Source organism: Streptococcus rifensis, from assembly GCF_053203525.1.
In genome coordinates this window covers 1-57671 of the sequence record NZ_JBRUCW010000014.1, presented here as the reverse complement: position 1 = coordinate 57671, position 57671 = coordinate 1, and the positions used below count along the sequence as shown (strand labels likewise).

Genomic DNA, 57671 nt, shown 5'->3' with positions numbered 1-57671 from the left:
GTATAATAAAGGTATTTAAAAAGAACTAAACTAATCAGAAAAGGATTAGGATAATGCAGCGCTATAGGATGATGAGATTAAAAAAATCTTGACGAGTTAATTGGCAGTTTAGGAGATGGTGCAGAAACAGCTTCGGCATCACGCAACCGTTTGAGAGCAACAGTTACCGTTCTAAGCCTAGGACGGCTATAGTTGTTCAAGCTTTTTTATGAACTAGCATAGGATGATCCTAATTGCGAGAAAGGAACTGTATGAAACGCGAAATTACGCCGGAAATGTACAATTATAATAAATACCCAGGACCTAAATTTGAACGCCTCATGGACCAAGTTCGGTCAGAAGAGATAGCCTTAACCTTGGTTGATAATTATAAGGAAGCTTTTGATCTAAGGGCTTTTGAACAACGCTTCACAGCCTATATGCTTAAATTTGATTACATTGTCGGTGATTGGGGCAATGAACAACTTCGATTAAAAGGGTTTTACAAAGACGAAAACACAGAAGAGATAGCCTTAAAAATAAGTCGTTTGGAAGATTATTTATTAGAGTTTTGTAATTACGGGTGTGCCTATTTTGTGTTAGAAAATCCCAATCCGCAAGAGCCAGAGATAGAGGCAGAGGAAATGCGTTCGTCAAGGCAACAGGAAAGGGGTCGTCGTCGCAGACGTCGCCCAAGACAAAATCAGAATCAAGAAAGAAACGTTGACAATCAAACTCAACAGGCATCGAAACGCTCAGAACCTCGTTATCATAGTAAATCTTCGGATAAAGTGCCTGAACAGGCAGCAGAAAAGCCAAAGCGGAATCGCAAACGCAATAACCGTTCCAAAACAGAAAAACGGCATTTTGGTATCAAAGATAATAAGCTCTCAAGTCCTCAAACTGAGCCTTCTCCAGTAGTCAAAAAAGAAGTGATTTCTGGAAAACGCGACTTTATCATCCGTCAAAAATAGCCTAGTATACGGATAAAAATAAAGACCAACGCTCAAACGCTCATAGGGTAAACACTATAAAAAGGAAAGATAAGATGACCCCATCACTATATGGATTGACGAGGCTCCAATTGAAAGATTGGGTCTTAGAACAAGGAGAAAAGGCCTTTCGGGCAGAGCAAATCTGGGATTGGCTCTATAACAAGCGCGTGCAAAGTTTTGAGGAGATGACCAACCTCTCCAAAAGTTTGTTAGCAAAATTATCTGAACACTTCGTTCTCAATCCTCTCCAACAACGTATTGTTCAAGAGTCTGCCGACGGCACTGTCAAGTATCTGTTTGAACTACCAGATGGTATGCTGATTGAGACTGTTTTGATGCGTCAGCATTATGGTTTGTCCGTCTGTGTGACCACTCAAGTTGGCTGCAATATCGGCTGTACCTTCTGTGCTTCTGGCTTGATTAAAAAGCAACGTGATTTGACAGCAGGTGAGATTGTCGCGCAAATAATGTTGGTCCAGAGGTACTTTGACGAACGTGGTCAGGGTGAGCGAGTCAGCCACGTGGTTGTTATGGGGATTGGAGAGCCTTTTGATAACTATCACAATGTCCTCAATTTCCTCAGAACCATTAATGATGATAAGGGGCTGGCTATCGGTGCTCGTCATATCACCGTCTCAACCTCTGGCTTGGCCCACAAGATTCGTGAGTTTGCGAACGAAGGGATTCAGGTCAATCTGGCGGTCTCGCTTCACGCGCCAAATAATGACTTGCGTAGTTCGATTATGAGGATCAACCGCAATTTCCCGCTGGATAAACTCTTTGCAGCTATCGAATATTACATTGAAACAACGAATCGCCGAGTGACTTTTGAGTATATTATGCTCAACGAGGTCAATGACGGAGTTGAACAGGCTCAGGAATTAGCAGATTTGACGAGAAACATCCGCAAGTTGTCCTATGTCAATCTCATTCCCTATAATCCTGTCAGCGAACATATCCAGTATCAGCGTTCGACACCAGAGCGTGTCACTGCTTTTTACGATGTTCTCAAGAAAAACGGCGTCAATTGTGTAGTCCGTCAAGAGCATGGCACGGATATTGACGCAGCTTGTGGCCAACTGCGGTCGAACACCATGAAGCGGGATGCTGCAAAAATCAAGGAGCAGGCCTGATGACACGCTTTTTCAAGCCTGACTTTGAGCTAACCCATAAAGGAGAAGAAATAGTACGTTGGCTAACCAGTATCTATGGTTTTTTGGTCGCCTTGATGTGCTTTTTACCTCAGGATGTGTTTCCTGAGGTAAAAGAAGTCTCAACGCCTGGCATTATGCAGATAGGCAGGCTCTATATCTTACCTATCCCTTTCAACAGTTTTGTGAATGCCAATCAGGTGGAGAGTCCGCTGGATTATTTCTGGATTCTCCTCCAAAATGCGGCCAATGTTTTCCTGCTTTTCCCCCTGGTTTTGGGGCTTCTTTTTCTCTTTCCAAAATGGCGGAGCTGGCAGAAAGCCCTCCTCTACAGCTTTTACATTAGTTTAAGCATCGAGTGTACTCAGCTGTTACTTGACCTCTTGATTGATGCTAAGCGTGTTTTTGAAATCGATGACCTCGGGACCAATGCTCTAGGTGGCTTATTGGCTTATGGTGTGTACGAGGGATTGAAAAAAGCATACAAGACTGTTTTCTAAAAACCTCTCACCAGACCCTCACGAGCATCAAAAGCGTATAGGCAATACCCAGAAAGGGAACAAACGGGATACTGCCTTTCGTTTTTCGAACCGCATAATAGGCGATGCCTAGGAGACTTGCTATCTGGAGGAGCCAGAGGAGTTCTTGGACAGAAAAAACGAGGCTAATGCTGGCTAGGACGAGGAAGTCACCTGCTCCCATCGGGATGTAGCCCAACTGGGCTAAGCCGGCCAAAAAGAAACAGATAACGGTAGCCATTTGCCAAGGAGCAAGCAAGCTCGTTAATATAAAGAAACTTAGCCAGACCATCAGTGGATAGGTCTGGTTTTTGCTGTCATAGATGGTAAGAACCAGCAGAGCATAAGAGACAATTAATTCACCCCAGCTCAGCTGACCTAGACAGGTTAATAAGAAAAGAGAACCGCAAGTAATTTCTAAAAGCCAATACCAAGACGAAAACGCTTGCTGGCAGAAACGACAGCGAAAGCAATTAGCTAGCTGTGAGAAGATAGGAATCAAATCACGGTAGGCTAGTTTGCGTTGACACTGATCACAATGACTGCTAGGACTTATAATAGATTGGTCAGGGAAGCGTGTAATCACAAGCCCAAAAAAGGATCCGAGACTCGCTCCTATGAAAAAAAGTAAAAAATATCTCATAATTCTTTATTCGTAATTGATCTAAAATTGTGCAACTTTTCTAATTTAATCACTAATCTTTGCAGAGCTTTTTTTAAAGCGTTATAATAAAAGTAACAATAGAAAAGAGAAGGAGACCATTATGACAAACACAAAACCATCTGTTGTAGCACTTAACAAGGCTGATGTCCTTCAAACGACAAAAGCTGTTTTAAATCAGTCTGTCGCAGATCTATCCAAAGCTCATAGCATTCTCCATCAAATCCATTGGTATATGCGTGGCCAAGGTTTCTTGGTCTACCATCCTAAAATGGATGACTATATGGAAGAATTGGACGGATACTTGGACGAACTAAGCGAACGCTTGATTACGCTTGGTGGGGCACCATTTTCAACCCTTAAAGAGTTTGATGAACAGTCTCAATTGGTTGAAGTCAAAGGAGATTTTAGTCTTTCAATGACAGACCATTTGGCACGTGTCGTAGAAGTCTTCCGTTACTTGGCGGATCACTTCCAAATTGCTCTTGATGTGACTGATAAAGAGGGCGACGATGTCACTAATGACATCTATGTAGGTGCTAAAGCTAGCCTAGAAAAACACATTTGGATGCTTCAGGCTGAACTTGGGAACGCACCGAAATTATAATGGGAACATGTCATTCAGTGACTTTCATAGATCTTATAGGAGCTAGACAATTCTCTAAAAGAATTGTCTAGCTTTTTTGGTGTTAATGGAGCTGTGGAATATTTTTAAGTAAGATTTTTTTCTGCAAAAAGATCAGTCCCGTGGTATACTAATGTCAAAGTGAGGAGCCAATATGAAAGAGAAATGGTTTATCGTTGGGGATGTCCACGGAGAATTTGATCTGTTGGAACAGTTGCTGAAGCACTGGAATGAAGAAACGGAAGACTTAGTCTTTTTAGGAGACTTAGTAGACCGAGGACCCAAAAGCAAGGATTGTTTGTTGACAGTAATGGACTTAGTCGCTGCTGGCAAGGCGATATGCCTCAAGGGTAATCATGAGGAAATGCTTCAAAACTGGTTGAAGGATCCGGAACAACGATTTTTGAATTACTTAAGAAATGGTGGCAAGGAAACTATAGATGATTTGCTGTATGAAGGGGCCAGTGAAACCTTATCACCGGCAGAATTAGCGCAGACCATCTGTCAAAACTATCCAGATTTGTTGCCTTTTTTAGAAAACTTGCCTTATTTTAGTGAAAATGAATTTTTCATTGCTGTTCATGCAGGGATTAATTTAGATCTTTCAGATTGGCGTCAAACGAGTGACAGAGATTTTGTATGGCTGAGGGAAGAGTTTTATAATCATCCTGCCCGACCTGAAAAATTGGTGATTTTTGGCCATACCCCGGTTCAATATCTACATTCTGATGCAGCGGAGACACATTTATGGTATCAAAATAACAGGCTAAACATTGATGGAGGTGCTGCTTATCAGGGAGCGCTTCATGGAGTTGTTCTTTCTTCTCAGGGAATTGAAGCTGACTATCAGATATTTCATCCTCAGCATCGATGGCAGGAAAATACAGACCAAGACACCTTCTAGTCCGTTATCATTGTATGGAAAGAGGCTACTTGCCAGTCACCCCTAACGGTCACTAAATCTGTCAGCAACACGTATGTCAAGGTGGTTTTTCCAATCAGAACAGAAAATCTATTTAGTTTTTGAGATGGAACTGCCTTTGGCTCAGATCGAAGGCCTGCTTCTCTTTGGTTTGAAAACGAGGAAGAAATTTGATTAAACCTTAAACTTTTGATAAAATAAGGAAACATGAAAACCTTTTACGACGTTCAGCAATTGTTGAAGAGATTTGGGATATTGGTTTATATGGGGAATCGTCTCTACGATATAGAAATGAGTCAGATTGAACTGAAACAAGTCCATGAAAATGGGCTTATTTCAAGCCCTGAATATCTTCAAGCAGAGCTAATCCTGCGACAAGAACATCGGAGAGAATTAGCATATATTGAAAAGAGAAGGAAAAAAGATGAATAATTGGATAATATTAGGTTTAACAGTCATTATTGTAGCAGCATATACTGGTTACCGCTATTGGCGCTTGCGTCAAGCCGCTACCTTACTTGAGAACGACGATTTTAGGCATATGATGCGCAGTGGCCAGCTAATCGATGTGAGAGACCCCTCAGCTTTTAATCGCAAGCATATCCTGGGTGCCCGTAATATCCCTCAAGCACAGCTCAAAGATAGCCTCAGCGCCTTGCGTAAGGATAAGCCAGTTCTGCTCTATGAAAATCTTCGGGGAGGCCTAGTGACTAATGCGGCTCTCTTGCTAAAGAAAAATGGCTTTAAAGAAATCTACATCCTCAGTTACGGACTTGAAAACTGGGAAGGAAAAGTGAAAGAAAATAAGGTTGTCTAAGAACAGCCTTTTTCCTTTTGGAAAAGGAAATCTTTTGGGAACTTTCGTTAAGAAGGATGAAAACATTTACAGCATGGTCTAATCAGCAATTTGAAAAAGTTTGTGCTATACTGAATAGTTGAAAGAATTTTAAATATAATAAAGAGGAAACATGACTAAATTAAGAGAAGATATCCGTAACATTGCTATCATTGCCCACGTTGACCACGGAAAAACAACCTTGGTTGATGAACTATTGAAGCAATCACAAACCCTTGATGCTCGTACTCACTTGGACGAGCGTGCTATGGATTCCAACGATATCGAAAAAGAGCGCGGGATTACTATCCTTGCGAAAAACACGGCCGTTGCCTACAACGATGTTCGCATCAACATCATGGACACGCCAGGGCACGCGGACTTCGGTGGTGAAGTGGAGCGGATTATGAAGATGGTTGACGGGGTTGTCTTGGTTGTCGATGCCTATGAAGGAACCATGCCACAAACCCGCTTCGTCCTTAAAAAGGCCTTGGAGCAAGACTTGATTCCAATCGTCGTTGTTAATAAGATTGATAAGCCTTCTGCTCGTCCTGAAGAAGTGGTTGATGAAGTTCTTGAACTCTTCATTGAACTTGGAGCGGATGATGACCAGTTGGAGTTCCCAGTGGTATATGCCTCAGCTATCAACGGAACATCATCTTTATCTGATAATCCTGCAGATCAAGAAGCAACGATGGCGCCAATCTTTGACACCATTATCGAGCATATCCCGGCACCGGTGGATAACTCGGACGAACCCCTTCAGTTCCAAGTATCTCTTCTTGACTATAATGACTTCGTCGGTCGTATCGGTATCGGACGTGTCTTCCGTGGAACCATTAAGGTTGGCGACCAGGTTACCTTGTCTAAACTGGATGCCACGACTAAGAATTTTCGTGTGACCAAACTCTTTGGTTTCTTCGGCCTTGAGCGCCGTGAAATCCAAGAAGCCAAAGCTGGAGATCTGATTGCTGTCTCGGGTATGGAGGACATCTTTGTCGGGGAAACAATCACACCGACTGATGCCGTTGAAGCTTTACCAATTCTTCGCATTGATGAGCCAACGCTTCAAATGACCTTCTTGGTTAACAACTCACCATTTGCAGGCCGTGAAGGAAAGTGGGTGACCTCTCGTAAGGTAGAAGAACGCCTTTTAGCAGAGCTTCAAACGGACGTCTCTCTTCGTGTTGAACCAACTGATTCTCCAGATAAATGGACGGTGTCAGGCCGTGGAGAATTGCACTTGTCTATCCTTATTGAGACCATGCGTCGTGAAGGATATGAGCTTCAAGTGTCTCGGCCAGAAGTAATCATTAAAGAGATTGATGGTGTCAAATGTGAGCCATTTGAGCGCGTCCAAATCGACACACCTGAAGAATATCAAGGATCCGTTATTCAATCCCTTTCAGAACGTAAAGGGGACATGCTTGATATGCAAATGGTAGGCAACGGTCAGACCCGTCTGATCTTCCTCGTCCCAGCTCGTGGCTTGATTGGCTACTCAACAGAGTTCTTGTCAATGACACGCGGATACGGTATCATGAACCATACCTTTGACCAGTACTTGCCAGTCGTTCCAGGTGAAATCGGTGGCCGCCACCGTGGTGCACTTGTCTCTATTGATGCTGGTAAGGCAACAACATACTCCATCATGCGTATCGAGGAACGTGGGACCATCTTTGTTAATCCAGGAACTGAAGTGTACGAAGGAATGATCATCGGTGAGAACTCACGCGATAATGACTTGACGGTCAACATCACAACAGCTAAACAGATGACCAATGTCCGTTCAGCAACCAAAGACCAAACCTCTGTCATCAAGACACCACGGATTTTGACCCTTGAGGAGTCGCTTGAATTCTTGAACGACGATGAGTACATGGAAGTCACACCAGAATCAATCCGATTGCGCAAGCAAATCCTTGATAAAGCTGGGCGTGACAAGGCTAACAAATACAAAAAACAAGCCGACTAAGCAATTAATATAGAAAGGAGTAGTTATGTTTTACCTGATTTTAGCCATTTTGCTGGTACTGTTTTACATTTTTGCCGCACCTAAGGCTATTAAGGGGACCCTGAACTTGATGCTCCTTGTATTTGCGGTTGTCTTAGTCGTGACCTCAATCATACTAGCCATTATCAGTCTGACACGCTCGACCCTTGAAGTTTGGGTTGGTGGGATCGTTGTCTTCTTAGGATTCTGGGCTATCTGGGATATGGAAAAAATGACCCCAAAGTTAAAAACAAAATCTAAAAATAAGATTGTCAGCAAACCTTAAAATTGTATAGTCGATAGAATTATGAGTTGTTACGAAACTGAGACAAATGATATTAATTTTTAATTTTGCTCATCAAGAGATTCTAGTTGAACTCAGATTGGTAAGGAAACTCGCCAGAGTCAGGGTCTTCATTTAAAACACATACCGGACGGGGATGAAACTGAAAACAGGTATTTTCGGTTTCATCCTCGTTCTTTTCTTGAAAATATCAGGTTTTCAAGGTAGAATAGTAAGAAAAACGACGCGTTAAGAAAAAGAGATAGTATGAAAAATCCCACAACTTTTGAAAATCAAAAAGTCCTTGTATTAGGGCTAGCAAAATCTGGTGAATCCGCAGCTCGATTATTGAGCCAATTAGGGGCAATTGTGACCGTTAATGATGGCAAGCCCTTTGAAGAAAATCAAATGGCTCAAGGTCTCTTAGAAGAAGGCATCAAAGTAATCTGTGGCAGTCATCCAACAGAATTGCTAGATGAAGATTTTGCCCTTATGGTAAAAAATCCAGGGATTCCCTATACGAATCCCATGGTTGTCAAGGCTCAAGAAAAAGGAATACCAATCTTAACAGAAGTTGAGCTAGCATACCTCATTTCGGATGCTCCCATTATTGGCATCACAGGATCTAATGGGAAAACAACTACGACAACCATGATTGCTGAGGTGTTAAATGCCGGTGGGCAAGTTGCTCATCTAAGTGGAAATATTGGATTTCCAGCCTCAAGTGTCGCTCAAAAGGCTACTGACAATGACATCCTCGTTATGGAATTATCAAGCTTTCAATTGATGGGAGTTGATCAATTCAAACCTCATATTGCCGTGATAACCAATCTAATGCCGACACATCTAGACTATCATGGGGATTTTGATAGCTATGTGACCGCTAAGTGGCAATTGCAGAAAAACATGACAGAAGAGGATTACCTCATTCTGAATTTTAACCAAGATACAGCCAAGTATCTGGCAGCACAGACTCAGGCTACCATCCTACCTTTTTCAACGGACGAAAAAGTTAACGGAGCCTACCTACTAGACGGAATGCTTTATTTCCAAGATGAGCCAATTATGGCAGCAACAGATGTTGGGGTACCCGGTCTTCATAATGTTGAAAATGCACTTGCGGCGATTGCTGTGGCCAAACTATCTGGCATTGACACCGAAACAATTAAAGACACCTTGACACATTTCAGTGGGGTTAAGCATCGCCTGCAATATGTTGGAGAGGTTCAAGAGGTCAAATTCTTTAATGATAGTAAGTCAACCAATATCCTAGCCACTCAAAAAGCTCTGTCTGGATTTGCAAATGAAAGGGTTATCTTGATTGCAGGCGGTCTCGATCGGGGCAATGATTTTAACGAATTAGTGCCAGACCTCAAAGGCTTGAAACACATGGTTATTCTTGGAGAGTCTACGCCTCGTATGGTTACAGCGGCAGAGGCCGCAGGAGTTCCTTTTGTGACTGCAACCGACATTGCAGATGCGACCCTAAAAGCATTTGAGTTAGCAACTGCTGGTGATACAGTCCTTCTTAGTCCTGCTAATGCAAGCTGGGATATGTATACTAATTTTGAAGTACGGGGGGATGTTTTCATCGAAACAGTTGCTAAATTAAAGGATACGGTATTATAAATGAAAAAAATAGTATTGACTGGAGGAGGAACGGTAGGACATGTGACCCTCAATCTCCTCCTTATTCCCAAATTAATTGAAGATGGTTGGGATGTTCATTACATTGGAAACAAAGAAGGAATCGAACGTACTCAAATAACAGAATCAGGCTATCCTATAACCTACCATGGAATTTCTTCGGGCAAGCTTCGTCGCTATTTCAGTTGGGAGAACCTCAAAGACGTCTTTAAAGTGATTTGGGGTGTCCTTCAGTCTTTTTTTATCTTGCTAAAATCAAGACCTCAGGCTCTTTTTTCAAAAGGTGGGTTCGTATCGGTGCCTCCAGTTATTGCTGCTAAGCTAGCTGGTGTTCCGGTTTTTATTCATGAATCGGATTTGTCTATGGGGCTTGCCAATAAAATTGCCTATAAGTTTGCAAATAAGATGTATACAACCTTTGATCAGGGACATGGCTTGACAAAAGCGAAACACATTGGGGCAGTCACTAAGGTTACTGAAAAAGCAGAGACATTACCGGATGACCTTAAGCCGGTTTTAGAAGCATTTGATGCCAAAAAACCAACCCTCTTATTTGTAGGTGGATCCGGTGGTGCCAAGGTGTTCAATGACTTTATCACTGATTATAAATTAGTCCTGACACAAAACTATAATATCATTAACCTAACAGGAGATAAAGGGTTTGAAGAACTTAGTTCTGGCGTATACCGTCTGGCTTATGCAACCGAACTCTATCAACCGCTTATTAGCTTGGCTGATATTGTAGTGACACGAGGTGGGTCCAATACGATTTTTGAACTCTTAGCCATGAAAAAACTTCATGTGATCGTGCCACTTGGTAAAAAAGCTAGCCGTGGTGACCAGCTTGAAAATGCTACTTACTTTGAGAAACAAGGCTATGCACCAACACTTCAAGAAGACGCATTAACAGTTGCTAACTTAAATAAGATGGTTAATCAACTACTGGCCCAAAGAGAGACTTATGAACAAACCATGGGCCAATCAAAAGAAATCCAAACGTTAGAGAGTTTTTACCAACTCTTGATGACGGATATTAATGGCAAAAAAGAAAATTAATTAAGAGAAGAGTTATTATGTCTGAAAAAGATACTTCCCATGAGGTATGGGGCGAAGAGAAAGAACAGGAATCTAGCAAAACCATCGATTTAGCCGAATGGTTGCGTAAAAATCATGCTTATCTTGAAAAAAGAGCTAGGGAAAAAGCTGAAAACCCAGCAAAGGATGCTCTCATTTCGGAAATAGATGGGTTGATTTCTGAGTCAGACAGTCATTCAGAACAGGCTGGCCAGGATGCGGAGAATGATATTCAAGGTTCGGACCATGCTACTCAGTCATCGGAAGGGTATGAAGACATGGAGAGTCCTGAACAGGCAGATCTTGACTCCCCTCAAGAGGTACTCAGTTCTGAGGAAGACGTGTCATCTTCAACAGATGACCTAAGGGATGAAGAAGAGTCCGAAACAGAATCTGAAACAGAATCTAAAACAGAAACGGATGCTAGTGAAGAGCCTGAGGTAGGTGAAGACTTAGTTCAGGAAGCTTCTGCTTTAGCTGATGATGCTTTACCCGAAACGACTGACTTACTCCAAAAACGACCTCATTTATGGAAGTGGGGGGCAAAAGAAAAATACTTTTTACGTCTAGTGACCCTCGTTTTGGGAGTTTTGTTGGCCATTATGATTGCGGGTTATTTTGTTTCCCCTTGGTCTAAAGAAAAAACGATTATGGTTGAAGGCCAAAGTCAAGTTAGTGCAGAAGATATTCTTGCCAATACTGGAATTTATAAAGAGGACTACACGCTGGCAACCTTTTTCGAGCAGGACCAAATAGTCAAGTCGATTGAAGACCAAATGGTTTGGGTTAAGAATGCAGCGGTTTCCTACCAGTTTCCAACCACCTTCACGATAACGATCGAAGAGCATCAGGTGATAGGTTATGTCAAAGATGGTTATGTCTACCATCCTGTCCTATCTAGCGGGGATGTTCTTGATTCATCTGTCGCTGCTGAGAGCCTTCCTTCCCCGTTCTTAGAGTTTGAGTTAACGGATTTGAGCCGCATAAAAGAATTTATCATTAATTTATCTGAATTAGAACAAACCTCGATTCTGACACGATTCTTGAGTGTTAAGCAAACTCCAAGCAATGCCACAGAAGACCTGTTAACGATAGAAACGGTTGAAGGGCACACGATAATAGTTCCCTTATCAGAAATAGCAGTAAAATTACCTTATTATGAGAAGGTTATTAAAGATCTTTATGTGCCTAGCTACATAGATATGGAGGTTGGTGTTTTTACTTATGCAAAATAATTCAAAAAGAAAGAAAAAACACTAGGTTTTCAGCCATTTTATGGTATAATAAAGTTTGGATAATTCTAAATAAGATTATTTAAAACTGAGAGTAATCAAAGGACAGAGAGGACTGATGTAATGGTTAGAGATGGCTTCTTTACAGGTTTAGATATTGGGTCAAGCTCAATCAAAGTGCTTGTAGCAGAATTTGTAAATGATGAATTAAATATTATTGGTGTTAGTAATACCAAGAGTGCTGGTGTAAAAGACGGTATTATTATTAATATCGAGGTAGCTGCTTCAGCTATTCGTAAAGCTTTGAAGGAAGCTGAAGAAAAGGCTGGTGTTGCTATTGATAAAGTGAGTGTTGGACTTCCAGCAAACCTCCTCCAGATTGAACCGGCACAAGGGATGATTCCAGTAACGAGTAACTCCCAAGAGATTACAGACCAAGATGTAGACAATGTCATCAAGTCTTCCCTAACCAAAAACATGACACCTGAGCGTGAGATTGTTGCTTTTGTTCCTGAAGAATTCATGGTGGATTCCTTCGCAGGTATTAAAGACCCTCGTGGAATGATGGGGATTCGCTTAGAAGTTCACGGACTCCTCTATACCGGACCTAAAACTATCTTGCATAACTTGCGTAAGACTGTTTCTCAAGCTGGTGTGTCTGTTGATAATATCATCATCAGTCCATTGGCCATTGGGCAATCCATTCTCAATGAAGGGGAGCGAGAGTTTGGGGCTACAGTTATTGATCTAGGTGGCGGCCAAACTACAGTGGCTTGTGTCAGCAATCAAAAATTGGTCTACACGAATGTTTACCAAGAAGGTGGTGACTATGTCACTAAAGATATTTCAAAGGTACTCACCACGTCTCAATCCATTGCGGAGAACTTGAAATACAACTTTGGTATTGCCTATCCAGCACTTGCCAGTCACAAAGAAACGATGCAGGTTGAGGTTATTGGAGAAAGCACTCCGCAAGATATCACTGAGATACATCTATCAGAAATTATTGCGGCCCGACTGCAACACATTCTTGATCGTGTTAAGCAGGACTTGGACCGTACACATAATTTAGATCTCCCTGGTGGTATTGTCCTGATTGGTGGCGGTGCAACCATCCCTGGTGTTGTTGAATTGGCTCAAGAGGTCTTTAACCGTCCAGTCAAACTTTATGTACCGAATCAAATTGGTATTCGTAATCCTGCCTTTGCTCATGTCATTAGTATCGTTGAATATGCTGGTAATATGGATGATATTGAGCAAATTGCTCAAGCGGCAGTCAATGGGGAAGAATACTTACGTTCTAAGCCGATTGACCTACCTAACTTCCGACCAGTTTCACAGGCTAATAGTCAACAAAACGATGAAAATCCTTATGTGACTGTTGATGGGATGCCAGATTATTCAACCAATGAAGAAGCTGATAATCGTCAAAAACTTGGCGATAGGGTTCGTGGCATTTTCGGTAGTATGTTTGAATAAAAAGTAAAAGAGAAGGTGAATAGTTATGACATTTTCATTTGAAGCGGCATATGCCCAAGGCGCTGTCATTAAAGTAATTGGTGTCGGTGGTGGCGGCGGCAACGCGATCAATCGTATGATTACAGAAGGTGTTGCAGGTGTCGAATTTATTGCGGCTAACACAGATGTTCAAGCCTTGAGTAATTCTAAAGCTGAGACAGTCATCCAGCTTGGACCGAAATTAACCCGTGGTCTCGGGGCTGGAGGTCAACCAGAAGTTGGCCGTAAAGCAGCAGAAGAGAGTGAAGAAACCATTCGTGAAGCCCTTACTGGTGCGGATATGGTCTTTATCACTGCTGGTATGGGTGGCGGTTCTGGTACGGGAGCCGCTCCAGTTATCGCACGTGTCGCAAAAGAAATTGGAGCCTTAACAGTAGCAGTTGTGACTCGTCCCTTTGGCTTTGAAGGTGGCAAGCGTGGTAACTTTGCAATTGAAGGTATTAATGAATTACGCAACAACGTTGACACTTTGTTAATTATTTCCAATAACAACTTGTTAGAAATTGTGGATAAGAAAACACCACTTCTAGAAGCCTTGAGTGAGGCAGATAATGTTCTCCGTCAAGGTGTTCAAGGGATTTCGGATTTGATTACCAACCCTGGTCTCATCAACCTTGACTTCGCTGATGTGAAAACTGTTATGGAAAACAAAGGGAATGCTCTTATGGGTATCGGTATCGGTACTGGGGATGAGCGTGTTCAAGAGGCTGCGCGTAAAGCGATTTACTCACCACTTCTTGAAACAACAATTGATGGCGCTGAGGATGTTATCGTTAACGTCACTGGTGGTCTTGATATGAGCTTGATTGAAGCCGAAGAAGCGTCTGAGATTGTGCATCAGGCAGCTGGCAAAGGTGTAAACATCTGGTTGGGTACGTCTATTGATGAAAGCATGCAAGATGAGATTCGCGTAACAGTTGTTGCGACAGGTGTTCGTCAAGAACGGGCCAATGCTGTGTCAGGTTTCGGCAGTGAAACTGCACCATCATCTCGCTCGGTTCCAAATGCTTATGAGCGTAATTTTGATATGGCTGATCGTTTTGAGCAACCAGCTGCACCTCAATCTTCTCGTCAAGAGCCACCTAAAGGGGCTTCGTTTGGTGATTGGGATCTCAGACGTAACAATATCGTTCGTCCTGTGACTGAAACACATGGCGTCTCTGTTGAAAAATACACTCCAGCAGATGATTTTGATAATGATGAAGAATTGGATACACCTCCTTTCTTCCGTAACCGTTAATAATGGATCTTAGAGAGAATGCTCAACAGGTTTTTGACAAGGTTTCAAAAGCTTGTCAAAATGCTGGTGTTCCTGAATCATCCGTAAAAGTAATAGCTGTCACAAAATATGTCGACAGCTCTATTACTAAAGAGGTGATTGATGCTGGAGCTACAGATTTAGGTGAAAATCGAGTTGATCGTTTTTTGGAAAAGAAGGCACTATTGAAAGACGAATCTGTCAAATGGCATTTTATAGGGAGTCTTCAGCGACGTAAGGTAAAGGATGTCATCAATGAAATTGACTATTTTCATGCATTAGACTCCTTAAAACTTGCGGCTGAAATTCAGAAAAGGGCGTCACGACCAATCAAGTGTTTTTTACAAGTTAATATTTCTAAAGAAGAGAGTAAACATGGCTTTCGAATAGAGGAACTTGACTCTGTTTTACCAGAGCTAGCTTTGTACTCGAATATTGAACTTGTTGGGCTGATGACAATGGCACCATTTGGTGCGGAGCCTGTCATCATCAAAGGTATTTTCGACCAAACAGAGGCCTTGCGTCAAACCATTCAACAGCAATCTTGGCCCAATATGCCTATGACAGAACTGAGTATGGGGATGAGTCAGGATTACCCGCTTGCTATTGCAGCTGGTGCAACCTATGTGCGTATTGGGACAGCATTTTTCAAACAAGGAATGAATTAATGGCATTATTAGATAAAATCAGTAGATTGATGGGCTATTTTGATACAGAAGAAGTTTCTGAGGAAACTCTTGAGGAGCCTGCTGACTATTATTATGAGAATTCTTCGACAAAGATTCCAGAACCAGAGATTAACAAATCTACTAACACGAGACAAGAAAGAATAAAACCAATGGCAAATCAATCAGTAGCAACTCAGATGAGTCATAACGAAGTTGCCCGTCATGTTCAACCGCGACAAGCTAGTGCTGAAATGACAACCATCGATATCAAATTTCCTAAAAAATACGAAGAGGCTCGTGAAATAGTCAATCTTTTATTGCAGGAAGTTAGTGTCTTAATCGACTTTCAACATATGACTGATTCGCAAGCAAGACGTTGTATTGATTATTTAGATGGCGCACGCTTTGTCCTAGATGGTAATCTAAAAAAAATCTCATCAACCATGTGGTTATTGACGCCAGCTAATGTTGTCGTGAATATTGAAGATATGGGATTACGAGGAGAACCAAGCGACTCTCACTATGATTTTGATATGAAACGTCGGTAAATTATGATTCAATTAATTCAATATATAGCAATTGTCTTTACTAGGGTGATTGAGGTTTATTCCTTTATTTTAGTGGTTTACGCCCTGATGTCCTGGTTTCCTGGAGCCCACCAAAGCAGATTAGGACAAATCATAACTCGAATAGCAGAGCCTTATATCAGCATTTTTAGAAGATTCAATCTAACCTTTGGGACGCTGGACTTCTCAGTGGCAGTAGCAATCCTTTCTTTGCAGCTCATTCAGATGCTTGGTATTCGTTTGTTAAATATGCTTTTAGTTACTTTTTTATGATAGCAAGTAAAACAGATTCTAATTCCTTATTTCAACATTTTAATGCTGATGAGAAGGTCTTTGTTGAAAAAATGCTTGATAAGATTGATCAAGTTCAAAATCAATACACTATTGTGCTAACGTCTTTTTTAAATCCAAGAGAAATGGATATCACAGTTTCTCTGGCTAAAAGAGCAGGATTGCAAGTTTATAGTAGTTATCTTTTAATGCCTACAGAATTTTGTCGGTTGATCATAGCGCCTGATTATTATGTCTTAGAAGAAAGTGATTTTGAGATTCAACTTCTGGAGCTTCAATATGCCAGAAAGTTTAATAGGATAACCCATTCTCAGATTTTAGGAAACTTGGTTAATCAATTAGGAATTCAAAGGCACTTACTTGGGGACATCATTTTAGGTGAAGGGACGACGCAAATTGTGCTGGATGCTAAGTTAAGTCAACTAGTGATTCAAAACATCACTAAAATGTCTAGAGTTCCCGTTACTTGGCGGGAAATTCCTTACTCAGAATTAGCGAGGCCTAACGAAGAGGCGACAATAAAGGAACTCTTAACAACCAGTCTTCGTCTGGATAGTTTAATTGCATCGACCTACAACTTATCCCGACAGCAAGCTTCTAAATTGATTGAGCAACATAAGGTGAAATTAAACCATCAACTGATGGAAAATCCAAGTTATTCCCTAAAAATAGACGACTTGGTTAGTTGCAGAGGTTTTGGTCGTTTTAAAATTGACGAAGACAATGGGCTAACCAGAAATGGCAAACATAAACTGCTGATTACCAAAATTGGAGGAAAATAATGGCTCTTACACCCTTAGATATTAGAGATAAAACGTTTGCAGGTAAATTCCGGGGTTACAATATCCAAGAAGTGGATGAATTTTTAGATATTGTAACGCGCGATTATGAGGATTTAGTCCGCAAAAATATTGAACAAGAAACAACGATTAAGATGCTTAACGAGCGCTTAGCCTATTTTGACGAGATGAAAGAATCACTCAGCCAGTCTGTCATTTTGGCTCAAGATACAGCTGATAAGCTAAAAGCAACATCTGCCAGCGAGAGTCAAAATATCATCAAACAGGCTGAGCATGACGCAGCTTTCCTATTGGAGACTGCTAAAGCTAAAGCCAATGACATTCTTCGGGAAGCCACTGACAATGCGAAGCGCGTAGCTGTTGAGACAGAAGAGCTTAAGAATAAGTCTCGTGTTTTCCAACAACGCCTTAAGTCTACGATTGAGAGTCAATTGGCAATTGTAGATTCATCCGAATGGGAAGAAATTTTACGCCCGACAGCTACTTACCTTCAAACAAGTGATGAAGCCTTTAAAGAAGTGGTAGCAACAGCTCTTTCTGAAGAGGTTCATACTCATGAAGATGATGCACTTGACATGACCCGTCAGTTGTCGCCAGAAGAATTGGCAGAAATCGCCCGTCGTGCTGAAGAAGCCAACCAAGAGTTGCAAGCTTATCAAGAAACACAAATTTTAAATAAACAAGAAATTACAGATGCTGTTCAGCAAGCTGAATCAGAATCTGTTGATTTATACTAACATCAAAGCAAAAACACGAGACACTCCTATATGTTAAGCGAGCAGGCGCTGGTGGAAGGCCTGTCATCACTAGGTACTGTCTTATCCTTTTGCTGATTCTGGCTGAAACATTCAGTAAGTCAGGAGGGATAGCACCCCTTATGTGCTTAGAGGGATAGGGGATACCCTATCTAAATTAAGGTGGTACCACGAAACTGTCGTCCTTAGCGATGGTTTTGTGGTACCTTTTTGTTGAATAAGGAGTTGTATATGAAATTAAAAGAAACATTAAATCTAGGTCAAACAGCTTTTCCAATGCGAGCTGGTTTGCCTAATAAAGAACCGGAGTGGCAGAAAGCTTGGGATGAAGCAGAGCTTTATAAGAAGCGTCAAGAGTTAAATGCTGGAAAACCTGGATTTCACCTCCATGATGGCCCTCCCTACGCTAATGGAAATATCCATGTCGGCCATGCGTTAAATAAAATTTCAAAGGATATCATTGTGCGTTCCAAGTCCATGATGGGCTTTGACGCTCCTTACGTACCAGGCTGGGACACTCACGGTCTTCCAATTGAGCAAGTATTGGCTAAGCAGGGCGTCAAACGTAAGGAAATAGACCTGGCTACCTATCTTGAGATGTGTCGTGACTACGCCCTCTCTCAAGTAGATAAGCAACGAGATGACTTTAGACGTTTAGGAGTCTCTGCAGATTGGGAAAATCCTTATATTACCTTGACACCTGATTTTGAAGCAGCTCAAATTCGTGTTTTTGGGGCTATGGCTGATAAAGGCTTTATCTACCGCGGTGCGAAACCTGTTTACTGGTCATGGTCATCTGAATCAGCTTTAGCTGAAGCTGAGATTGAGTACCACGATATTGATTCGACCTCACTTTATTATGCCAACAAGGTCAAAGACGGCAAAGGTGTTCTTGACACAGATACTTACATTGTCGTCTGGACGACTACACCATTTACCATTACAGCGTCACGTGGTTTAACGGTTGGTCCAGATGTCCCTTATGTCGTCGTCAAGCCTGCTGGATCAGATCGCAAATATCTCGTAGCTGAAGCTTTAGTGGATAGCCTTGCAGCTAAATTTAGCTGGGAAAGTTTTGACCTCATTGCGACTCACAAGGGGACTGAGTTAGAGTACATCGTGACCGAGCATCCTTGGGATGAGGCAGTAGATGAACTGGTTATCCTTGGGGACCACGTCACAACTGATTCGGGTACAGGGATTGTTCATACGGCACCATCTTTTGGTGAGGACGACTACAATGTCGGCATGAAATATAATCTTGAAGTCTATGTAACGGTCAATGAACGTGGTCTCATGAATGAACTAGCAGGTCCTGACTTTGAAGGGCAATTCTATGATAAGGTCTTGCCAACAGTGACTGAAAAACTAGGAGACCTTCTGTTGGCTTCAGAAGTGATTAACCACTCCTATCCCTTTGACTGGCGAACCAAAAAGCCAATCATCTGGCGGGCTGTCCCACAATGGTTTGCTTCAGTGTCTAAATTCCGCCAAGAGATTCTCGATGAAATTGATGCGACCAACTTCTACCCAGCTTGGGGGAAAACACGTCTCTACAACATGATTCGTGACCGTGGAGACTGGGTTATCTCTCGTCAGCGTACTTGGGGTGTGCCTCTGCCAATTTTCTATGCAGAAGACGGCACAGCCATTATGACCAAGGAAGTGACGGACCATGTGGCTGATCTTTTTGAAAAGCACGGTTCCCTTATCTGGTGGAAATCTGAAGCAAAAGACCTTCTACCAGCAGGCTTTACCCATCCAGGTTCGCCAAATGGGCTCTTTGAAAAAGAAACTGACATCATGGATGTGTGGTTTGATTCAGGGTCTTCGTGGAATGGGGTTATGAATGCACGTGAAGGCCTTTCTTATCCAGCGGACCTTTACCTTGAAGGATCTGACCAGTACCGTGGTTGGTTTAACTCTTCCCTCATTACATCTGTAGCGGTCAATGGTCATGCCCCTTATAAGTCAGTCTTATCCCAAGGTTTTGTCCTTGATGGTAAGGGTGAAAAGATGTCTAAGTCCAAAGGTAATATTATTTCGCCAAACGATGTCGCCAAGCAATATGGTGCAGAAATCTTGCGCCTTTGGGTAGCTTCTGTTGATACAGACAATGATGTTCGCGTATCTATGGATATTCTTGGTCAAGTTTCTGAGACCTACCGTAAGATCCGTAATACCATGCGTTTCTTGATTGCTAATACCAGTGATTTTGCACCTTCAGATGCGGTTGATTTCGAAGATTTACGTCCTGTAGACAAGTACATGATGCTGAAGTTCAACCAGTTGGTCGCTCAAATCACAGAAGCTTATGAGCAGTATGATTTCATGGCTATTTACAAGAACGTGGTTAACTTTATCACCATTGACCTGTCAGCGTTTTACCTAGACTTTGCTAAGGATGTGGTTTATATTGAAGCGGCTGAGAGTGCTGTTCGTCGTCAGATGCAGACTGTTTTCTATGAGATTTTGGTCAAATTGACCAAGCTCTTGACACCAATCTTGCCACATACAGCAGAGGAAATCTGGTCATACTTAGAGCATGAAACAGAAGAATTTGTTCAACTCTCAGAAATGCCAGAAGTTGTTGATTATAATCATTATAATAAGATCTTAACAGATTGGGAAAACTTCATGACCTTCCGTACCCAGGCCCAAAAAGCCTTGGAAGAAGCGCGTAATGCGAAAGTCATTGGAAAATCCTTAGAAGCACATTTGACCGTGTATGCACCAGAGTCCGTTCGTGTCATGCTAGCGACTCTAGATAGTGATATTGCGCAGTTGCTAATCGTGTCGCAATTAACGCTTTCTGAAGACATGGCTCCAAGTGATGCTGTTGTCGTTGATGAGGTTTCCTTTACAGTAGAGCGCGCTAGGGGAGAGGTTTGTGAGCGTTGCCGTCGCATTGATGAAACTGTAGCAGAGCGTCCATACCATGCAACGATCTGTGACCATTGTGCTCAAATCGTTGAGACAACCTTCCCAGAAGCAGTTGCAGAAGGCTTTGAAGTGAAAGCTTAAAGATAGGTTAGCCAAAAAACTCCTCACTAATGGAGATAGTGAGGAGTTTTTAGCGTTGTGATGATGGTGGCGTGTTTCCTATTTACAGAATTTTATTGGTAATACTCTGTCATCTGGATAGATTTTTTATCAATAACATTATTGTATTGAACATATTGGTAATCCTTGTAGAGTTGAGATGTAGGTGCTATTTCGGAATAATTGTAGTTGGAATCGTAGTAACCCCAAGTAGTCATAACAGGAATTTCTTCTTGTACTTTTGATAGGAATTGATAGAAAGGTGAAATAGGTAGCGCATACTCTGTTTGCGAGAGAACTTGCATGAGGTATGGTGTGAGGTAGTTAGGACTGATAGTGGTTTCTTCAATGGAAGGTAAATCGAAGTTAGCCCAAATAATAAATGGTGTCTGATAACGAGATTTTGGATCGCTTGAATCTAAGTAAGGTTTGAAGTAACTATCGGATAAAATGGGATGATGATCACCAAACATGACCACAATGCTTGGTTCATCAGATTTTTCGAGATCTTCAACTAATTTTTTAAACGCTTTATCAGAGGCATCAACACTTGATAAAAAATCGGTAGCAGAAGGATCATTTTCAGCATTGGTGATTGAAATTGTTCGTGGGAAAGCTTCCTCGCTATTATTATAACCACCGTGTCCTTGCATGGTCACGATAAAGTTAAAGATTGGCTCTTCATTATCTTTGATGAGCTTTAAACTACCTTCGTAAAGGGCTGCATCACTGATATAGCCTCGGACTCTCTCAGGATTTTCAATCAAGTCCTTGAAGGCTGGTTTGGAGTTTTCAAAATATGACTGATCAAAACCAAGATAACCATAAACTTGGCTCCGGCGGTAATTATCCTTTCCATACGGATGAAAAGCAAAGGTTGAATATCCTTGGTTTTTGAGGTTGTTTACAATGCTATTTTTAGGAGAAGAAATTAGTTGTTGGAAAGGGAAAGAATTTGGAGGCAAGATAGCCATGCTATTACCTGTCAAAGCTTCGTATTCGGTATTGGCAGTACTGCCTGCAAAGACAGAGACAACTGTGCTTCCTTTAATAGTGTTTTTTTCCAGAGAGTGATAGAATTCCAGAGGATCACTAGAAAATTCTAAGTTTGTTAATTGGGAGTAATCCGTTAGAGATTCATTTAGAATGAAAATAATATTTGGTTTTTCCTTGGAATTTACTTCCATTTTAGGATATTGTGACAAGATGTCCTCAGCAACTTTAGTTGAATAGCCCTCTGGCTTTTGAATCTGAGCAGCAATGTGGTATCGAGTCAGTGCAACAGGAAGACCATGGTCGTAATATGTACTTTGAAGTGTCCAGAAGTAAAGAGATAGGTCTACACTGTTGGCAACAGCATAGATAGCTGGTTTGGCGAAAAATAGTAGACTAGAGAGACCAATCGAAATAACAATGGATTTTTGGATAATCTTTCTTTGAAAACTATTGAATTGATTGCTGACTTTTGTCCAAGCATTACTTTTTTTATAGAGAATAGAATAATCAAATAGAGTGCTGAATTTAGGGAGATAAAACACACTAATTAGATAAAGCCAAGAGATAAAAATCAAGGCAAACATGTTGCTTGTGAAATGGAAATCAGTATTACCTGCAACACTTAAGCCATCTCTAACTTGTAAGAAATGGTAGGAGAGGAGTGGCATGTTTCGTGCAATCAGTAGAATTTTAGTAACCATTCCAACAATCATACTTCCTGCAACCAAGATAAAGCTAGCAGCTTTGATAGATGTGGTAAGAAAAGCAATCGTTGTCCAAATAATGATTAAGATAAGAATATTCGCTTGATAATCACTTGGACTAAGTTGATGGATACTTTTGATAGAGTAAGCTGTCTCAATGAGGTAAAGACCAAGAAAAGGAGCCAAGCCGTTGACAATCAGATAATACAGTTGGCCAAGGAAACCTAGACGATATTGTTTTAGTTCAGGTAACTTCTTTTTAACAAGGTTAGATAAAATGATAAGAGAAATCAGGAGCAGTGATTGGATTGTTGGATTTGTAAAGGTATTGAAGAAATAAAAATCCTTAGATTCGCCATATCTGAATGCTAGTTCCAGACTCCCTTTAGCCAATAGGTAGGTTACAAGACCAACTAGGATAGCTGTAATGATAGAACCTGATTGCTGTTTATTTTTATTAAGTTTGAAGAGATAAATTAATAACAAGATAGCAAAAAGAGCTAGTTGTCCCCACCAGATGCCATTGGATTTGGTAATGGCATAGTGCTGGTCAAATTTAAGAGAGATAGGCTTATAAATAAGTTCATCGCCATTGTAACTATTGATTTGCATGTAGAGTTTATCATCAAGATATACTTGCAAGTAACCTCCAAAATCGTAGCTACTATATTCAAAGTTTAGGCTCTTAATCGGTTGTTCGCTCTGAATTTCTAAGGTTTGGTTTTCATTATCTCGAGCATCAGCTGTGAAAATTGGAATAACTGTAGCTCCGTATTCTCCCCAATCCTTTCTAACAATTTGCTCTTTTGTCAGAACACTTCCATTAATTGTTAAATTAGTTCGGATATTTTCGTTATATCCTTTGGATTGAGGATCCTTGGATTGAATGGCCACAAATTTGATGTTACCTTGATTTTCGCCGACAGTCAATTCATTACGGATTAACGCAATGTAACTCAAAAAAGAGATAATAAAAAGTAGAGGGAGAAGTTTGGAAAAGACAAGAGTGATCTTAGTTAATTTTTCTTGAGGAATGACTTTTTGGACTAGTCTGATCCATTTTCTTTTAAGATTGTTTATGAGATTTAAAAATGATTGCATATAAAGAGTGAAAATCCTTTCTAAAACGATACCATGGTACTATTAATGCAAACGAGATATGGTAAATTGGAAATATTATAATGATGAGTTTTGTAATTGGAGAGTGAATGATATATTTAAACATCCAATTAATATTCTAACATAATTTGGATAAAATAAAAGGCTGTTTTCTATAATATTTGGTAAAAAAGGTCATGGCATAAGATGAAAAACATGATATAATAAAATGATATTATGTTGCTGATTGAAAATAGATGACGACATAATAGAAACACTCTAAGGAGATTGAGACAAGATGTTTAATAAACTATTAGAAAAGCCCTACATAAAAAGATATTTTGGTGAACTTCAAGTTTTCGAATGGGTAACTTTCCTTTTCAATGCTTATTTCACCTATGCGATTATAAATGCGATTCTTTTACCTATTGAGAGCTTATTTTTAAAATTACCTGAAAATAATCACATCCTACTTATTCTTTTACTGATCTTCTTTCTTTTTAATGTCCAACTTATTGCTCGTAAACATTTTAATGCCGGCTATTTTACAAAGATATTGATCGTTTTAACGGCTCTTTTTATGCTAGTGACCCTTTGGAAGAGTCCTAGTTTAATGATTTCATTTGGTCTTTATTTCCTGGGATTTGCCCTGTTTGCAACCTTTAGTCTAAGTAGAGAAAGATTTCGTTTTTTAATTCCTTTAAGTATACTCATAAGTTTGCCTCGTACAGTTTATGCGCTTTATCGCGGTTATCCTGGAGATTTAGGAAGATTTGTTATTAGTTATGAAAATTGGAATTTTAGACACCTCTGGCTTTTCCTACTTGCTGGCATAGGTGCACTGGCCATTATTTGTTTGCTAACCCCAGTGTTAGAAAAAGTTGAAATCTGGAAGTTGAAACCTAAACTCCTCAAGCTCTCTTACCTTCTGGTAATTTTTATTGGACTGTCTTATGTTATTTATCTAGCAGTGATTTCAGCTTATAAAGTAAAAACTCTTTCAGTTTCGACCTTTGATATAGGGATTTTTACGCAAATGTTTGAAAGCATGCTTAGGGATTTTACACCAATGACAACCTTGGAGCGAGACCGATTGCTATCGCATTTTGCAGTTCATATTTCCCCTATTTTTTATCTGATGTTACCCTTTTATGCTATCTGGCCCTATCTTGAGACACTGGAAGTGTTACAAGTGCTGATCGTCTTTTCTGGGGTAATTCCGCTTTACTTTATTCTGAAAAAACTCTCTCTCCCAGAATGGCTTAGGCCTTTGATTTTGCTTTGGTTTTTTGCCATTCCAGCCTTTACTACAGCGGGATCCTATCGGATGCACGAAAATTGTTTTCTTGTACCGCTCATTTTATGGCTAGTCTATGCAAATATGGCTCAGTGGACGAAGCGACTTTTCATCATAACTTTATTAACCCTAATGGTAAAAGAAGATGCTTTTATCTATGTGTTTTCAGTAGGGCTTTACTTTCTATTGCAAAGACGTCTTCATTTTACAAAGAAAAGGAGACTGAAAGTATTTCTCTCTCAAATGGTTTTTCCATTCTTGTATTTTGTCACCTGTATTTATTTGTTGACACGCTTCGGTGATGGTGCTATGGTTACACGATTTGATAATTTTCTCTTGGCAGAAGAATCTGGATTAATCGCTGTCATTCGTAATATTATCTTAAATCCAACTTATACCTTTGCCAGTTTATTTACGCAGCGTAAGTTAAAGTATGTCTTTATGGTTTTTGCAACTCAAGCTTTTTTACCCCTGGTCCAAAAACGATGGGAAAACTTTGTTTTATTGGTTCCTTTCGTAGTCATTAACTTACTTTCTGATTACCATTACCAAGCAGATCTTGGGTTTCAATATAGCTATGGGACAAATACCTTAATCTTTTTTATGTCCCTTTTAGCACTAGAATCTTGTTATGAATATTGGACAGAAGATAAACTCAGTTTCTCTATAATAAATAGAAGATTGGCCTCAATCGTTGCGATAGGTTTCATCATGTCTACTAGCGTTCTTTATAGTTTTATTCACACATGGCATTATGATATGATGTTATACTTTGATAAAAGAGAAATGTATGACAGTATCCATGAGACTTTAGCCAAGGTTGATAAAAATCAACGAATCCTTGCTTTCTCAGCTTATACAGTGGATCTCAGACAAACAGAAGAACTTTATGATATTTTTTATCATAATGAGAGAGAAGTAGACCTGGAGGTAGATTTAGTGGTGTTGCCGCGTTCTGTTTTCGAGGGGACTTCCACAGAAAAGGAAGTAGTTGCTAACTATTTAAAAAATGGTTATCAAGTCTCAGATGCTTCTACTGAATATGTCGTGATCATTACAAAATAAACAGAAAAATGGGAGTGGGACAAAAATCGGTAACCGAATAGGTTCGATTTCCCCTCCCTTTTTCGTTTTTTAGGTTAGGGCTGAGAAGGTCTGGGGATAGACCTTCTCACTCCCACCCCTGCATAGCTCAAACAGTCAGAAAGTGACTGTTTGAGGTTGGAAATAGGGGAAACAGTGTTTCCCTCTTTTGTTAGGGCTGTAAAAGCTGATGAAATCAGCGAATTAGAGGTCACTCAGCAGTGGCTCATTGGCACTGAAGCACCTAAAGACCTGTGCAGAGGTAACACTAAAACTGGCCTAGCCAGTGAGTGTTAGTCCCAACCACTGCGACTTGTTTAACTGATGATAAATGATTAGAAGGCTAGGACTTTTGTCCCAGCCTCGTTTTTATCCCTATTTTAAATGATTCGTAATGGTATTTACCATCAAGAATTGCTTTTCAAACATTCGTTAATCCAGTTGATAAAGTTTTCAGTCGAATCTCCAGAAACCTCAGCATTAGTGTGGCCTTGTCCCCAAACGGTAGCAAAGTCAACATTGTCGATGCCGTAGTTCTCAAGAGCAAGAGCTAAATTAGCTTCGGTTGAGAGGGCAGTATCGCCTTGATTAATGCCAGAACGAATTCTCCAGTACTTGGCAACCGTCGATGTTCCTGTGCCATCGTAATAATCTGAAAGGTAATAGAGTGGTGTATACATGTTAATCCGTGTGGTCAGATCAGTGCCGAGACTATCTGTCAAGGACATGTCCTCTTCGTAGGCTGTTTCATAACTGGTTCCTTTGAGGATTTCAGTCATGCGTGAGTCCCAGTGAGTGCTAGAGCCGTCAACACCGAAGAGTTGATTTTCCCCTTGGGCTTCGTTCAGGTCATCAAATGCACCGACATCCTTGGAAGGATTTTTAAGGTACTTGACAAAATCTGCTACGCTGGTAATGGTGGCAGTATTGGTTGATGCATCATAAGTAACCCACTCACCATTAGCATTGAGGGCATCGATATAGGCTTCGACACTGTCGTAAGTTCCTGAGAGACTCAAGGCAGAGCTAGATGAGGAGCTACTGCGTGTAATCCCGTCAGAAGCTTCTAAAGAAGCTTCTGTATCGTCTGAACTACTAGATGTATTGGAGCTAGAATCACTTGATGAGGAACTGTCTGATGTTCCAGAAGTTTCCATATTTGGTGCTTCACCGCTAGGCATCTCTCCAGTTGGTGGTTCTCCGCTTGGCATTTCCCCAGACGGTGCTCCGCCTCCACCAGGCATGCCACCTTGACTAGAACTAGCATCGTAAGGGAAGGTCGTATTTTCTAAGAAGGTATTGAGGGAATCTTCAATGGTTTCCTTAATAAAATCGTATTAAGAGCCAGCTTGGTAAATGCCTTCATCAGAAGCTTCCAAGGTCAAGGTATTGCCGTCGCTATCTTTAAGACCGAGGTCGTTGATGTAGTCAGCGTAGGCTGCCGCTAAATCATCTGAGATTGCCTGAGTTTCATCATCCAAGTCGGTGCGGGCAGAACCAAGATTCCATTCGTAGGCGAGGTTTCCAGTATCGAGGTTAGTAATCGGCACCCAAGCCATGACACCTGAGATAGCATCAGAGACTCCTGTGACAGCACCGATTTCTTCCAGATAAGCGTCATACAAGGCACTGTCTCCAGATGCGCCCAAGATTGAGGCTTGAGCACCACCACCAGATGTCCCAAAGGCAAAGATAGTATCCGTATCGCCAGCAATATTGCCTTGGTTGTAACGGATATAGCGAATAGCAGCCTTGGCATCAGTTACGCCCAATGGTGCCCCACTATCTCGACCTCGTAGTCCAGCAGAAACATAAATCATTCCTTCGGCAGTGTAAGATGCTGCTTCACTGCTATAGTCTGTCAGAGCTGACATGGCTGAATAGCCTGGCGTATTGATTGGGATAACAAGCGGAGCAGTTTCAGCTGTGTAATTACCAACCGTTGCGTCCGTGTTTAGTTCTGCGGTGTAGGTGCCATCGCCATTATCAGTTGCGGTCATATAATCACCTGGAACAAAAATAGACAGGGTTTGCTGATCCGAATCAGCGGGGTCGGCAGCATAGGAAATGCCAATTTGGTAGTAAACATTATCATCGGCATTATAGAGCCATTTGCTGTTATCGATTTGGTCCAGTGTGGTCGAAACCTCTCCAGTGGATAGGGATGAGGTTGACGCTACTGTCTCTGTAGACGTGTTGGATGTGTTTTTCGCACAAGCGGTTAATAAAGCCCCAGTAGCCAGTAAGGTAACACTTGCTAGGAACCATTTTGTTTTTGCCATCGGTTAAGTCCTCTTTTCATCGAAATTGTTAACGGGATAGTGTATAATAAAACTATCATTGTGTTATTCTAACGAGATTCATGAGAAATTACCATAACTTATGTTAAGATTTAAGGAGGATTGGGATGGATTTAGCATTCTTTAAGGAATCTGGTGAACGCCAAACCGTTCCTAAGGGCGAGGTGATTACAGACACTCGAACTCAAGAAAGTATTTCGACTATCTATTTCTTAGAAACCGGAATAGCGTCATTGATGTCTATCAATGAAAAAGGTGAGAAACAAACATTTCAATATTTTATCAAACCAGGCTTTTTAAACAGTATCCCCTATTTAACCCGATCTCGCCTAGGTTTTGAAAATGACCGTGACGTTGAAGTCATCGCAAAAACATCTTGTAATATTTGGAAAATACAGGTTGATCGTTTTGAAAACTATCGAAACAATCCGGATCTTCTAAATCTCTTCTTAGACAATGTTCTTCAGGATTATATTTTTGCTATGAATAAGCAAGAAAATGGATCTAATGGTAGTACATTGTCAAATCTCTGCCAGTTTATTGATCAATATGCTCAGCCAGGAGATCCCCATCGTCGTCTCAATAAACTCTTTACCTATGCAGAAATCGCTAGTTTCTTACAGGTGCATGAAGTTTCTGTCGCTAGGCTCATGAAAGAGTTAAAAGAAGCTGGAATAATCGCCAAAGAAGGCCATGAATTAGTGATACAAAATGAGGAAGTTTTAAGGCAATGGCAAGACAGAGTATAAAAGGCCTTTTTGTTTGATCTGAGGCATTGATATCATAAGAAAAAATCATCTAGTCAAAAAGCAACCCCCAGTTCACTTGAACTGGGGGGTTAAGGTTATTGGGGGTTGATAATGGGGATTGACATTTCAATCATAGTTGGACAAACCAAGGTTTGGATGTTTTCTTGATCAATAATAGTTGTGTCTATTTTCCGTTTTAAAAAGAAAGCTCTGATTTTTTCCACTTCCTCATGACGAATAGCACGGTGCTTATTACTGATTAGAAGTTCATAGTGTTTAGGCGCCTGCGTGAAAATGACATCTGTATTTCCGGCAGTATAGGTCTCTACCAGAGTCGCATCAGTATTTGCGAGTTGGTTGGTCACGAGTTCAGCGTGACTATTTGTTGTATTGATTAATTTCATGACAATCTCCTTTTCAATCTTGAGCGCATGAGTTTAGGGTCACTGTCTTTTTTGCCATTCTTGGACGCCCCATTGATGGCTACCACGTTTGAGCTGAGTGATGGCTTCGTCTATCGGGAACCAAGCAAGGTGGTTAAAGTCTTCTAAGGGTTGCTGAACTTTTGAAAAAGAGGTGACAGCATAGAGGTAGGCAGGGTGATAGTAGTGAGTGTCGCGGTGCCGCGAGTAAAAATACTCATCAGCTTGACCTAAGAAGTCTCCGATCTTGGCAGCATATCCTAGTTCCTCGATGAGCTCTCGACTGAGGGCTTGCTCATGATTTTCACCAGCTTCGATTTCGCCACCTGGTAAAAACCAAGCCCCATTCGGAGCTTGAACCAGAATAATTTCTGTATTTTCTGGATTAGGGATGATCGCATAGACGCCATAACGATTCTGATAATCAGCTCCGTCTATCTTTTGACCAAAAGTTGGGTTTGCCATGGGCTTCTCCTTCGACACCTTGAATGAGAGGATATTTTCTCTACCATGGGTAGAGAGTCATCATCAAATCCTTTTGTTCTATTATACTAAAAAAATAGCATTTTGGTGATTTTAGAGTAAAAAACTCTTAAACATTTTCAGTTTAAGAGTCAGAAAAACTATTTTTTGACATCATCGATAGGGACAGTTTCCGTAGACTTTTTGGCTGCTTTAATCACAATATTGCCAGCAGATGTCATGACAGCGCGGAGGTCTTTCTCAGTTGGATTTTCCAAGTAGAAGTCTGTAATAGCGTCTTCGATATGATCTTGAATAGTTCTGCGGAGCGGTCTAGCTCCCATCTTAGGATCGTAACCGAGATCGACTAATTTTTCCTTAACCTTATCGGTTACATGTAGCGTGATACCGTTTTGGCCAAGTCTATCGTTAACGGTAGCTAGCATGAGGTCAACAATCTTGAGGAGATTGGCTTTGCTGAGGCTTTGGAACTCGATGATGCCGTCAAAGCGGTTCATGAATTCAGGACTGAAGAAGTCACCGAGTTGTCCGAGAACAGAGTTTGTCCGATTCTCACGGGCAGCTCCAAAGCCAACCGAAGCTTCGACTTTACCAGTGCCAGCATTAGAAGTCATGATGATAATGGTATCCTTGAAGCTGACAGTACGGCCTTGACCATCCGTCAGACGGCCGTCGTCTAAGACTTGTAGGAACATGTGCATCACATCTGGATGAGCTTTTTCAATCTCATCTAGCAAGATAAGTGAATAAGGGTTGCGACGAACTTTTTCTGTCAATTGACCAGCTTCTTCGTAGCCGACATAGCCTGGAGGTGCACCGACAAGTTTGGCTGTACTGTGTTTTTCCATGTACTCGGACATATCAAAGCGAATCATACTATCGGCAGAGCCAAAGAGTTCAATAGCCAGTTGTTTAGAAAGCTCGGTTTTACCGACACCCGTTGGCCCGACAAAGAGGAAGGAGCCGATCGGACGGTTAGGTGCGCCGAGTCCAACACGATTACGGCGGATAGCCTTAGCAATCTTGTCAACGGCCTCGTCTTGGCCAATTACTTGGGACTTGAGGTCGCTAGCGAGATTGATCAGCTGACTTTGCTCTTTTTCTTTGAGGTCACCGACCGGAATATTAGTCTTGCGCTCGACGATGGCTTCGATTTCTTTTTCAGAAATGACAGGAATATCTTTCTCGTCGAGAGTTGCTTTTTGCATTTCCTTGAACTTAGCAATTTGGTCACGGAAGTAGGCTGCTTTTTCGTAGTCTTCATCGCGCGTGGCTTGTGCCTTGAGATTTTCAGCTTCCACCAAACGTTGGTCGATTTCTTTTGGATCGACAAAGTTGAGTGTTAGGTTCATCTTAGAACCCGCTTCATCCAAAAGGTCAATGGCCTTGTCTGGCAAGAAGCGGTCTTGGATGTAACGATTGGATAAAGTTGCAGCGGATTCGATGGCTTCATCAGTGTAACGAACATGATGGTAGTCTTCGTAACGCTTTTGAATCCCTTTTAGAATGGTAATGGTTTCCTCGACACTTGGCTCATCCACACGAACAGGCTGCATGCGGCGTTCCAGGGCTGCGTCTTTTTCGATAATACGGTATTCATTGAGCGTAGTAGCCCCCACTAATTGGAGCTCGCCACGAGCAAGAGCTGGTTTCAAAATGTTTCCAGCATCCATATTCCCATCACCAGCAGCACCAGCTCCGACGATTTCATGGATTTCATCGATAAAGAGAATAACATCTTGGCGCTCACGAATTTCTTCCATGAGTTTTTGCATGCGCTCTTCAAACTGGCCGCGGATACCTGTTCCTTGAACAAGGCTAACCACATCTAAGCGGATGACTTGTTTGTTTTGGAGTTTATGAGGAACATCAGCATCGACAATCTTTTGAGCCAGCCCTTCAACAACAGCAGTCTTACCAACACCAGGCTCTCCAATAAGAACTGGGTTATTTTTGGTACGACGGTTAAGAATTTCGATCACACGAACAATTTCCTCATCGCGTCCAATAACAGGATCGATGCCTCCACGACGAGCAATCTCAGTGACATTGATTCCAAACTCATCCAAGAGGCCCTGTGGTTTAGGTGGCTGTTGATTTCCACCACGGTTGCCACCATTTCCACCCTGACGACCAGCTTGGGTTGGCGGTGTTTGATTGCCTGGGCCCTGCTGAGGACGTTGGAAGTTGCTTAAATTATCAAAGAAGTCATCAAAAGGACTTTTTTGTTGGTTTTTGATGTTGGACAACCCACCTAAGATAGGATTTTCTGGGTCTGTTTTCATAATTTGATAACAATTTTGGCAGAGGTCAACCTGCTGTTGGCGACCATTGAAATTGCTATATAGGTGAATGGTTGCATCGTTAATTTGACAGTTATGACAAAGCATTGAAGTACCCCTTTTCTAGAAGATAAGATTTTTCCACCGAAAGGTCAAAGATGGTCAAATCATGATTTCATTATATCACTTATTAGGGAGAATGCAAGAAAAAAGTTCTCTTTAGGACTTGACTATTTTTCATGATTATGCAATAATTACATAAATATTCAAAAAAGGTGATATAATATGCAATCGTTTGTAAAAGAAATAGACTTCAGTAAAAGTGAAATACTTAGTTTAATCGAGTTATCTATAGCATTTAAGACATTAAAGAAAAATAAAATTTCGCATAAATATTTAGAAGGTAACAATATTGCTTTGATATTTGAAAAAGCATCGACACGAACAAGAGTAGCCTTCACGGTTGCCGCTCAGGATTTGGGAATGGCAGCCACCTATCTGGGTGCGAGTGAAATTCAGCTCGGAAAAAAAGAATCTGTTGTCGACACAGCTAAGGTTTTAGGATCAATGTTCGACGGGATTGAATACCGCGGCTTTTCCCAGGAAGATGTCGAAACCTTAGCTCAACACGCAGGGGTTCCAGTGTGGAATGGGCTAACGGATACTTGGCATCCGACCCAGATGATTGCAGATTTTATGACCTTAAAAGAAAGATTTGGTTATTTAGAAGGGCTGACCATCGCCTACTTGGGAGATGGGCGAAACAATGTTGCTAATTCACTCTTAGTAACGGGAGCTATGTTAGGTCTCCACGTTAAAATCATTGCGCCTAAAGACCTGCAACCGGACTCAGAAATTGTAGCCATCGCTCAGCAATTGAGCCATGGGAATACACTGACCATCACAGAAGATGTAACTGCTGTTGAAGGGGCAGATGCCCTTTATACGGATGTCTGGGTGTCCATGGGAGAGGATGTCGACTTTAAGGAGCGGATTGATCAGCTTTTGCCTTATCAAATCAACCAAGCCTTACTGGCTAAAACCAATAAACCAGACACGATTGTCCTGCATTGCTTACCAGCTTTTCATGACAAAAATACTCTTATTGGTCAAGAAATCTATGAAAAATATGGGTTAGAAGCGATGGAAATCACGGACGATGTGTTCCAAGAGCAGGCAGAGGTTATTTTTCAAGAGGCGGAAAACCGCCTACACTCCATCAAGGCTATTTTATACATGACAATGACAGGAAACGATCACTTACCAGAAGCATAATCGATAGAAGAAGGGGAACATCTATGGAGACTATCAAGGTAGCTATTATCGGGGTTACAGGGTACAGTGGCATAGAATTGTACCGTTTATTAAGACAACATTCGCATATTGAGGTGCACAGTGTCCATGCCAGTCAATCGGTAGGACATGGTCTCAGCGACTTGCTTCCCCATATGGGAAATGACCAGAAACTCACGATAGAAGCTGTGGATCCTGAGCAAATCATGAAGACTGTTGACTTGGTTTTTATAGCAACGCCGAGTGGTTACTCTAAAGACATAGCCGGTCGCTTTTTAGAGCAGGATTTTCCAGTAGTTGATTTATCTGGTGACTATCGCCTGCCCGCTGCGGTCTATGAAAAATGGTATGGCAAATCAGCAGCACCTGCTTCAGAGCAAGAACAATTTACTTATGGTTTGAGCGAGTGGACAACTTTATTCGGCAAAAAATTCATTTCCAATCCTGGCTGCTACGCGACGGCGACGCTACTAAGTCTGCTTCCTTTAGTCGATATTATTGATGAAAAAAGCATCATTGTGGATGCTAAGTCGGGATTAACGGGTGCTGGAAAAAGTTTAACGGCGTCTAGTCACTTTGTGCAGGCCTATGGAAATTACAGCACTTATAAGCTCAACCGCCATCAACATATTCCAGAAATTATGCGAGTTTTACAGGCCCATAATCCTGAAATTCCCCATCTTCAATTTTCAACGTCACTTCTTCCCGTTAATAGAGGAATCGTTGCAACGAGTTATCTTCATTTAAAGGATGGAAAGACAGCAGAAGATGTTGACCTTGCCTTTAAAGAGGCCTATAAAGAGAGTGCCTTTATTCAATTGCAGGGGAACCAGTTTCCAGATTTACATCAGGTAGTTGGCTCTAACCGCGTTGCAATTGGTTGGGAATACAATTCCCGAACAGAGGTTCTAACCGTTATAACAGTACTGGATAATTTAATTAAGGGTGCTGCTGGTCAAGCCATCCAAAATGTTAACCTTATGTATGGTTTTCCAGAAACAGCAGGATTGGATAACCTAGCTACTTATATATAAAGGAGAAAAGATGAAAATCATTGAAGGAACCATTGCCTCACCAAAAGGATTTTCAGCAGACGGTGCAAACGCTGGTTTTAAACGAAAGAAGTTGGATTTTGGTTGGGTTTTATCAAGCTGTCCAGCCAGTGTTGCCGGCGTTTATACTACCAACCAAGTTATTGCGGCTCCTTTAGTCGTCACACGAGATACGATTGCTTCTAGTGGAAAAATTCAGGCTATCGTTGTGAACTCAGGCATCGCCAATTCATGCACAGGCCAAGAAGGTTACGATAATGCCTTACTCATGCAGAAGCTAACAGCTGAAACGCTGGACCTTCCAGTGGACTATGTGGCTATCGCTTCAACGGGACTTATCGGAGAACAACTTTCCATCGATAACGTCAAAAATGGTTTGGACAGCCTTGAGCAAGGAGGAGATCCCACATTATTTGCGCAAGCCATTTTAACGACAGACTTAAAAACGAAAACAATCGTGATGGAAGAAGAAATTGCTGGGACAACCATTACCATGGCTGGGGTGGCTAAGGGATCAGGAATGATTCATCCCAATATGGCCACCATGCTAGGGTTTGTGACCTGCGATGCTAATATTTCCAGTGATTTGCTGCAAAAAGCGCTTAAAAAAGAGGTAGAGACAACCTTTAATCAAATCACGGTTGACGGCGACACGTCGACCAATGACATGGTTCTGGTTCTGGCGAATGGCTGTGCAGTCCATGAGGAAATCAAGGACAACACACCTGAATATGAAACCTTTTGCCAGTTGCTTAACCAGACAATGACTGTCTTAGCCAAAAAAATTGCGGAAGATGGTGAAGGGGCTACTAAGCTGATTCAAGTGGATGTTGATGGAGCGCCCGACGATCTTTCTGCTCGCATGATTGCTAAGACAGTTGTGGGGTCCAGTTTAGTAAAAACGGCTATGTTTGGAGAAGATCCCAATTGGGGACGGATCCTATCAGCGGTCGGCTATGCGGGTGTTCATTTGAATGTTTCTGCTGTCGATTTATATCTGGCAGAGATTCCAGTTTTGAAAGGGTCGGCTCCTGTTCCCTATGACCAGGACATAATGGCAGAGCGCCTAGCACAGGACACGATTATCATTCACGTTCATCTCAATCAAGGACAGGGGCAAGGACGAGCTTGGGGCTGTGATTTATCTTATGACTACGTCAAGATTAATGCCCTCTACCATACGTAAATTATCAAAAGCAAAACAAATCTGAGCAAGAGGAAGGTCAGAATTATGAAAGAAATTATTGTCATTAAACTTGGTGGTGTAGCAGCGACATCCATTACACCGAAATTCATCAAAATCGTTAAAGAGTGGCAAAGCCAGGGCAAGCAAATTGTTATCGTCCATGGTGGAGGTTTTGTCATCGATGACCTGATGGCCAATTGCCAATTGCCTATTGAGAAACAAGATGGTCTTAGAGTCACTTCTAAGAAAGCGATGATTTGTGTTGAACAAGGACTGTGTCAGATTGTAGGACCAAGCCTTACTCAGACTCTGAATGATGCTGATTTGGACGCTTTGCAAATTTACCAAAAATTGCCCCAGATTCTGAATGTTGATTACCTCGATCAAGTTCGGTATGGGCAAGTCGGAACCGTAACAGGTGTTTCTTTGGACTATATCACAAAGCTTCTGGATCAAGGGATTATACCTGTTCTACCATCAATGGGTCAAACAGAGGATGGCGAATGGCTCAATATCAACGCCGATGATGTTGCTAGTCAGTTAGCGGTCGGCCTTCAAGCCGAGCAATTGATCATGATGACAGATGTTGCTGGTGTTAAAGAGTCAGGCAATATTCTTGAGCAATTAACGCCTCAGGATGTGACTCAAAAAATTGATTCAGGAATTATTACAGGAAATATGATACCAAAGGTTCTTGGGGCGACTCAGGCTGTCTTATCAGGAGTAGGCCGGGTTTCTATCGGACAAACCCTCTACGGAGGCACCCATGTCCTAAAAGGAGCATAATCAGAAAAGGAGTCGCCATGAGCCATCTATTTCCAAATTACCATCGGTCGCCAATTACTTTTGTCAAGACAGAAAACAATAGCTTGTACGATTCTTCTGGCAAGGCCTATCTCGATTTTTCAAGTGGTATTGGTGTCACGAACCTGGGCTTTCACCCTGATCTTGTTCAAAGTCTGACCAAACAAGTGCAAACCCTTTGGCACACGCCGAATCTGTATCAGAACCCTTTGCAAGAAGATGTAGCTGATCTCCTGATTGGAGAGAGAAATTATCTGGCCTATTTTTGCAACAGTGGAGCTGAAAGTAATGAAGCAGCGATTAAATTAGCCCGGAAAGCAACGGGTAAATCTGATATTATCACCTTTAAAAACTCTTTTCATGGCCGAACGTTTGGGGCCATGTCCGCAACAGGACAAGAAAAAATCCAAAAAGGCTTTGGTCCGTTACTATCGGGCTTTCAATATGCTAGCTTTAATAACCTTTCAAGCGTAGAGGCCTTAATTAGTGAAAACACCGCTGCAGTTATGCTGGAATTGGTTCAGGGCGAATCGGGTGTTCATCCTGCTGATCAGGCATTTATCAAGGGTCTTGAAACCCTGTGTCATGAGCAGAATATCCTGCTAATCGTGGACGAGGTTCAGACAGGCATGGGGCGCACAGGAACGCTGTTTGCCTTTGAGCAGTATGAGATTGAACCTGATATCGTCACACTCGCCAAAGGTTTAGCTAATGGTGTTCCAGTGGGAGCCATGTTAGGCCGGCCTTCTTTAGCCCATGCTTTTGGTCCAGGTAGCCATGGATCGACCTTTGGAGGCAATGTCCTTGCCATGTCTGCCAGCAAAGCCACACTTCAGATTTTAAAAGAACCTGGTTTTCTGGAAGAAGCTTCTGCCAAAGGAGACTACTTAATGACCCAGCTTAAAGATAAGCTTCAGGACTGCGAGTCTGTCTCTGATTTGAGAGGTCTTGGCTTAATGGTTGGGATTGAGACAAGTTTGGAGTTAGGAAATGTTGTTGAGCGAGCCAGAGCTGAAGGGTTAATTCTCCTAACAGCTGGCACTAATACCGTCCGTCTCCTACCTCCATTGACCGTGACTTATGCAGAGATTGATCGAGCGGTGGCCATTCTCCAAACGGTATTAAAGCAGTGTTAGCACCAAATGATGAATGGGCAGAGAAAACCAATCGTTTCAAAAGGGTTCTCCAGATAAGGTGGGCAGTCATTCGTCTCGACCAAACTTGAAAAGGTTCTATAGTGATATTGGTCAAAGGGGGATCATTTGGGGTTTTCATGGTCTAAAAACCATGAGGAAACAGCGTTTAACAGAGCCTTAGCTTGGTTTTTTGTGTTTTTCCTAGGCTAACCGCCTCTTTTTATGGTAAAATAGAGACATAGATTAGAATTGTAGCTGAAATAATGGTGTTTTGAGACAGAATGAAGAACTCAAGCCCGTTTCAGCGGTTTAAAGGAGAAAAACATGGAATCACATTTGGTGAGAATTATCAATCGACTTGAATTGATGGCTAAAGATGGTGGCACTTTAAAACGGAATTTTGAGCGCGACGGTGTTGTTGTTGCTGAGGTGTCCTATAGCTTCGATGAAGAAAATGGCTCTATTTTTACATTACGTGATGTTGAAGCGCATGAGACGTACACCTTTGACTCCATTGATTTGATTGCGATGGAAATTTACGAATTGCTTTACTAAGCAAAAATGTTTGAAAAGATTTGGTTCTGTCTAACAGAGCCATTTTTTGTGTCGTTTAAGGTTGCAGGTGTTATTTAGGAATCAGAGATAGTCCGTATGACCACTAAATGACAATCAAGAAAATTAGCCAAGGCAGCAGCGGATAGAAGGGGCGGTTATCACCCTAAAACAATACCCTTACGGTCGCATTTAAGTGTCTCATCTTAAAGAAGGGGGGATTTCCTAATATTTAAGAGATTTTGATTAAATCAGGTTCAGTGATATTGCATTATTATGCAAATCATTGTATAATATGATTTATCTAGAAACGGAGACCTTATGCAGCTTTCATTTTTACCAGATTTTTGGCCCTATTTTAATTATGGCGCCCTGATTACTCTTATTATCTCTCTTTGCGTTGTCTTTTTTGGAACGATTTTGGGAGTCCTGTTGGCATTGGCCCAACGTTCTAAATGGCGGGTATTAGGCTGGCTAGCCAGTGTTTATATTTGGATTTTCCGTGGGACTCCCATGGTTGTTCAAATCATGATTTCTTTTATCCTTATTCGGATATCTGCTCCAATTGTTGAAATTGGGATTTTGGATATGGATTTATCAAGACTGCTACCCGGGATAATCATTATTTCAATGAATAGTGGTGCCTATGTCTCTGAAATTGTGAGGGCAGGTCTTAATGCTGTTCCATCAGGTCAGATGGAAGCTGCCTACTCCCTTGGTATGCGTCCGTGGCCAACCATGCGCTATGTTATCATGCCACAAGCTATTAAAAACATTTTGCCAGCTTTAGGGAATGAATTTATTACCATTATCAAGGATAGTTCTCTCCTGTCGACAATCGGAGTTATGGAGCTGTGGAATGGGGCGACAACCGTATCAGTTACGACCTACTTGCCTCTCAGTCCTTTGCTCTTTGCGGCTGCTTATTATTTGGCCATGACCAGTTTGATGTCCTTTATCGTTAAGCAAGTTGAGAGACGTTTGAATAAGGGAGGCAATTAAATGCAAGATCCGATTATTGATATCAGAAATCTTTACAAATCCTTTGGGGATAATGAGGTTTTAAAGGGGATTAATTTAACGATTAACCCAGGCGAGGTCGTTGTTATTATTGGTCCGTCTGGTTCAGGGAAATCAACCCTTCTCAGGTCTATGAACCTGCTAGAGGACGCGACGGATGGTCAAGTCATATTTGAAGGGGTGGATATTACAGATAAATCCAACGATCTCTTTAAGATGCGTGAAAAAATGGGAATGGTTTTTCAGCAGTTTAACCTTTTCCCAAATATGACTGTTCTTGAAAATATAACGCTCTCGCCTATCAAGACTAAGAGACTGTCCAAAGACACGGCAGAAAGTAAAGCTAAGGCTCTCCTAGAGAAAGTCGGTCTTCCTGATAAGGCAGAGGCCTATCCACAGAGTTTGTCAGGAGGCCAACAACAACGGATTGCGATCGCTAGAGGTTTAGCCATGGATCCTGATGTCTTATTGTTTGACGAGCCAACGTCAGCTCTTGATCCGGAAATGGTTGGGGAAGTCTTGGCAGTTATGCAAGACTTGGCTCAATCGGGAATGACCATGGCCATTGTCACGCATGAAATGGGCTTTGCTAAAGAAGTGGCTGACCGGGTCCTCTTTATGGATGGCGGGGTTATTGTTGAAGAGGGGACACCTCAGCAAATTTTTGAAAATCCAAGGGAAGAAAGAACGAAGGACTTTCTTTCAAAAGTCTTATAGGATTAATATTTTAGAATAACACAGCTTGTCTTTTAAAAGATGAGCTGTTTTGTTGTGTCAAGATGAATGATGGATAGACATCAAAGGGGCCATTAACGTGAGTCACGATTTGTTTGGCTATGGTCAGTTATGGCAGGCCTTAGAAATTTTTCATATAAAGGCTACTGATATTTTGTTTTAACTTTATTTATAATTTAGTATTTACTAAATTAAATAATTATGATATAGTTTAATAAAGTAATAACTAAATAAATAATAAAGCGAAGGTTTTTTATGAAAAAGGTATTGTCCAATAAACTCTATCTATCGGTTTTGTTCACCGACTTGCTCTCTAATTTTGGTGATGTTCTCTATTACATGGCCTTGATGAATTACATCTTGCTCCTGCCTGATACCAAATTGGCTTTGGCCCTACTTGGATTCTCTGAAATGATTCCCTTGTTTACACGGATGGTCTTGTCTTATGTGGCAGACCGTAAGGCCAACAAGTTGCAACAGATTGTGGCTACCCAGGTCCTTAGGTGCCTCTTGTATCTTCTGGTCGGTTTTGCCATGTCTTTTACGCCTGCTTTATGGATAGTCCTTGTGGCCATAGTGGTCAATCTGATTTCAGACTTGGCGGGACAATATGAAAATGCTCTTTATCTACCGGTTAGTTTGCGCATGGTTTCAAATGAAGATCGTGAAGCGGCCTTGGGGTTGAGCATGGGACTAGGAGTGTCAGGTAATATCTTATTCCAAGCTATCGGGGCAAGCTTAATCACAATCTTAGCCTATTCGACCTTGGCCTATGTCAATGCCTTGACCTTCGCCGTGTGTGCTGTTTTGATGGGCTTGCTTCTCCCTAAGATTCAGAGAAAATTAGATGCTAATCCGATTCAGCTAGCGGATAAGAAAGAAGGTATTTTCTCAATTCAGGAATTCAAGGATAGTTTGCAGCTGGTGGTGAAAGAAGTCTTTCGCATCGATGTCTTAAAGCGGGTTTTGATTTTGATTCCCATCATCAATGGCTTGGGAAGTGCAGTTGATACCTTGGTTGTTTTGATTATTTCAGAATTTCCAGATTTTGTGCTGATCAATGCACCGACGACCATTGCAGCTATTAGCATGACCATGAGTATTGGGGCTATTGTGGGTAGTTTAGTGGGATCAAAACTTTTTAAGAAACTGGATATGTTTGCCATCGTTGGTTTTTGTGGCTTCCTACTGGTTTTGGTCTTTTCAGCTCTGTTAATCCGTCAGATTCACCTTGTTTTACTGGTCCTTTTCTTTATTGGGATTGTTACGGGTGGTGTCAATCCCAAATTACAGGCTCTCCTGTTTAATAGTTTACCAGAAGAACAGATGGCTTTTATTTCAGGATCGCTTCGTACTTATTTTTCATTGGGGATTGCCCTATCTCGTTTTCTCTTGTCTAGTTTGATGTTGTTTATCCCTCCTGCTAGCTTAGTTTGGGTTTGCCTCTTGATTTCTCTTGGTCTTGTGGTTTATACTATTAGCACAAGAAAGAAGGTCTAACATGGAATTTCATTATCACCATTACCGCAGTCGACTGATGGATATTCTCTTTTTTCCGATCATGAAAAAGAGTCTCTTAAAAGAGCAGTTGGATGTGATGCAGGCATCAGAAGTTGAGGCTGTTCAGGATGTCTTGGAGATTTCGGAGCAATTCATCGGACTCCTCCAGCCCTATCAAAAGCGGATTGAAAAATACTTTTTGAAAGTGGGCATCTCTCATCTTCCTGAAATCCTCTATCGCCATCTCTTAGAAGAAGGGCAAGACCCCAAGGACTTAGAGGAACTTTTGGCTTTGTTTGAGGCTTGTTCTGCACAGACCATTCAAGATTTGGTGCTCAGCCTTTTGTCAAAGGAAGAAACGAAAAAGCCACTCGAAGGGGTGGATCTGGTGTCCTTACTGGAACAGCAAGAGATGACTGATGCTGAACGTTGGCGATTTAATTGGGCCTTCCATCATCCAATGGAATTGATTCAGGGCCTCTGTGAGCTCTATCATGATCTTTATCCGCTCTACCAGCCGTTTATGGATAAATACCAAAAAGAGGTAACGGATTTTGCCCAGACAGTAGACTTGGAAGCACTCTACCAAGATTCAGAATTTGATGTGATGGGTATGCTGTACAATACCCAAAAAACGGATTGTCAGCTCTTTGTCCTGTCGCCTTGGTATATCTTTAACATCATTACCTATGATCTAGATAGGGACAGCCCAGCTTATTTTTACATCTATCCACGGGTTGCCCATTTTCTAAATTCTAGAAGCAAACTGACAGACCAGAGTGTCCGTTTGATGCTGAAGAGTTTGAGTGATGAAAACCGCTACCAGGTGTTAAGAGAATTGACCAAAGAAGATGCCAAGAGCAAAGACATTGCTGAAAAGTTGGGGATCACAGCAGCCAATGTGTCCTTTCATACCCAGAAATTAGTCAATGCTCAGCTCCTCTTTTTCAACACGGATCCAGGCTCTAACAATAAGTATCGTCTTAATAAACCAGCCCTAAAAATGCTACTCGAACAAGTAGCAGAAGATTTTGGGATAAAGGACTAGAAAAAGGTACGCCTCAGGAAATCTGTGAAACACCTAGAGAAGAGAGAGCGAATTATTTATGGTCTAAGGTTTTCCAAAGTTCGTGATTTATTATAGAAAGGGCTTCCTTTTTGAAATAGGAAGTCCTTTTTGTTATAATTTTTAAAAAAGTAAAAAAGAGGTCTTGAAATGACAGATATCGATGGCAAAGCTTTAGCAGCAAAACTCCAGGGACAGTTAGCTGAAAAAACAGCTCGTTTGAAAGCTGAAACAGGAATGGTTCCAGGTTTGGTCGTGATTCTTGTTGGCGAAGACCCAGCTAGTCAGGTTTATGTTCGCAATAAAGAACGGTCAGCTCTTGCGGCTGGATTTAAGAGTGAGGTCGTTCGCGTTCCTGAGACGATTACCCAAGAAGAGTTGTTAACTCTAATTGCTAAATACAATCAAGACGCAGATTGGCATGGCATTTTGGTCCAACTGCCTCTGCCAGCTCATATTAATGAAGAAAAGATTCTCTTGGCTATTGATCCGGCCAAGGATGTGGATGGGTTCCACCCCACAAATATGGGGAAACTCTGGAGCGGGCATCCTGTGATGATTCCATCAACGCCTGCTGGCATCATGGAGATGTTTAAGGAGTACAAGATTGACCTTGCTGGTAAGAATGCGGTCGTTATTGGACGCTCTAATATCGTTGGTAAACCTATGGCGCAGATGCTTCTTGATGCTAATGCGACGGTGACCATTGCTCACTCTAGGACCAAGGATTTACCAGCCCTCGCTCGCCAAGCGGATGTCTTAGTTGTGGCTATTGGTCGCGGTCACTTTGTGACCAAAGACTTTGTCAAACCTGGCGCTGTTGTGATCGATGTTGGGATGAATCGTGATGAAAATGGTAAGTTGATAGGCGATGTGGCCTATGAGGAAGTTGCTGAAGTGGCTAGTTACATCACACCTGTCCCAGGTGGGGTTGGTCCGATGACCATTACCATGCTAATGGAGCAGACCTATAATGCTTGCCTCCTTGCGGGTGTTGCAGATGGTCAAGATTGAGCGCTCGCTCCTGAATCAGGTCATCCAAGCCAGACCTCAGGCCAGCCATAAGGGCGATTATGGTCGCCTCTTGTTACTGGGTGGGTGTTACCCCTATGGTGGAGCCATCCTGATGGCGGTAAAGGCCGCAGTTTATAGTGGGGCTGGCCTTGTGACGGTAGGGACCGAAGCGGCTAATATCACCGCACTTCATGCCCAACTCCCAGAAGCTATGGCTTTTGCTGTGACGGACCGTTCTCTATTAGAGGAGCAACTGGCCAAAGCTGAGGTTGTGCTTCTTGGACCTGGTTTAGGGGAATCAGATGACGCCTGCCACCTTATGGAGTCAGTCCTTTCAAGCCTTTCGTCAGCTCAAGTGCTAATCCTAGATGGGTCGGCCTTGAGCGTTCTGTCGAAGCATAGGGAGAGGTTTGCTTCCTTGATTTCCTGTCAGCTAGTCTTGACCCCGCATCAGATGGAGTGGGAGCGATTGAGCCAAGTTCCTATTGCTAAGCAGACCCCCGAGCGCAGCTTAAGAGCGCTAGGCAATTTTCCTAAAGGGACGATTCTGGTCGCTAAAGGACCAAGGACAGTGGTGTTGCAAGAGGGTCAGCTTCCTAGAGAACTTACGATTGGTGGTCCTTACCAAGCGACGGGTGGCATGGGTGATACTTTAGCTGGTATCATAGCAGGCTTTATTGGCCAGTTTAAGGGCGAGTTGCTAGATAGGGTGACTGCTGCCGTTTACACACACTCAGCCATTGCAGAGGAACTCAGTCAGTCTCATTACGTGACCTTGCCTAGTCAAATCGCAGAGAAACTGCCAGTATTTATGCACCGCATTTTAACGGAAAAAGAAGCTTAAAGGCAAAAAAGTCTTGAAAGAACTGCTTAAACATGGTATACTGTTACCTAGTTTGGAGAATTACTCAAGTGGCTTAAGAGGCCACCTTGGAAAGGTGGTAGGTCGTGCAAGCGGCGCGTGGGTTCGAATCCCATGTTCTCCTTTGGACAATACAGAAGCTGAGTCAGAGTGCTCAGCTTTTTTAATACAATCAGCAACTTTATTATAAATTGTAGTAAAACCAAGCAAGTATTTTCTCAGATTTCTTCCATAAATTCAGTTTGATAGGGGAAAAACTAGGTATTTGTGGGCTGTTTTGGTATAATGAAGAAAGGTAAAAGAGAGGAAGGAGGTCCTATGGCAGAGTATTTAACGGTTTCTCATTTGACCAAGTATTTAAAGTTAAAATTTGACAAGGACCCCTATCTGGCACGGGTCTACTTGACTGGTCAAGTTTCTAATTTTCGCAAGCGTCCCAACCACCAATATTTTTCCTTAAAGGATGAAGGGGCAGTGATTCAAGCTACCATCTGGGGTGGGGTTTATCAAAAATTAGGCTTTGAGTTAGAAGAGGGGATGAAGGTCAACGTTGTTGGGCGTGTTCAGCTCTATGAGCCTAGTGGCTCCTACTCGATTGTGATTGAAAAGGCTGAACCAGATGGTATTGGAGCCCTTGCGATTCAGTTTGAACAACTCAAAAAACGCTTGGGTGATGAAGGACTCTTCAAACCAGAATGGAAGCAGCCCCTACCACAGTTTTCCAAAAAAATTGGAGTTATTACCAGTCCGAGTGGGGCAGTGATTCGAGATATTATTACGACTGTCAGTCGGCGCTTTCCCGGGGTGGAGATTTTGCTGTTTCCGACCAAAGTCCAAGGAGAAGGTGTGGCCCAATCAGTGGTTGCCAATATTCATAAGGCTAATCAAAGGGATGATTTGGATGTCCTGATTATAGGCCGAGGCGGTGGCTCCATCGAAGACTTGTGGGGGTTTAACGAAGAGATTGTCGTCAGAGCCATCTTTGAATCGCGCTTACCAGTCATCTCTTCTGTGGGGCATGAGACGGACACAACGCTATCAGATTTTGTAGCAGACCAGCGAGCTGCAACGCCTACTGCGGCAGCGGAGTTGGCGACACCGGTGACTAAGGCTGACTTGGTCAACCATTTGCGTCAGCAACAAAATCGAGCCTTTAACTCCACCTTAAATCGCGTGCGATTTCATCAGGAGCGCCTGAGAAAACTAAGTCAATCCATCATTTTTAAACAGCCAGAACGGCTCTATGATGGGTATGTGCAGAAATTGGACCAGCTGTCAGACAAGCTTCAGAAAACCATGGACAGCAGGTTCCAGACTCATCAGCAGACTGTTCGCTTACTTCAGGAACGCTTAAAAGCGCAGCGTTTGGAACAAAAAATTGCTAGCCATAAGCAATATCTCCAACAACAGACGCGATTGCTCAAAACCAACATGGCTAATATTTATGACAATAAAATGCACAGGGCCAAACAACTCAGTGAAGCGATGACGTTATTGGATACCAGTCGGATTGTAGCGAGAGGCTATGCCATGGTTTATCAAGAAGGGCGCGTGGTTGAGAGTAGTCAAACGCTTAAAATTGGGGCACCAGCAACGATTCAGATGCGGGATGGTCAGGTAGAAGTTGAGGTAAAAGATGTCAAAAAACAAAAAAACATTTGAAGAAAATTTAGCAGAATTAGAAACAACTGTACAGCGCTTGGAATCGGGAGATATAGCTCTGGAAGAGGCCTTATCTGAATTTCAAAAAGGCATGATTCTTTCCAAAGAATTACAGGCTACCCTTGCAAAAGCTGAGGAAACCTTGGTTAAGGTCATGCAAGAAGATGGAACAGAGATAGAATTTAATGGATAATCAAACCTATTTGGCAGGCGTCGAAGCCGCCATTGAAGCCTATTATCAGGAAGCAGGCATTTCAGACCGCTTGGTGGAAGCGGTGCTTTATTCTGTGAGAGCTGGCGGCAAGCGCATTCGGCCGCTACTCTTTTTACAGATGGTTGGGGCCTTGGGTCAGGAACTGACCCCGGCCCATTATCAGGTGGCAGCTAGTGTGGAAATGGTCCACACAGGTAGTCTGATTCATGACGATCTGCCGGCCATGGACAATGATGATTACCGTAGGGGACGTTTGACCAATCATAAGCAGTTTGATGAAGCGACAGCTATTTTAGCGGGAGATAGCCTGTTTCTAGATCCCTTTGGTTTAATTGCTGCTGCAGATTTTTCAGCAGAAATACGAATTAAGCTTGTGAAAGCCTTGTCGGATGCTTCAGGAACTCTGGGAATGGTTGCAGGACAGATGTTAGATATGGTTTCAGAAGGACGAGAGATTGATCTTAACACACTTGAAGCCATTCATGCTAATAAGACAGGCAAGCTTCTAACCTTTCCTTTTGTAGCAGCAGGTTTAGTCTCAGAAGTTTCGACTGAAACCCTGCACAAGCTTCAAAAGATTGGTGAATTGGTCGGACTGGCCTTTCAGGTTCGAGATGATATTTTAGATTTAACGGCGGACTTTGAAGCTTTAGGTAAAACGCCACAAAAGGACCTCTTGGCAGAAAAATCGACCTATCCTGCCTTATTAGGATTAGAGGAGTCTTATGCTTTCCTAGAGGTGACTCTGGATCAGGCCAGACAACTTTTGGCTGAGGTGACGAATGAGCAAATCTCTAGCATAGCGGGCGTTGGCGCGTTATTAGAAAGGTTTAGACTGCATGCCTAAGGAAAGAGTGGATGTTCTGGCTCATCGTCAAGGATTATTTGAGACAAGAGAACAGGCGAAACGTGGTGTCATGGCTGGTCTTGTAGTGGCAAGCCTTAATGGTCAGCGTTTTGATAAACCTGGCGAAAAAATCGAGGATGATACAGAGCTTAAGCTAAAAGGTGAAAAGCTTAAGTATGTCAGCCGAGGTGGTCTGAAGCTTGAAAAGGCTTTGGAAACGTTTGGCATCTCTGTGGCTGACCAGTTAACGTTGGACATCGGTGCCTCTACGGGAGGCTTTACAGATGTTATGTTGCACTCCGGCGCTCGTCAAGTTTATGCTGTGGATGTTGGGACCAACCAATTGGCCTGGAAATTAAGACAGGATTCTCGGGTCATTAGCATGGAACAATACAATTTCCGACATGCTGAGCTGGATGATTTTTCAGAAGGACAGCCGACATTTGCCTCGATCGATGTCAGTTTTATTTCGCTTAGCTTGATTTTACCAGCGCTGGCACGCATTTTAGCAGATGATGGTGAAGTCGTAGCCCTGATCAAACCTCAGTTTGAAGCCGGTCGGGACCAAATCGGAAAAAATGGTATCATCAAGGATAAAAAAGTCCATTTACAGGTATTAGAGACAGTTCTTACTTTTAGTAAGACATCTGGCTTTTCGATTATGAATCTGGATTTTTCACCTATTCAAGGAGGGCATGGAAATATTGAGTACCTTGTCCATCTAAAAAAGGCAGAAGAGCCTGTAATGGTTTATGCTGGTTGTTTAAATGAGCTCGTTGAGCAATCCCATCAGGAGTTTAAGGATGAATAAGAAAGAACGCTTGCAAATTATCAGCGATATGGTTAGTAACCACGCTATTGACACTCAAGAAGAAATTGTTGCTCGTCTGCTTGCTATGGATATAAAAGCAACGCAAGCCACTGTTTCTCGGGATATTAAAACCTTAGGCATTGTAAAAGTCCCTTCTGAAAGAGGTTATATTTATGGGATTCCTAAAGCTAACAAAGGGAACCAAAGGCTCAGGCCTGCCTATCTTTTGGACATCAGGACGCAGGGATCGATGGTTCATATCGACGTTGAACCTGGGACAAGTGCTGTTGTCAAACGTCAGATTCTGAGTCTTTGTGAGGATCTTCTTTTTAGCGTTGTCTCAGATGATGATTCTCTCTTGGTTATTGTTAAAGAGGGGCAAAACGTTCAAGCAGTGCTTGACCAACTCAAGGAGATATAGATGTTATTAGCTGTTTCCATCCGAAATTTTGCCATTATTGAGCAGATTTCGCTTGATTTCCAGATGGGCATGACGGTCTTGACCGGTGAGACGGGGGCTGGTAAGTCCATTATCATTGATGCCATGAACATGATGCTTGGGGCTCGAGCAACGACCGATGCCATCCGTCATGGTGCGGATAAGGCGGAGATTGAAGGCTTCTTTTCCTTGGACAATAACCCAGCCATTGCAGCGATTCTTGAGGAGCAAGGGATCGAACCCTCTCAGGAATTAATTATCCGCCGGGAAATCTTCCAAAATGGTCGTAGTGTCAGTCGGATCAATGGTCAGATGGTCAATTTGACGGTCCTAAAGGCTGTTGGCCAGCATTTAGTCGATATTCATGGCCAGCACGATCAGGAAGAGTTGATGAAGGCTCAGTATCACATCGCCATGTTGGATCAATTTGGGGATGAGGCCTTTTGGGACCAAAAAGTTCAGTATGAAGAAACCTTTGATCGCTACAAAACCTTGCGCCGTCAGGTCTTGATTCAGCAAAAAAACGAGCAGGAAAACAAGGCTCGTATCGAGATGTTGCGGTTTCAACTAGATGAGATTGAGTCAGCTGAGCTTGAAGCGGGTGAAGATGAGCGTCTGCAGGCAGAACGTGACCGTCTCATCAACCACAAGAATATCGCAGATACCCTGACCAATGCCTTTACCATGTTAGATGACGAAGACTTGGCGACCCTGCAACACCTGCGCTCAGCCATGAATGACTTGCAGAGCATTGAGGACTTTGATGCCGACTACAAACAGATGGCAGATCAGTTGGCGGAGAGCTACTATGTCCTTGATGATGTGACCAAGCGCTTAGGGTCTGTCCTTGATAATCTGGACTTTGATGGCAATCGCCTCATGTTGGTAGAGGGTAGGCTAGACCTGCTCAACAGCATGACCCGCAAGTATGGCGGGACTGTTGATGATGTCTTGACCTACTACCAAAAAATCTCTGAGGAGTACCAGCTCTTGACTGGCACTCTGCCAGGTCAAGGCGATCTGGAGCAGGGCCTCAAGCAGTTAGAAAAAGACCTGGTCGCTCAGGCAACAGCCCTTAGTCAGGCAAGGCACGATTTGGCAAAAGTCCTTGAAGCCGACATCAAACAAGAACTCAAGGACCTCTACATGGAAAAGGCGGACTTCCAGGTTACCTTTACCAAGGCTAAATTTAGCAAGACAGGCAATGAGCAGGTGGAATTCTACATTTCAACCAACCCGGGTGAGGGCTTTAAGCCTCTGGTCAAGGTGGCCTCTGGTGGGGAATTATCACGTCTCATGCTGGCCATCAAGTCAGCCTTCTCCCGTAAGGAGAACAAGACCTCCATCGTTTTTGATGAGGTGGACACGGGTGTCTCTGGTCGTGTTGCCCAGGCCATTGCCCAGAAGATTTACAAGATTGGCCAGGCCGGTCAGGTTTTAGCCATCTCACACCTCCCACAGGTCATCGCAATCGCTGATTACCAGTTCTTTATCGAGAAGGTATCGAGTGAGACCTCGACCGTGTCCCAGGTTCGTCTATTGACGGCTGAGGAGCGTGTGGAAGAGATTGCTAAAATGATTGCTGGGGATAGATTGACGCCAGCTGCCATAGAGCAGGCACGGACTTTGCTTGAAAAATAGCCCCTCTTAATTACGAGTCAGTTTGACTGGGGTTTAGGAAAGCGATAGTCTATTTTGAAGACTAGGGTTGAATAAACTAAAAGACGTCTAAAATCGCAGGCCCAATAGAGCGGATTTTAGACGTTTTTGTCGGTATGACTTAAATCAAATCAAGATGTTTAAAGGCATTGTAGATACCATCTTCATCAACACCAGTAGTGATGTAATCTGCAGCTTCTTTGGCCTCGGGTCCGCCGCTTCCCATGGCAACACTATAGGCGCAATAGTTGAACATGGGAATATCAATTTTAGCATCGCCAAAGGCAATGGTATCAGCTTGGGGAGCTTTTAAATGATTGAGCAATTGCCCTACAGCGAAGGCTTTATCAATGTCTTTGACACCAACATCACCAAAGAGGGCAATTTCACCTTTGCCACCCCAAGTATTGACTTCGTAGTCTGTAAAATGAGCCTTGGCGTCCAAATAATCTTGGTAGGATTCTAGGATAAAGGAGATTTTATTGACGTCATCACGGTAGAGGTTTGTCTCACCAAAAATGATTCCATGGAGCGCATCCTTGGTCATGAGGGTATCGGCATTTTCAAACCCTTTGCGACGGGCGTATTCACGCATAACAGGGAGAGAGCGCTCTTCAAAGTTTTCAGATGCGTAAAGACCGCTGTTACTTTCTAGATAAAATTCGAGCCCATGGGCATGCAGGTAATCGACGATAGCAGTGCAGTCTTCAAGGGTAAGGCTGTTGTGATAAACCACTTCACCATCTGATTCGATGTAATTGCCGTTGCCGCCAATCATGCCGTCGATGCCCATATCCCACAGCTCAGGCTGCATTTCAGCACGAGATCGTCCGGTACAGGCATAGACCTTGTGGCCATTTTTTCGAGCTAATTTAATGGCTTCAACGGTGGAAGCAGGGATTTGATTTTCATAATTGACGATTGTGCCATCAACATCTAGGAATAAAATTTTCGACATAGGTCACCTCAGTTTTTCATTGTTAAATCTATTATAGACTATTGCTAAACCGATGTCCGATATTAAACAAGGGAAAACTGATACTATGCTATGGTCTCTAGGGTATTTAGGAGCTGGAGAATGTCAATAAAGCCTGTATTGGAATAAAAGGTAGATTCTGCCATATTAGGGTATCTGTGGTATAATGGAGCTAATCAAATCAAAGTGAGAAAAAAATGTATATAGAAATGCATGATGAGACTGGTCAGGTCAGTCAAGCGATTCAAAATCAGACCGTGGAATTATTGAATTTTGCAGCGGAGCGCTTAGGAAAAGAGCAAAAAGAGATGGCTGTGACCTTTGTCGATAATGCTCGTATCCAGCAAATTAATTTAGCCTATCGGGATAAGGACCAACCGACAGATGTGGTCAGTCTTGAATACAAACCGGAATCGGATATCGTTTTTGATGAGGCTGATGTTTTGGACAATCCTGCCTTGGCTGAGATGATGGCAGAATTTGACAGCTACATTGGTGAACTATACATCTCGGTTGATAAAGCCAGAGAACAGGCCGAAAACTATGGACACAGTATAGAGCGGGAAATGGGTTTTCTCGCTGTGCATGGTTTCTTACACATCAATGGCTACGACCACTATACTCCAGAAGAAGAGGCTGAAATGTTTGGCCTCCAAGAAGAAATATTAAGTGCCTATGGACTATCAAGATAGAAACAACCAACGCAAAAAATGGAAAAACCGTGACCTTCTAACCAGCATGGAGTTTGCTCTGACAGGCTTATACACTGCCTTCAAGGAAGAGCGAAACATGAAAAAACATGCGGTTTCAGCTGTTCTGGTCATTCTTTTAGGCTTGCTTTTTCGGGTGTCCTCGACGGAGTGGCTGTTCTTATTATTGGCCGTTAGTCTAGTTATCGCATTTGAGATTGTCAATTCAGCCATTGAAAACGTGGTTGACTTGGCTAGTGATTATCACTTTTCCATGTTGGCCAAAAATGCTAAAGATATGGCCGCAGCAGCAGTTCTTTTTGTATCAGGTTATGCTCTTGTAACAGGGTCTATTATCTTTTTGCCAAAAATTTGGCAGTTACTCTTTTAGACAATAGAAAGGAAGAGGCGGTCAATCGCCTTTAATCAATTGGATGAGTTTTAAATCAGGCTTTGTAGCTATCTTAGGCCGGCCAAATGTCGGCAAATCTACCTTTTTAAACTATGTTATGGGTCAGAAAATCGCCATCATGAGCGATAAGGCTCAGACGACTCGTAATAAGATTATGGGCATTTATACGACCGATACGGAGCAAATCGTCTTTATCGATACGCCTGGAATCCACAAGCCCAAGACAGCTCTTGGGGATTTCATGGTTGAGTCGGCTTATTCAACCCTGCGTGAGGTGGAAACAGTTCTCTTTATGGTGCCAGCTGACGAGGCACGTGGCAAGGGAGATGATATGATCATCGAGCGTCTCAAGGCGGCGAAAATTCCAGTGATCCTCGTTGTCAATAAAATTGACAAGGTTCATCCAGATCAGCTATTAGAGCAGATTGATGACTTCCGCAAGCAAATGGACTTCAAGGAAATCGTCCCAATTTCAGCTACTCAAGGTAATAATGTCAATCGCCTCATGGAAATCCTCAAGGACAATCTGGAAGAAGGCTTCCAGTACTTCCCAGAAGATCAAATCACGGACCATCCAGAGCGTTTCCTAGTGTCTGAAATGATCCGTGAAAAGGTTCTTCACTTAACACGTGAGGAGATCCCGCATTCAGTCGCAGTCGTCATTGATTCTATGAAACGGGATGAAGAGACCGATAAGGTACATATCCGTGCGACCATCATGGTTGAGCGCGACAGCCAAAAAGGCATTGTCATCGGGAAACAAGGCAGCATGCTCAAAAAGATTGGAACCATGGCTCGCCGAGACATCGAGCTCATGTTGGGCGACAAGGTCTTTTTAGAAACCTGGGTCAAGGTTAAGAAAAATTGGCGGGATAAAAAGCTGGATTTGGCTGACTTTGGTTACAACGAAAAAGAATATTAGGCCTTTAGCCACCTATAAACATGAAAGACCCTCCCTGTTCGTGAAAACAGGGAGGGTCTTGTCGTTTCTATATAGCACTATAAAATATTTTCAAACTCTTCACGGACAGCCTTAGGCCAAACGCTGGATTGCACTTCGCCGATATGTTTTTTCCGAAGAAGGAACATGGCTAAACGTGATTGGCCAATACCGCCACCGATGGACAGAGGAAAGAGACCATTTAAGAGAGCACGGTGCCACTCCAGTTCAAGACGGTCCATGTCATCTTTGATGGCACATTGGCGCTTAAGTGCATCTTCGTCCACACGGATTCCCATAGAAGACAACTCAAAGGCTGAGCCAAGCGCCTCATTCCAGACTAGAATATCTCCATTAAGACCTTTATAACCATTTTCCGTTGGCGTTGTCCAGTCATCATAGTCAGGGGCTCGGCCGTCGTGAGGCTGGCCATCGGCTAACTCCCCTCCAATGCCAATCAGAAACACAGCACCGTATTCTTTTGAAATGGCATTTTCGCGTTCTTTAGGTGTGAGGTGAGGATAGCGCTCGACTAATTCCTCAGTATGGATAAAGGTAATTTGTTTGGGAAGAACAGATTCGATATCATAACGGGCCTCAACAGCTAGCTCCGTTAGACGGATGGCTTTGTAGATTTGTTCTACGGTTTCTTTGAGGTAGGCGAGGTTACGTTGGCCATTTGGAATCACTTTCTCCCAGTCCCATTGATCAACATAGACAGAGTGGGTCGGATCCAAGTCATCCTCATCTGGGCGCAGAGCCTTCATGTGAACAAAGAGACCTTCCCCGTCGTTAAAACCAAAGCGAGCTAAGGTATGCCGTTTCCACTTGGCTAGGGAATGAACCACCTCAAAGGTATGCTCAGGAATGAGCTTCACATTAACAGAAACAGGGTGTTCAATCCCAGAGAGATTGTCCTGCATCCCATCGCCGACACGGCTAAGAATTGGTCCTTGAACCTCGACAATTTCCAACTTATCCTTTAGGTATTGGGTGAAGGTGTTTTTAACAAATGATATTTCTTCTTGCTGATGAATAAAACTTTTTTTCATAATCTAAACGTCCTTAACTAAAAAGTATCTCTATTATAGCGCTAAATGCTTCAGATGAAAAGAGCGAATAGAAACTTTTTTAAGAATTTTTAGACTTTTTACGAGATTTTCAGAAAATGAGTGAATAAGATTGAAAAACATCGTTAGAAAGATGGTTGACATTGTTAGGTTTTGTGGTATATTGCTTATGTAAAATACTATCTACTATTAAAAAAGGCTTTCATCAAAATAAGGGAGAAAAACATGCAAAAACATTGGTGGCACAAAGCGACGATTTACCAGATTTACCCAAAATCCTATATGGATAGTAATGGGGACGGGATTGGTGACTTAAAAGGGATTACCAGCAAATTGGATTATTTGGAGAAATTGGGGATTACAGCCATTTGGTTGTCTCCTGTATACCAGTCTCCAATGGACGACAATGGTTATGACATTTCAGATTATGAAGATATAGCAGACATCTTTGGTAACATGGCGGATATGGAAGAATTCCTAGATGAAGCCAATGCGCGTGGCATTAAGATTGTCATGGATTTGGTTGTCAACCATACTTCTGATGAGCATGCTTGGTTTGTCGAAGCCCGGGATGTGCCCAATAGTCTAAAACGCGATTATTATATCTGGCGGGACCAACCCAATAACTTGACCTCTGCCTTTAGTGGCTCTGCTTGGGAATACGATAAGGCTTCTGGCCAGTACTACCTCCATCTCTTTAGTAAAAAACAGCCGGATTTGAACTGGGAAAATGAAGAAGTGCGCCAAAAAGTCTACGACATGATGAATTTCTGGATTGACAAGGGAATCGGCGGTTTCCGTATGGACGTTATTGACTTGATTGGGAAATTGCCGGATCAAGAAATCACAAGTAACGGTCCAAAACTGCATGATTATTTGAAGGAAATGAACCAGGCGACCTTTGGCAAACACGACTTGTTAACGGTTGGGGAAACGTGGGGTGCCACACCAGACATTGCCAAACAATACTCCAATCCTGACAACCAAGAATTGTCCATGGTCTTCCAATTTGAGCACATTGGCTTGCAACACAAACCCGATGCCCCAAAATGGGAGTTTGAAGAAGAATTGGATGTGCCAAAACTCAAAGAGATCTTTGCCAAATGGCAGACGGAATTGGGATTGGGTCAAGGCTGGAATTCGCTTTTCTGGGACAACCACGATTTGCCAAGAGCCCTGTCCAACTGGGGTGATAGTGGGGAATACCGTGTTAAATCAGCCAAAGCTTTGGCCATTGTGCTTCATTTGATGAGGGGAACACCTTACATCTATCAAGGTGACGAGATTGGCATGATCAATTACCCATTTAAGGACTTGTCAGATGTACAGGATATTGAATCCTTGAACTATGCCAAGGAAGCTCTTGAGAACGGCAAAACCATGGAAGAAGTTATGGACAGCATTCGCATGATTGGTCGTGACAATGCTCGGACTCCCATGCAATGGGATGCGACCGAGCACGGTGGCTTTACAACAGGAACGCCGTGGTTACAAAGTAATCCAAGTTACAAGACCATTAACGTTGAAGCAGCACTGGCTGATCCAGATTCCATATTTTATACCTATCAAAAACTAGTAGCCCTTCGCAAAGAGCAGGATTGGTTGGTGGATGCAGACTTTAAACTGGTGGATACAGCAGATAAGGTAGTGGCCTACAAACGGGTGATGCCAGATGCAACCTACCTGGTGGTCATGAACTTCTCCGGTCAGGTCCAAGACTTCGATGTGGATGTTGCGATGGCTGAAACAGTGATTAGCAATACCGATGAAGCCAAAGCAATCGCCGACAGGAAATTGCAACCTTGGGATGCCTTTTGTGTGAAGCTGAAGAATTAAGTTGAAGGCTATTAACAGCCCAGTTGCTCCTTCGTGGCCAATTGGGTTTTTCGGTTTTAAGTCCCTGCCTATCTTTAAATATGATATAATAATTTTTAAGAAAAGGAGTTATGATGACTGAAGATTATATTTCTTATATCCGTTCTAAGGTGGGACATGATAAGATTTTGCTCAATTTTGCAGGCGGCGTCCTAGCAGATAAGGAGGGCAAGATATTACTCCAAAGACGCAGGGATAAAGGTTCCTGGGGACTTCCGGGAGGCGCGATGGAACTCGGTGAGAGTTCGGTCGATGCCTGTGAACGGGAATTTTACGAAGAGACGGGCATTCGCGTCAAAGCCAAGCGCTTGCTTAATGTCTACACCAAGGACGTGTCCTCCTATCCCAATGGCGATGTGGCTCAGACGGTGGTTATTCTTTACGAGGTTGAGGCGACTGGGGCCTATGATATTGCAGGTTTTCACAATGAGGAAACGCTAGAAGTATGTTTTTTCTCCCAAGAAGAGATTGCTCACTTGGAGCCTGTTTTTGACAAGCATCGGCTCATGATTTCAGAGTATTTTGCGAATAGGTTTGCTTTGGGAAATTAAGTTGTTATTATTTTTTAAGGAGGTCTTTATGATCCTTTTGAGCAATGAGCGGTTGCGGGTTGAGATTGCAGAGCCTGGCGAACGCCCAAATGATACCTTCCGCTTTGATCGCGCGGGCTTTATTTCTGATGTGACGCTGGATGGGGACACCCATTTTGGGGCCAATGAACCGATGAACCTGCGTCATTTGTCATCTGGTGGCAGGGGATTGTGCTGCGAGTTTAGCGGAGATTTTGCTACGGGTGTCGCCGTGGGGGATTATTTCCCAAAACTGGGTGTTGGACTCATTAAGCAGGACTCAGAACTGGGCTACCAATTTGCCCACAAATACCAGGAAGTTAAACCCTACCCCGTCACCTATGAAGCAACAGCAACGAGTGTGACCTTTCAGACAGCGGCTGTTCCTTGTCAAGGGATTGCGGTAGAAAGCACCAAGATGATTCGCATCGAGGACAACACACTGATCCTTGAAGCGAGCTTGACCAATGTGGGTGACAAAGTGATCACGACAGAGGAATACTGCCACAATTTTCTCAGTATTGATGGCATGGCCATTTCACCCGACTACCGGTTGGAATTGCCAGATATGCCTAACTTGGGTCACGAGGGCCTTGAAGGCTTTGGTGGCTATGACCACAATAACTTTGTTGCAGATGGTAAGGCCATTGTTTTTAAAAACTGTGAGACAGATGTCTCCCTCAGTGTCTTATCAACGAAAGGCCATACAGCCAAGGACGCCTTTACTTGGAAACTCCTCCACAAGGGGGCTAAGGCTAGCGTGACGGGTCTAGACACCGTCGAGCCAAGTAGCCTGCTCCTCTGGGCGACGGATCATATCGTCAGTCCTGAAATCATTCAGACCATTGCCATTGCACCTGGCGAAACCCACTCATGGCGTCGCCAATGGACCTTTGAAGCAGAGCCGAGGTGGTAGAGGCATTTTCTAAGGGTTAGGGAGTGGGACAAAAATCGGTAACCGAATAGGTTCGATTTCCCTCCCTTTTTCATTTTTAGGTTAGGGCTGAGAAGGTCTATCCCCAGACCTTCTCACTCCCACCCCCGCATAGCTGAAACAGTCA

Annotated in this window: 55 protein-coding genes and 1 tRNA gene; 47 read left to right on the top strand and 9 right to left on the bottom strand. The window is 42.5% G+C overall.

Annotated features, from left to right (window positions below):
* Positions 1–251 precede the first annotated feature (251 nt).
* From ACVRYP_RS08895 to ACVRYP_RS08885, 3 genes are all read left to right on the top strand, one after another.
* On the top strand, positions 252–953 hold the full coding sequence (locus ACVRYP_RS08895) for a YutD family protein (RefSeq protein ID WP_447468367.1): 702 nt from the start codon (positions 252–254) through the stop codon (positions 951–953).
* Between the two features lie 74 nt (positions 954–1027).
* Complete coding sequence (gene rlmN / locus ACVRYP_RS08890; protein WP_447468366.1) at positions 1028–2107, top strand: dual-specificity RNA methyltransferase RlmN; 1080 nt, start codon at positions 1028–1030, stop codon at positions 2105–2107.
* Positions 2107–2625, top strand: a complete 519-nt coding sequence (locus tag ACVRYP_RS08885; protein ID WP_447468365.1) for a VanZ family protein — start codon at positions 2107–2109, stop codon at positions 2623–2625. Before rlmN ends, ACVRYP_RS08885 begins: the two co-directional genes overlap by 1 nt.
* Positions 2626–2632: 7 nt before the next feature.
* Here the strand turns inward: ACVRYP_RS08885 and ACVRYP_RS08880 are convergent, their stop codons facing one another.
* Positions 2633–3286 carry a prepilin peptidase gene (locus ACVRYP_RS08880; RefSeq protein WP_447468364.1) on the bottom strand — a complete coding sequence of 218 codons (654 nt, stop codon included), beginning with the start codon at positions 3284–3286 and terminating at the stop codon, positions 2633–2635.
* Between the two features lie 121 nt (positions 3287–3407).
* On the opposite strand from ACVRYP_RS08880, the gene ACVRYP_RS08875 reads away from it, so the two are divergent.
* From ACVRYP_RS08875 to ileS, 17 genes are all read left to right on the top strand, one after another.
* Entirely contained in the window at positions 3408–3911 is a 504-nt protein-coding gene (locus ACVRYP_RS08875) for a Dps family protein (RefSeq protein WP_447468363.1), read from the top strand.
* Between the two features lie 172 nt (positions 3912–4083).
* Positions 4084–4833, top strand: a complete 750-nt coding sequence (locus ACVRYP_RS08870) for a metallophosphoesterase (protein ID WP_447468362.1) — start codon at positions 4084–4086, stop codon at positions 4831–4833.
* A 225-nt stretch (positions 4834–5058) separates the two neighbouring features.
* Entirely contained in the window at positions 5059–5283 is a 225-nt protein-coding gene (locus ACVRYP_RS08865) for a YqgQ family protein (RefSeq protein WP_447468361.1), read from the top strand.
* Positions 5276–5668 carry a rhodanese-like domain-containing protein gene (locus ACVRYP_RS08860; protein WP_447468360.1) on the top strand — a complete coding sequence of 131 codons (393 nt, stop codon included), beginning with the start codon at positions 5276–5278 and terminating at the stop codon, positions 5666–5668. The genes ACVRYP_RS08865 and ACVRYP_RS08860 overlap by 8 nt, the downstream gene beginning before the upstream one ends.
* A gap of 151 nt (positions 5669–5819) precedes the next feature.
* Positions 5820–7661, top strand: a complete 1842-nt coding sequence (typA, locus tag ACVRYP_RS08855; protein ID WP_447468359.1) for a translational GTPase TypA — start codon at positions 5820–5822, stop codon at positions 7659–7661.
* Positions 7662–7686: 25 nt separating this feature from the next.
* A complete protein-coding gene (locus ACVRYP_RS08850; protein WP_447468358.1) occupies positions 7687–7965 on the top strand; it encodes a DUF3165 family protein in 279 nt (92 codons plus the stop codon).
* 264 nt (positions 7966–8229) lie between these two features.
* The gene (gene murD, locus ACVRYP_RS08845; RefSeq protein WP_447468357.1) at positions 8230–9591 is read left to right on the top strand and encodes a UDP-N-acetylmuramoyl-L-alanine--D-glutamate ligase; all 1362 of its coding nucleotides are present in this window, start codon (positions 8230–8232) and stop codon (positions 9589–9591) included.
* Positions 9592–10665, top strand: coding sequence for a UDP-N-acetylglucosamine--N-acetylmuramyl-(pentapeptide) pyrophosphoryl-undecaprenol N-acetylglucosamine transferase (locus tag ACVRYP_RS08840; protein ID WP_447468356.1), 1074 nt, complete (start codon positions 9592–9594; stop codon positions 10663–10665).
* A 17-nt stretch (positions 10666–10682) separates the two neighbouring features.
* Complete coding sequence (locus ACVRYP_RS08835; protein WP_447468355.1) at positions 10683–11918, top strand: cell division protein FtsQ/DivIB; 1236 nt, start codon at positions 10683–10685, stop codon at positions 11916–11918.
* 120 nt (positions 11919–12038) lie between these two features.
* Positions 12039–13394 carry a cell division protein FtsA gene (ftsA, locus tag ACVRYP_RS08830; RefSeq protein ID WP_447468354.1) on the top strand — a complete coding sequence of 452 codons (1356 nt, stop codon included), beginning with the start codon at positions 12039–12041 and terminating at the stop codon, positions 13392–13394.
* A 25-nt stretch (positions 13395–13419) separates the two neighbouring features.
* Positions 13420–14673, top strand: a complete 1254-nt coding sequence (gene ftsZ / locus ACVRYP_RS08825; protein ID WP_447468353.1) for a cell division protein FtsZ — start codon at positions 13420–13422, stop codon at positions 14671–14673.
* A gap of 2 nt (positions 14674–14675) precedes the next feature.
* Positions 14676–15359: a YggS family pyridoxal phosphate-dependent enzyme gene (locus ACVRYP_RS08820; RefSeq protein WP_447468352.1), complete on the top strand. Its 684-nt coding sequence runs from the start codon at positions 14676–14678 to the stop codon at positions 15357–15359.
* Positions 15359–15907: a cell division protein SepF gene (locus tag ACVRYP_RS08815; RefSeq protein ID WP_447468351.1), complete on the top strand. Its 549-nt coding sequence runs from the start codon at positions 15359–15361 to the stop codon at positions 15905–15907. The genes ACVRYP_RS08820 and ACVRYP_RS08815 overlap by 1 nt, the downstream gene beginning before the upstream one ends.
* A 3-nt stretch (positions 15908–15910) precedes the next feature.
* Positions 15911–16198: a YggT family protein gene (locus tag ACVRYP_RS08810; RefSeq protein WP_447468350.1), complete on the top strand. Its 288-nt coding sequence runs from the start codon at positions 15911–15913 to the stop codon at positions 16196–16198.
* The gene (locus ACVRYP_RS08805; RefSeq protein WP_447468349.1) at positions 16195–16998 is read left to right on the top strand and encodes a YlmH family RNA-binding protein; all 804 of its coding nucleotides are present in this window, start codon (positions 16195–16197) and stop codon (positions 16996–16998) included. Before ACVRYP_RS08810 ends, ACVRYP_RS08805 begins: the two co-directional genes overlap by 4 nt.
* A complete protein-coding gene (locus tag ACVRYP_RS08800) occupies positions 16998–17753 on the top strand; it encodes a DivIVA domain-containing protein (protein ID WP_447468348.1) in 756 nt (251 codons plus the stop codon). Before ACVRYP_RS08805 ends, ACVRYP_RS08800 begins: the two co-directional genes overlap by 1 nt.
* A 249-nt stretch (positions 17754–18002) precedes the next feature.
* The gene (gene ileS / locus ACVRYP_RS08795) at positions 18003–20795 is read left to right on the top strand and encodes an isoleucine--tRNA ligase (protein ID WP_447468347.1); all 2793 of its coding nucleotides are present in this window, start codon (positions 18003–18005) and stop codon (positions 20793–20795) included.
* Between the two features lie 92 nt (positions 20796–20887).
* On the opposite strand, the gene ACVRYP_RS08790 is transcribed toward ileS, so the two are convergent.
* Positions 20888–23473, bottom strand: a complete 2586-nt coding sequence (locus ACVRYP_RS08790; protein WP_447468346.1) for an LTA synthase family protein — start codon at positions 23471–23473, stop codon at positions 20888–20890.
* A gap of 436 nt (positions 23474–23909) precedes the next feature.
* Here ACVRYP_RS08790 and ACVRYP_RS08785 point away from each other — a divergent pair, with 436 nt between their 5' ends.
* On the top strand, positions 23910–25973 hold the full coding sequence (locus ACVRYP_RS08785) for a DUF2079 domain-containing protein (RefSeq protein ID WP_447468345.1): 2064 nt from the start codon (positions 23910–23912) through the stop codon (positions 25971–25973).
* Between the two features lie 425 nt (positions 25974–26398).
* On the opposite strand, the gene ACVRYP_RS08780 is transcribed toward ACVRYP_RS08785, so the two are convergent.
* Together ACVRYP_RS08780 and ACVRYP_RS08775 are read right to left on the bottom strand one after the other, a co-directional pair.
* Entirely contained in the window at positions 26399–27235 is an 837-nt protein-coding gene (locus ACVRYP_RS08780; RefSeq protein WP_447468344.1) for a hypothetical protein, read from the bottom strand.
* A 93-nt stretch (positions 27236–27328) separates the two neighbouring features.
* The gene (locus tag ACVRYP_RS08775) at positions 27329–28273 is read right to left on the bottom strand and encodes a hypothetical protein (RefSeq protein ID WP_447468343.1); all 945 of its coding nucleotides are present in this window, start codon (positions 28271–28273) and stop codon (positions 27329–27331) included.
* A gap of 125 nt (positions 28274–28398) precedes the next feature.
* Here ACVRYP_RS08775 and ACVRYP_RS08770 point away from each other — a divergent pair, with 125 nt between their 5' ends.
* The gene (locus ACVRYP_RS08770) at positions 28399–29040 is read left to right on the top strand and encodes a Crp/Fnr family transcriptional regulator (RefSeq protein WP_447468342.1); all 642 of its coding nucleotides are present in this window, start codon (positions 28399–28401) and stop codon (positions 29038–29040) included.
* A 95-nt stretch (positions 29041–29135) separates the two neighbouring features.
* On the opposite strand, the gene ACVRYP_RS08765 is transcribed toward ACVRYP_RS08770, so the two are convergent.
* From ACVRYP_RS08765 to ACVRYP_RS08755, 3 genes are all read right to left on the bottom strand, one after another.
* Entirely contained in the window at positions 29136–29444 is a 309-nt protein-coding gene (locus tag ACVRYP_RS08765) for a DUF1827 family protein (RefSeq protein WP_447468341.1), read from the bottom strand.
* Between the two features lie 39 nt (positions 29445–29483).
* Positions 29484–29927 (bottom strand): NUDIX hydrolase, encoded by a 444-nt coding sequence (locus ACVRYP_RS08760; protein ID WP_447468340.1) that lies wholly within the window; start codon positions 29925–29927, stop codon positions 29484–29486.
* Positions 29928–30085: 158 nt separating this feature from the next.
* Positions 30086–32335: an ATP-dependent Clp protease ATP-binding subunit gene (locus tag ACVRYP_RS08755; RefSeq protein WP_447468339.1), complete on the bottom strand. Its 2250-nt coding sequence runs from the start codon at positions 32333–32335 to the stop codon at positions 30086–30088.
* A gap of 177 nt (positions 32336–32512) precedes the next feature.
* Here ACVRYP_RS08755 and argF point away from each other — a divergent pair, with 177 nt between their 5' ends.
* From argF to recN, 19 genes are all read left to right on the top strand, one after another.
* On the top strand, positions 32513–33502 hold the full coding sequence (gene argF / locus ACVRYP_RS08750) for an ornithine carbamoyltransferase (RefSeq protein WP_447468338.1): 990 nt from the start codon (positions 32513–32515) through the stop codon (positions 33500–33502).
* Between the two features lie 32 nt (positions 33503–33534).
* A complete protein-coding gene (gene argC, locus ACVRYP_RS08745; protein ID WP_447468378.1) occupies positions 33535–34554 on the top strand; it encodes an N-acetyl-gamma-glutamyl-phosphate reductase in 1020 nt (339 codons plus the stop codon).
* 10 nt (positions 34555–34564) lie between these two features.
* Positions 34565–35758 (top strand): bifunctional glutamate N-acetyltransferase/amino-acid acetyltransferase ArgJ, encoded by a 1194-nt coding sequence (gene argJ, locus ACVRYP_RS08740; RefSeq protein WP_447468337.1) that lies wholly within the window; start codon positions 34565–34567, stop codon positions 35756–35758.
* A 45-nt stretch (positions 35759–35803) separates the two neighbouring features.
* Complete coding sequence (gene argB / locus ACVRYP_RS08735; protein WP_447468336.1) at positions 35804–36544, top strand: acetylglutamate kinase; 741 nt, start codon at positions 35804–35806, stop codon at positions 36542–36544.
* Positions 36545–36561: 17 nt separating this feature from the next.
* The gene (locus tag ACVRYP_RS08730) at positions 36562–37698 is read left to right on the top strand and encodes an acetylornithine transaminase (protein WP_447468335.1); all 1137 of its coding nucleotides are present in this window, start codon (positions 36562–36564) and stop codon (positions 37696–37698) included.
* A 324-nt stretch (positions 37699–38022) separates the two neighbouring features.
* Complete coding sequence (locus tag ACVRYP_RS08725) at positions 38023–38253, top strand: DUF1797 family protein (protein ID WP_307120714.1); 231 nt, start codon at positions 38023–38025, stop codon at positions 38251–38253.
* Positions 38254–38571: 318 nt separating this feature from the next.
* Positions 38572–39252, top strand: coding sequence for an amino acid ABC transporter permease (locus ACVRYP_RS08720; protein ID WP_447468334.1), 681 nt, complete (start codon positions 38572–38574; stop codon positions 39250–39252).
* Positions 39253–39987: an amino acid ABC transporter ATP-binding protein gene (locus ACVRYP_RS08715; protein ID WP_447468333.1), complete on the top strand. Its 735-nt coding sequence runs from the start codon at positions 39253–39255 to the stop codon at positions 39985–39987.
* 273 nt (positions 39988–40260) lie between these two features.
* Positions 40261–41505 carry an MFS transporter gene (locus ACVRYP_RS08710; protein ID WP_447468332.1) on the top strand — a complete coding sequence of 415 codons (1245 nt, stop codon included), beginning with the start codon at positions 40261–40263 and terminating at the stop codon, positions 41503–41505.
* A 1-nt stretch (position 41506) separates the two neighbouring features.
* Positions 41507–42553 (top strand): ArsR/SmtB family transcription factor, encoded by a 1047-nt coding sequence (locus ACVRYP_RS08705; protein WP_447468331.1) that lies wholly within the window; start codon positions 41507–41509, stop codon positions 42551–42553.
* Positions 42554–42721: 168 nt separating this feature from the next.
* Positions 42722–43585 carry a bifunctional methylenetetrahydrofolate dehydrogenase/methenyltetrahydrofolate cyclohydrolase gene (locus ACVRYP_RS08700; RefSeq protein WP_447468330.1) on the top strand — a complete coding sequence of 288 codons (864 nt, stop codon included), beginning with the start codon at positions 42722–42724 and terminating at the stop codon, positions 43583–43585.
* Positions 43572–44429 (top strand): NAD(P)H-hydrate dehydratase, encoded by an 858-nt coding sequence (locus tag ACVRYP_RS08695; protein ID WP_447468377.1) that lies wholly within the window; start codon positions 43572–43574, stop codon positions 44427–44429. The genes ACVRYP_RS08700 and ACVRYP_RS08695 overlap by 14 nt, the downstream gene beginning before the upstream one ends.
* A 54-nt stretch (positions 44430–44483) precedes the next feature.
* Positions 44484–44571 (top strand) — tRNA-Ser (locus ACVRYP_RS08690).
* 194 nt (positions 44572–44765) lie between these two features.
* Positions 44766–46109: an exodeoxyribonuclease VII large subunit gene (gene xseA, locus ACVRYP_RS08685; RefSeq protein ID WP_447468329.1), complete on the top strand. Its 1344-nt coding sequence runs from the start codon at positions 44766–44768 to the stop codon at positions 46107–46109.
* A complete protein-coding gene (locus ACVRYP_RS08680) occupies positions 46084–46302 on the top strand; it encodes an exodeoxyribonuclease VII small subunit (protein ID WP_447468328.1) in 219 nt (72 codons plus the stop codon). Before xseA ends, ACVRYP_RS08680 begins: the two co-directional genes overlap by 26 nt.
* Positions 46295–47170, top strand: coding sequence for a polyprenyl synthetase family protein (locus tag ACVRYP_RS08675; RefSeq protein WP_447468327.1), 876 nt, complete (start codon positions 46295–46297; stop codon positions 47168–47170). The genes ACVRYP_RS08680 and ACVRYP_RS08675 overlap by 8 nt, the downstream gene beginning before the upstream one ends.
* Positions 47163–47981: a TlyA family RNA methyltransferase gene (locus ACVRYP_RS08670; protein ID WP_447468326.1), complete on the top strand. Its 819-nt coding sequence runs from the start codon at positions 47163–47165 to the stop codon at positions 47979–47981. Before ACVRYP_RS08675 ends, ACVRYP_RS08670 begins: the two co-directional genes overlap by 8 nt.
* Positions 47974–48402: an arginine repressor gene (locus tag ACVRYP_RS08665; RefSeq protein WP_447468325.1), complete on the top strand. Its 429-nt coding sequence runs from the start codon at positions 47974–47976 to the stop codon at positions 48400–48402. The genes ACVRYP_RS08670 and ACVRYP_RS08665 overlap by 8 nt, the downstream gene beginning before the upstream one ends.
* Positions 48403–50061 carry a DNA repair protein RecN gene (gene recN, locus ACVRYP_RS08660; RefSeq protein WP_447468324.1) on the top strand — a complete coding sequence of 553 codons (1659 nt, stop codon included), beginning with the start codon at positions 48403–48405 and terminating at the stop codon, positions 50059–50061.
* Positions 50062–50200: 139 nt separating this feature from the next.
* On the opposite strand, the gene ACVRYP_RS08655 is transcribed toward recN, so the two are convergent.
* Positions 50201–51037, bottom strand: coding sequence for an HAD family hydrolase (locus ACVRYP_RS08655; RefSeq protein WP_447468323.1), 837 nt, complete (start codon positions 51035–51037; stop codon positions 50201–50203).
* 215 nt (positions 51038–51252) lie between these two features.
* Here ACVRYP_RS08655 and ybeY point away from each other — a divergent pair, with 215 nt between their 5' ends.
* From ybeY to era, 3 genes are read left to right on the top strand one after another with little or no spacing between them, the layout of a single operon-like run.
* Positions 51253–51747, top strand: a complete 495-nt coding sequence (ybeY, locus tag ACVRYP_RS08650) for an rRNA maturation RNase YbeY (RefSeq protein WP_447468322.1) — start codon at positions 51253–51255, stop codon at positions 51745–51747.
* Positions 51731–52135: a diacylglycerol kinase family protein gene (locus ACVRYP_RS08645; protein WP_447468321.1), complete on the top strand. Its 405-nt coding sequence runs from the start codon at positions 51731–51733 to the stop codon at positions 52133–52135. The genes ybeY and ACVRYP_RS08645 overlap by 17 nt, the downstream gene beginning before the upstream one ends.
* Positions 52136–52178: 43 nt before the next feature.
* Positions 52179–53078 carry a GTPase Era gene (era, locus tag ACVRYP_RS08640; protein WP_447468320.1) on the top strand — a complete coding sequence of 300 codons (900 nt, stop codon included), beginning with the start codon at positions 52179–52181 and terminating at the stop codon, positions 53076–53078.
* A 77-nt stretch (positions 53079–53155) separates the two neighbouring features.
* Here era and asnA read toward each other — a convergent pair whose 3' ends face one another.
* Positions 53156–54148, bottom strand: a complete 993-nt coding sequence (gene asnA, locus ACVRYP_RS08635) for an aspartate--ammonia ligase (RefSeq protein WP_447468319.1) — start codon at positions 54146–54148, stop codon at positions 53156–53158.
* A gap of 243 nt (positions 54149–54391) precedes the next feature.
* Between asnA and ACVRYP_RS08630 the strand changes: the two genes are divergently transcribed.
* The 3 genes from ACVRYP_RS08630 to ACVRYP_RS08620 all read left to right on the top strand — a co-directional run bounded on the left by ACVRYP_RS08630 (position 54392) and on the right by ACVRYP_RS08620 (position 57526).
* Positions 54392–56002: a glycoside hydrolase family 13 protein gene (locus ACVRYP_RS08630; RefSeq protein ID WP_447468318.1), complete on the top strand. Its 1611-nt coding sequence runs from the start codon at positions 54392–54394 to the stop codon at positions 56000–56002.
* A gap of 113 nt (positions 56003–56115) precedes the next feature.
* Entirely contained in the window at positions 56116–56592 is a 477-nt protein-coding gene (locus ACVRYP_RS08625) for an NUDIX hydrolase (RefSeq protein ID WP_447468317.1), read from the top strand.
* A 28-nt stretch (positions 56593–56620) separates the two neighbouring features.
* A complete protein-coding gene (locus ACVRYP_RS08620; protein WP_447468316.1) occupies positions 56621–57526 on the top strand; it encodes a hypothetical protein in 906 nt (301 codons plus the stop codon).
* Positions 57527–57671 lie beyond the last annotated feature (145 nt).

Excerpts from the sequence above, each read along its gene's own strand:
- ACVRYP_RS08895 (WP_447468367.1), top strand. The coding sequence starts at position 252 with ATGAAACGCGAAATTACGCCGGAAATGTACAATTATAATAAATACCCA.
- rlmN (WP_447468366.1), top strand. The coding sequence starts at position 1,028 with ATGACCCCATCACTATATGGATTGACGAGGCTCCAATTGAAAGATTGG.
- ACVRYP_RS08885 (WP_447468365.1), top strand. The coding sequence starts at position 2,107 with ATGACACGCTTTTTCAAGCCTGACTTTGAGCTAACCCATAAAGGAGAA.
- ACVRYP_RS08880 (WP_447468364.1), bottom strand. The coding sequence starts at position 3,286 with ATGAGATATTTTTTACTTTTTTTCATAGGAGCGAGTCTCGGATCCTTT.
- ACVRYP_RS08875 (WP_447468363.1), top strand. The coding sequence starts at position 3,408 with ATGACAAACACAAAACCATCTGTTGTAGCACTTAACAAGGCTGATGTC.
- ACVRYP_RS08870 (WP_447468362.1), top strand. The coding sequence starts at position 4,084 with ATGAAAGAGAAATGGTTTATCGTTGGGGATGTCCACGGAGAATTTGAT.
- ACVRYP_RS08865 (WP_447468361.1), top strand. The coding sequence starts at position 5,059 with ATGAAAACCTTTTACGACGTTCAGCAATTGTTGAAGAGATTTGGGATA.
- ACVRYP_RS08860 (WP_447468360.1), top strand. The coding sequence starts at position 5,276 with ATGAATAATTGGATAATATTAGGTTTAACAGTCATTATTGTAGCAGCA.
- typA (WP_447468359.1), top strand. The coding sequence starts at position 5,820 with ATGACTAAATTAAGAGAAGATATCCGTAACATTGCTATCATTGCCCAC.
- ACVRYP_RS08850 (WP_447468358.1), top strand. The coding sequence starts at position 7,687 with ATGTTTTACCTGATTTTAGCCATTTTGCTGGTACTGTTTTACATTTTT.
- murD (WP_447468357.1), top strand. The coding sequence starts at position 8,230 with ATGAAAAATCCCACAACTTTTGAAAATCAAAAAGTCCTTGTATTAGGG.
- ACVRYP_RS08840 (WP_447468356.1), top strand. The coding sequence starts at position 9,592 with ATGAAAAAAATAGTATTGACTGGAGGAGGAACGGTAGGACATGTGACC.
- ACVRYP_RS08835 (WP_447468355.1), top strand. The coding sequence starts at position 10,683 with ATGTCTGAAAAAGATACTTCCCATGAGGTATGGGGCGAAGAGAAAGAA.
- ftsA (WP_447468354.1), top strand. The coding sequence starts at position 12,039 with ATGGTTAGAGATGGCTTCTTTACAGGTTTAGATATTGGGTCAAGCTCA.
- ftsZ (WP_447468353.1), top strand. The coding sequence starts at position 13,420 with ATGACATTTTCATTTGAAGCGGCATATGCCCAAGGCGCTGTCATTAAA.
- ACVRYP_RS08820 (WP_447468352.1), top strand. The coding sequence starts at position 14,676 with ATGGATCTTAGAGAGAATGCTCAACAGGTTTTTGACAAGGTTTCAAAA.
- ACVRYP_RS08815 (WP_447468351.1), top strand. The coding sequence starts at position 15,359 with ATGGCATTATTAGATAAAATCAGTAGATTGATGGGCTATTTTGATACA.
- ACVRYP_RS08810 (WP_447468350.1), top strand. The coding sequence starts at position 15,911 with ATGATTCAATTAATTCAATATATAGCAATTGTCTTTACTAGGGTGATT.
- ACVRYP_RS08805 (WP_447468349.1), top strand. The coding sequence starts at position 16,195 with ATGATAGCAAGTAAAACAGATTCTAATTCCTTATTTCAACATTTTAAT.
- ACVRYP_RS08800 (WP_447468348.1), top strand. The coding sequence starts at position 16,998 with ATGGCTCTTACACCCTTAGATATTAGAGATAAAACGTTTGCAGGTAAA.
- ileS (WP_447468347.1), top strand. The coding sequence starts at position 18,003 with ATGAAATTAAAAGAAACATTAAATCTAGGTCAAACAGCTTTTCCAATG.
- ACVRYP_RS08785 (WP_447468345.1), top strand. The coding sequence starts at position 23,910 with ATGTTTAATAAACTATTAGAAAAGCCCTACATAAAAAGATATTTTGGT.
- ACVRYP_RS08780 (WP_447468344.1), bottom strand. The coding sequence starts at position 27,235 with ATGCCTGGTGGAGGCGGAGCACCGTCTGGGGAAATGCCAAGCGGAGAA.
- ACVRYP_RS08775 (WP_447468343.1), bottom strand. The coding sequence starts at position 28,273 with ATGGCAAAAACAAAATGGTTCCTAGCAAGTGTTACCTTACTGGCTACT.
- ACVRYP_RS08770 (WP_447468342.1), top strand. The coding sequence starts at position 28,399 with ATGGATTTAGCATTCTTTAAGGAATCTGGTGAACGCCAAACCGTTCCT.
- ACVRYP_RS08765 (WP_447468341.1), bottom strand. The coding sequence starts at position 29,444 with ATGAAATTAATCAATACAACAAATAGTCACGCTGAACTCGTGACCAAC.
- ACVRYP_RS08760 (WP_447468340.1), bottom strand. The coding sequence starts at position 29,927 with ATGGCAAACCCAACTTTTGGTCAAAAGATAGACGGAGCTGATTATCAG.
- ACVRYP_RS08755 (WP_447468339.1), bottom strand. The coding sequence starts at position 32,335 with ATGCTTTGTCATAACTGTCAAATTAACGATGCAACCATTCACCTATAT.
- argF (WP_447468338.1), top strand. The coding sequence starts at position 32,513 with ATGCAATCGTTTGTAAAAGAAATAGACTTCAGTAAAAGTGAAATACTT.
- argJ (WP_447468337.1), top strand. The coding sequence starts at position 34,565 with ATGAAAATCATTGAAGGAACCATTGCCTCACCAAAAGGATTTTCAGCA.
- argB (WP_447468336.1), top strand. The coding sequence starts at position 35,804 with ATGAAAGAAATTATTGTCATTAAACTTGGTGGTGTAGCAGCGACATCC.
- ACVRYP_RS08730 (WP_447468335.1), top strand. The coding sequence starts at position 36,562 with ATGAGCCATCTATTTCCAAATTACCATCGGTCGCCAATTACTTTTGTC.
- ACVRYP_RS08725 (WP_307120714.1), top strand. The coding sequence starts at position 38,023 with ATGGAATCACATTTGGTGAGAATTATCAATCGACTTGAATTGATGGCT.
- ACVRYP_RS08720 (WP_447468334.1), top strand. The coding sequence starts at position 38,572 with ATGCAGCTTTCATTTTTACCAGATTTTTGGCCCTATTTTAATTATGGC.
- ACVRYP_RS08715 (WP_447468333.1), top strand. The coding sequence starts at position 39,253 with ATGCAAGATCCGATTATTGATATCAGAAATCTTTACAAATCCTTTGGG.
- ACVRYP_RS08710 (WP_447468332.1), top strand. The coding sequence starts at position 40,261 with ATGAAAAAGGTATTGTCCAATAAACTCTATCTATCGGTTTTGTTCACC.
- ACVRYP_RS08705 (WP_447468331.1), top strand. The coding sequence starts at position 41,507 with ATGGAATTTCATTATCACCATTACCGCAGTCGACTGATGGATATTCTC.
- ACVRYP_RS08700 (WP_447468330.1), top strand. The coding sequence starts at position 42,722 with ATGACAGATATCGATGGCAAAGCTTTAGCAGCAAAACTCCAGGGACAG.
- ACVRYP_RS08695 (WP_447468377.1), top strand. The coding sequence starts at position 43,572 with ATGGTCAAGATTGAGCGCTCGCTCCTGAATCAGGTCATCCAAGCCAGA.
- xseA (WP_447468329.1), top strand. The coding sequence starts at position 44,766 with ATGGCAGAGTATTTAACGGTTTCTCATTTGACCAAGTATTTAAAGTTA.
- ACVRYP_RS08680 (WP_447468328.1), top strand. The coding sequence starts at position 46,084 with ATGTCAAAAAACAAAAAAACATTTGAAGAAAATTTAGCAGAATTAGAA.
- ACVRYP_RS08675 (WP_447468327.1), top strand. The coding sequence starts at position 46,295 with ATGGATAATCAAACCTATTTGGCAGGCGTCGAAGCCGCCATTGAAGCC.
- ACVRYP_RS08670 (WP_447468326.1), top strand. The coding sequence starts at position 47,163 with ATGCCTAAGGAAAGAGTGGATGTTCTGGCTCATCGTCAAGGATTATTT.
- ACVRYP_RS08665 (WP_447468325.1), top strand. The coding sequence starts at position 47,974 with ATGAATAAGAAAGAACGCTTGCAAATTATCAGCGATATGGTTAGTAAC.
- recN (WP_447468324.1), top strand. The coding sequence starts at position 48,403 with ATGTTATTAGCTGTTTCCATCCGAAATTTTGCCATTATTGAGCAGATT.
- ACVRYP_RS08655 (WP_447468323.1), bottom strand. The coding sequence starts at position 51,037 with ATGTCGAAAATTTTATTCCTAGATGTTGATGGCACAATCGTCAATTAT.
- ybeY (WP_447468322.1), top strand. The coding sequence starts at position 51,253 with ATGTATATAGAAATGCATGATGAGACTGGTCAGGTCAGTCAAGCGATT.
- ACVRYP_RS08645 (WP_447468321.1), top strand. The coding sequence starts at position 51,731 with ATGGACTATCAAGATAGAAACAACCAACGCAAAAAATGGAAAAACCGT.
- era (WP_447468320.1), top strand. The coding sequence starts at position 52,179 with ATGAGTTTTAAATCAGGCTTTGTAGCTATCTTAGGCCGGCCAAATGTC.
- asnA (WP_447468319.1), bottom strand. The coding sequence starts at position 54,148 with ATGAAAAAAAGTTTTATTCATCAGCAAGAAGAAATATCATTTGTTAAA.
- ACVRYP_RS08630 (WP_447468318.1), top strand. The coding sequence starts at position 54,392 with ATGCAAAAACATTGGTGGCACAAAGCGACGATTTACCAGATTTACCCA.
- ACVRYP_RS08625 (WP_447468317.1), top strand. The coding sequence starts at position 56,116 with ATGACTGAAGATTATATTTCTTATATCCGTTCTAAGGTGGGACATGAT.
- ACVRYP_RS08620 (WP_447468316.1), top strand. The coding sequence starts at position 56,621 with ATGATCCTTTTGAGCAATGAGCGGTTGCGGGTTGAGATTGCAGAGCCT.